The 57671-nt window shown below is 58.1% G+C and carries 49 protein-coding genes and 2 pseudogenes (2 of these 51 cut by a window edge); 30 read left to right on the top strand and 21 right to left on the bottom strand.

The annotated features are described in order from the left end of the window. From atpA to J9870_RS29660, 8 genes are all read left to right on the top strand, one after another. Positions 1-346, top strand: partial view of a F0F1 ATP synthase subunit alpha gene (gene atpA / locus J9870_RS29305; RefSeq protein ID WP_003207093.1) — the 3' end only. It extends 1199 nt beyond the left edge of the window; only the last 346 of its 1545 coding nucleotides appear in the window; the start codon falls outside the window, past its left edge; the stop codon is at positions 344-346. A gap of 50 nt (positions 347-396) precedes the next feature. Further along, the gene (gene atpG, locus J9870_RS29300) at positions 397-1257 is read left to right on the top strand and encodes a F0F1 ATP synthase subunit gamma (RefSeq protein ID WP_135847917.1); all 861 of its coding nucleotides are present in this window, start codon (positions 397-399) and stop codon (positions 1255-1257) included. Between the two features lie 27 nt (positions 1258-1284). Beyond that, the gene (atpD, locus tag J9870_RS29295; RefSeq protein WP_014340987.1) at positions 1285-2661 is read left to right on the top strand and encodes a F0F1 ATP synthase subunit beta; all 1377 of its coding nucleotides are present in this window, start codon (positions 1285-1287) and stop codon (positions 2659-2661) included. Between the two features lie 45 nt (positions 2662-2706). After that, positions 2707-3132: a F0F1 ATP synthase subunit epsilon gene (locus tag J9870_RS29290; RefSeq protein ID WP_003207087.1), complete on the top strand. Its 426-nt coding sequence runs from the start codon at positions 2707-2709 to the stop codon at positions 3130-3132. Positions 3133-3246: 114 nt separating this feature from the next. Next, on the top strand, positions 3247-4614 hold the full coding sequence (gene glmU, locus J9870_RS29285) for a bifunctional UDP-N-acetylglucosamine diphosphorylase/glucosamine-1-phosphate N-acetyltransferase GlmU (protein ID WP_210642142.1): 1368 nt from the start codon (positions 3247-3249) through the stop codon (positions 4612-4614). Positions 4615-4823: 209 nt separating this feature from the next. Next, positions 4824-5600, top strand: coding sequence for a DeoR family transcriptional regulator (locus tag J9870_RS29280; protein ID WP_210642141.1), 777 nt, complete (start codon positions 4824-4826; stop codon positions 5598-5600). A gap of 1 nt (position 5601) precedes the next feature. After that, complete coding sequence (gene glmS / locus J9870_RS29275) at positions 5602-7434, top strand: glutamine--fructose-6-phosphate transaminase (isomerizing) (protein WP_210642140.1); 1833 nt, start codon at positions 5602-5604, stop codon at positions 7432-7434. Between the two features lie 493 nt (positions 7435-7927). After that, positions 7928-8329 (top strand): hypothetical protein, encoded by a 402-nt coding sequence (locus J9870_RS29660; protein WP_246883066.1) that lies wholly within the window; start codon positions 7928-7930, stop codon positions 8327-8329. A gap of 780 nt (positions 8330-9109) precedes the next feature. Here J9870_RS29660 and J9870_RS29655 read toward each other — a convergent pair. After that, a pseudogene (locus tag J9870_RS29655) lies at positions 9110-9302 on the bottom strand (Sir2 family NAD-dependent protein deacetylase); the annotation flags it as partial. A 225-nt stretch (positions 9303-9527) separates the two neighbouring features. Here J9870_RS29655 and J9870_RS29255 point away from each other — a divergent pair. The 3 genes from J9870_RS29255 to J9870_RS29245 all read left to right on the top strand — a co-directional run bounded on the left by J9870_RS29255 (position 9528) and on the right by J9870_RS29245 (position 14531). Further along, positions 9528-11138, top strand: coding sequence for a hypothetical protein (locus J9870_RS29255; protein ID WP_210642139.1), 1611 nt, complete (start codon positions 9528-9530; stop codon positions 11136-11138). Between the two features lie 263 nt (positions 11139-11401). Next, positions 11402-13108: an AAA family ATPase gene (locus J9870_RS29250; protein WP_210642138.1), complete on the top strand. Its 1707-nt coding sequence runs from the start codon at positions 11402-11404 to the stop codon at positions 13106-13108. Beyond that, positions 13101-14531 (top strand): UvrD-helicase domain-containing protein, encoded by a 1431-nt coding sequence (locus J9870_RS29245; RefSeq protein WP_210642137.1) that lies wholly within the window; start codon positions 13101-13103, stop codon positions 14529-14531. Before J9870_RS29250 ends, J9870_RS29245 begins: the two co-directional genes overlap by 8 nt. Positions 14532-14762: 231 nt before the next feature. Here the strand turns inward: J9870_RS29245 and J9870_RS29240 are convergent, their stop codons facing one another. The 5 genes from J9870_RS29240 to J9870_RS29220 form a co-directional block, all read right to left on the bottom strand. Further along, a complete protein-coding gene (locus J9870_RS29240) occupies positions 14763-15962 on the bottom strand; it encodes a hypothetical protein (RefSeq protein WP_246883065.1) in 1200 nt (399 codons plus the stop codon). Between the two features lie 568 nt (positions 15963-16530). Continuing rightward, positions 16531-17481, bottom strand: a complete 951-nt coding sequence (locus J9870_RS29235) for a hypothetical protein (protein ID WP_210642135.1) — start codon at positions 17479-17481, stop codon at positions 16531-16533. Between the two features lie 43 nt (positions 17482-17524). Beyond that, positions 17525-18184 carry a hypothetical protein gene (locus J9870_RS29230; RefSeq protein WP_210642134.1) on the bottom strand — a complete coding sequence of 220 codons (660 nt, stop codon included), beginning with the start codon at positions 18182-18184 and terminating at the stop codon, positions 17525-17527. Between the two features lie 442 nt (positions 18185-18626). Further along, positions 18627-19334, bottom strand: a complete 708-nt coding sequence (locus tag J9870_RS29225) for an NUDIX hydrolase (RefSeq protein WP_210642133.1) — start codon at positions 19332-19334, stop codon at positions 18627-18629. A 1-nt stretch (position 19335) separates the two neighbouring features. Beyond that, positions 19336-19881, bottom strand: a complete 546-nt coding sequence (locus J9870_RS29220; RefSeq protein ID WP_210642132.1) for an adenylyltransferase/cytidyltransferase family protein — start codon at positions 19879-19881, stop codon at positions 19336-19338. Positions 19882-20061: 180 nt separating this feature from the next. Between J9870_RS29220 and J9870_RS29215 the strand changes: the two genes are divergently transcribed. From J9870_RS29215 to nadE, 3 genes are read left to right on the top strand one after another with little or no spacing between them, the layout of a single operon-like run. Continuing rightward, a complete protein-coding gene (locus J9870_RS29215; RefSeq protein ID WP_210642131.1) occupies positions 20062-20709 on the top strand; it encodes an isochorismatase family protein in 648 nt (215 codons plus the stop codon). Positions 20710-20718: 9 nt separating this feature from the next. Beyond that, entirely contained in the window at positions 20719-21948 is a 1230-nt protein-coding gene (gene pncB / locus J9870_RS29210; RefSeq protein WP_210642130.1) for a nicotinate phosphoribosyltransferase, read from the top strand. Between the two features lies 1 nt (position 21949). Further along, positions 21950-22786 (top strand): ammonia-dependent NAD(+) synthetase, encoded by an 837-nt coding sequence (nadE, locus tag J9870_RS29205; RefSeq protein ID WP_210642129.1) that lies wholly within the window; start codon positions 21950-21952, stop codon positions 22784-22786. A gap of 7 nt (positions 22787-22793) precedes the next feature. On the opposite strand, the gene J9870_RS29200 is transcribed toward nadE, so the two are convergent. Continuing rightward, positions 22794-24683, bottom strand: coding sequence for a methyl-accepting chemotaxis protein (locus J9870_RS29200; protein ID WP_210642128.1), 1890 nt, complete (start codon positions 24681-24683; stop codon positions 22794-22796). A 191-nt stretch (positions 24684-24874) separates the two neighbouring features. Between J9870_RS29200 and nudK the strand changes: the two genes are divergently transcribed. After that, positions 24875-25471 carry a GDP-mannose pyrophosphatase NudK gene (gene nudK, locus J9870_RS29195; RefSeq protein ID WP_210642127.1) on the top strand — a complete coding sequence of 199 codons (597 nt, stop codon included), beginning with the start codon at positions 24875-24877 and terminating at the stop codon, positions 25469-25471. A 47-nt stretch (positions 25472-25518) separates the two neighbouring features. Here nudK and J9870_RS29190 read toward each other — a convergent pair whose 3' ends face one another. Beyond that, a complete protein-coding gene (locus J9870_RS29190) occupies positions 25519-27654 on the bottom strand; it encodes an LTA synthase family protein (protein ID WP_246883166.1) in 2136 nt (711 codons plus the stop codon). A 409-nt stretch (positions 27655-28063) separates the two neighbouring features. Between J9870_RS29190 and J9870_RS29185 the strand changes: the two genes are divergently transcribed. The 4 genes from J9870_RS29185 (at position 28064) to J9870_RS29170 (ending at position 33244) form a co-directional block, all read left to right on the top strand. Next, complete coding sequence (locus J9870_RS29185) at positions 28064-28966, top strand: LysR family transcriptional regulator (protein ID WP_210642125.1); 903 nt, start codon at positions 28064-28066, stop codon at positions 28964-28966. Between the two features lie 124 nt (positions 28967-29090). Continuing rightward, positions 29091-29717 carry a glutathione S-transferase gene (locus tag J9870_RS29180; RefSeq protein WP_210642124.1) on the top strand — a complete coding sequence of 209 codons (627 nt, stop codon included), beginning with the start codon at positions 29091-29093 and terminating at the stop codon, positions 29715-29717. Between the two features lie 196 nt (positions 29718-29913). Then, positions 29914-31107, top strand: a complete 1194-nt coding sequence (locus tag J9870_RS29175; RefSeq protein WP_210642123.1) for a DUF3142 domain-containing protein — start codon at positions 29914-29916, stop codon at positions 31105-31107. After that, entirely contained in the window at positions 31094-33244 is a 2151-nt protein-coding gene (locus J9870_RS29170; RefSeq protein ID WP_210642122.1) for a hypothetical protein, read from the top strand. Before J9870_RS29175 ends, J9870_RS29170 begins: the two co-directional genes overlap by 14 nt. 138 nt (positions 33245-33382) lie before the next feature. Here J9870_RS29170 and lpdA read toward each other — a convergent pair whose 3' ends face one another. Further along, positions 33383-34783, bottom strand: a complete 1401-nt coding sequence (gene lpdA, locus J9870_RS29165) for a dihydrolipoyl dehydrogenase (RefSeq protein ID WP_210642121.1) — start codon at positions 34781-34783, stop codon at positions 33383-33385. A gap of 221 nt (positions 34784-35004) precedes the next feature. On the opposite strand from lpdA, the gene J9870_RS29160 reads away from it, so the two are divergent. From J9870_RS29160 to cfaB, 5 genes and pseudogenes are all read left to right on the top strand, one after another. After that, positions 35005-36966 (top strand): protease modulator HflK, encoded by a 1962-nt coding sequence (locus J9870_RS29160; protein WP_210642120.1) that lies wholly within the window; start codon positions 35005-35007, stop codon positions 36964-36966. Continuing rightward, positions 36963-38000 (top strand): protease modulator HflC, encoded by a 1038-nt coding sequence (locus J9870_RS29155; protein WP_210642119.1) that lies wholly within the window; start codon positions 36963-36965, stop codon positions 37998-38000. Before J9870_RS29160 ends, J9870_RS29155 begins: the two co-directional genes overlap by 4 nt. Then, positions 37997-39048: pseudogene (locus J9870_RS29150) on the top strand (protease modulator HflK). The gene J9870_RS29155 and the pseudogene J9870_RS29150 overlap by 4 nt, the downstream one beginning before the upstream one ends. Then, positions 39045-40961 (top strand): heavy metal translocating P-type ATPase, encoded by a 1917-nt coding sequence (locus tag J9870_RS29145; RefSeq protein WP_210642118.1) that lies wholly within the window; start codon positions 39045-39047, stop codon positions 40959-40961. The pseudogene J9870_RS29150 and the gene J9870_RS29145 overlap by 4 nt, the downstream one beginning before the upstream one ends. A gap of 184 nt (positions 40962-41145) precedes the next feature. Next, entirely contained in the window at positions 41146-42333 is a 1188-nt protein-coding gene (gene cfaB / locus J9870_RS29140) for a C17 cyclopropane fatty acid synthase CfaB (protein WP_210642117.1), read from the top strand. On the opposite strand, the gene cls is transcribed toward cfaB, so the two are convergent. Continuing rightward, positions 42330-43769 carry a cardiolipin synthase gene (cls, locus tag J9870_RS29135; RefSeq protein WP_210642116.1) on the bottom strand — a complete coding sequence of 480 codons (1440 nt, stop codon included), beginning with the start codon at positions 43767-43769 and terminating at the stop codon, positions 42330-42332. The genes cfaB and cls overlap by 4 nt on opposite strands. A 142-nt stretch (positions 43770-43911) precedes the next feature. Here cls and J9870_RS29130 point away from each other — a divergent pair, with 142 nt between their 5' ends. Then, entirely contained in the window at positions 43912-44433 is a 522-nt protein-coding gene (locus J9870_RS29130) for a DUF3617 domain-containing protein (protein ID WP_210642115.1), read from the top strand. A 132-nt stretch (positions 44434-44565) separates the two neighbouring features. On the opposite strand, the gene J9870_RS29125 is transcribed toward J9870_RS29130, so the two are convergent. The 5 genes from J9870_RS29125 to J9870_RS29650 all read right to left on the bottom strand — a co-directional run bounded on the left by J9870_RS29125 (position 44566) and on the right by J9870_RS29650 (position 48395). After that, a complete protein-coding gene (locus J9870_RS29125; protein WP_210642114.1) occupies positions 44566-45441 on the bottom strand; it encodes a metal ABC transporter substrate-binding protein in 876 nt (291 codons plus the stop codon). A gap of 11 nt (positions 45442-45452) precedes the next feature. Further along, positions 45453-46319, bottom strand: a complete 867-nt coding sequence (locus J9870_RS29120) for a metal ABC transporter permease (RefSeq protein WP_210642113.1) — start codon at positions 46317-46319, stop codon at positions 45453-45455. After that, the gene (locus J9870_RS29115) at positions 46319-46987 is read right to left on the bottom strand and encodes an ATP-binding cassette domain-containing protein (protein WP_210642112.1); all 669 of its coding nucleotides are present in this window, start codon (positions 46985-46987) and stop codon (positions 46319-46321) included. The genes J9870_RS29120 and J9870_RS29115 overlap by 1 nt, the downstream gene beginning before the upstream one ends. Further along, positions 46984-47880, bottom strand: a complete 897-nt coding sequence (gene folE2, locus J9870_RS29110; RefSeq protein ID WP_210642111.1) for a GTP cyclohydrolase FolE2 — start codon at positions 47878-47880, stop codon at positions 46984-46986. The genes J9870_RS29115 and folE2 overlap by 4 nt, the downstream gene beginning before the upstream one ends. A gap of 113 nt (positions 47881-47993) precedes the next feature. Then, positions 47994-48395 (bottom strand): glutamine synthetase, encoded by a 402-nt coding sequence (locus tag J9870_RS29650; protein WP_246883064.1) that lies wholly within the window; start codon positions 48393-48395, stop codon positions 47994-47996. A 162-nt stretch (positions 48396-48557) separates the two neighbouring features. Between J9870_RS29650 and zigA the strand changes: the two genes are divergently transcribed. Both zigA and J9870_RS29100 read left to right on the top strand, forming a co-directional pair. After that, positions 48558-49766 (top strand): zinc metallochaperone GTPase ZigA, encoded by a 1209-nt coding sequence (gene zigA, locus J9870_RS29105; protein WP_210642110.1) that lies wholly within the window; start codon positions 48558-48560, stop codon positions 49764-49766. Next, entirely contained in the window at positions 49766-50416 is a 651-nt protein-coding gene (locus tag J9870_RS29100; protein WP_210642109.1) for a DUF1826 domain-containing protein, read from the top strand. The genes zigA and J9870_RS29100 overlap by 1 nt, the downstream gene beginning before the upstream one ends. Here the strand turns inward: J9870_RS29100 and J9870_RS29095 are convergent. Continuing rightward, positions 50413-50766 (bottom strand): NADH:ubiquinone oxidoreductase, encoded by a 354-nt coding sequence (locus J9870_RS29095; protein WP_210642108.1) that lies wholly within the window; start codon positions 50764-50766, stop codon positions 50413-50415. The two genes, J9870_RS29100 and J9870_RS29095, sit on opposite strands and share 4 nt — an antisense overlap. 27 nt (positions 50767-50793) lie before the next feature. Here J9870_RS29095 and J9870_RS29090 point away from each other — a divergent pair, with 27 nt between their 5' ends. Further along, positions 50794-51759, top strand: coding sequence for a CobW-like GTP-binding protein (locus J9870_RS29090; protein ID WP_210642107.1), 966 nt, complete (start codon positions 50794-50796; stop codon positions 51757-51759). A gap of 12 nt (positions 51760-51771) precedes the next feature. Here the strand turns inward: J9870_RS29090 and J9870_RS29085 are convergent, their stop codons facing one another. Continuing rightward, the gene (locus J9870_RS29085; RefSeq protein WP_210642106.1) at positions 51772-52194 is read right to left on the bottom strand and encodes a DUF3301 domain-containing protein; all 423 of its coding nucleotides are present in this window, start codon (positions 52192-52194) and stop codon (positions 51772-51774) included. 119 nt (positions 52195-52313) lie between these two features. On the opposite strand from J9870_RS29085, the gene pdxY reads away from it, so the two are divergent. Further along, the gene (pdxY, locus tag J9870_RS29080) at positions 52314-53186 is read left to right on the top strand and encodes a pyridoxal kinase PdxY (protein ID WP_210642105.1); all 873 of its coding nucleotides are present in this window, start codon (positions 52314-52316) and stop codon (positions 53184-53186) included. 77 nt (positions 53187-53263) lie between these two features. Here the strand turns inward: pdxY and J9870_RS29075 are convergent, their stop codons facing one another. After that, positions 53264-53749, bottom strand: coding sequence for an acyl-CoA thioesterase (locus J9870_RS29075; protein WP_210642104.1), 486 nt, complete (start codon positions 53747-53749; stop codon positions 53264-53266). Positions 53750-54028: 279 nt separating this feature from the next. Between J9870_RS29075 and J9870_RS29070 the strand changes: the two genes are divergently transcribed. Next, complete coding sequence (locus J9870_RS29070) at positions 54029-55792, top strand: cation:proton antiporter (RefSeq protein WP_210642103.1); 1764 nt, start codon at positions 54029-54031, stop codon at positions 55790-55792. Between the two features lie 22 nt (positions 55793-55814). On the opposite strand, the gene J9870_RS29065 is transcribed toward J9870_RS29070, so the two are convergent. The 3 genes from J9870_RS29065 to uvrD all read right to left on the bottom strand — a co-directional run. Next, complete coding sequence (locus J9870_RS29065; protein ID WP_003187120.1) at positions 55815-56222, bottom strand: SMI1/KNR4 family protein; 408 nt, start codon at positions 56220-56222, stop codon at positions 55815-55817. 138 nt (positions 56223-56360) lie between these two features. Next, positions 56361-57236, bottom strand: coding sequence for a Tim44 domain-containing protein (locus J9870_RS29060; protein WP_210642102.1), 876 nt, complete (start codon positions 57234-57236; stop codon positions 56361-56363). 304 nt (positions 57237-57540) lie between these two features. After that, positions 57541-57671: the end of a DNA helicase II gene (gene uvrD / locus J9870_RS29055; RefSeq protein WP_210642101.1), read on the bottom strand. 2053 nt of this gene lie beyond the right edge of the window; only the last 131 of its 2184 coding nucleotides appear in the window; the start codon falls outside the window, past its right edge; the stop codon is at positions 57541-57543.

Genomic DNA, 57671 nt, shown 5'->3' with positions numbered 1-57671 from the left:
GTACCGTGAACTGGCGGCATTCGCCCAGTTCGCTTCTGACCTGGACGAAGCGACCCGTAAGCAACTTGAGCATGGTCAGCGCGTTACCGAGCTGATGAAGCAGAAGCAATACGCACCAATGTCGATCGCTGACATGGCGCTGTCGCTGTATGCCGCTGAGCGTGGGTTCCTGACTGACGTTGAAATCGCCAAGGTCGGCAGCTTTGAACAAGCGCTGATTGCTTACTTCAACCGCGATCACGCCGACTTGTTGGCCAAGATCAACGTGAAGGGTGACTTCAATGACGAAATCGACGCTGGCATGAAAGCCGGTATCGAGAAGTTCAAGGCCACCCAAACCTGGTAAGCCGCAGCGGGAGTCGCAAGGCTCCCGCTTGCTAACCTGATAGGTGTTACATGGCAGGCGCAAAAGAGATTCGCAGTAAGATTGCGAGCATCAAAAGCACGCAAAAAATTACCAGCGCCATGGAAAAAGTGGCGGTCAGCAAAATGCGCAAGGCACAAATGCGCATGGCTGCTAGCCGCCCTTATGCGGAGCGCATCCGCCAGGTTATTGGTCATCTGGCCAACGCCAACCCGGAATATCGCCACCCGTTCATGATCGACCGTGCTATCAAGCGCGTCGGTTACGTCGTGGTGAGCAGTGACCGTGGTCTGTGTGGTGGCTTGAACACCAACCTGTTCAAGGCCCTGGTCAAGGACATGGCTGTAAACCGCGAACAAGGCGTCGAGATCGATCTGTGCGTGATTGGTAGCAAGGGTGCGGCTTTCTTCCGCAACTTCGGCGGTAACGTCGTTGCCGCTATCAACCACCTGGGTGAAGAGCCGTCGATCAATGATCTGATCGGCAGCGTCAAGGTGATGCTGGATGCTTACCTGGAAGGCCGGATTGACCGCCTGTCCGTGGTATCCAACAAGTTCATCAACACCATGACGCAACAGCCTACCGTGGAGCAATTGATCCCACTGGTGGCGACCCCGGAACAGGAACTCAAGCACCACTGGGACTATCTCTACGAACCGGATGCCAAGGAGCTGCTTGACGGCTTGATGGTCCGCTACGTGGAGTCGCAGGTGTACCAGGCGGTGGTCGAGAACAACGCAGCTGAACAAGCAGCGCGGATGATCGCGATGAAGAACGCTACCGACAACGCCGGTGATTTGATCAGCGATTTGCAGCTGATCTACAACAAGGCGCGTCAGGCTGCGATCACCCAAGAGATCTCGGAAATCGTCGGCGGCGCTGCCGCGGTTTAACGGTTCAAATATTCAGAGGATCCAGCTATGAGTAGCGGACGTATCGTTCAAATCATCGGCGCCGTTATCGACGTGGAATTTCCACGCGACAGCGTACCGAGCATCTACAACGCGCTGAAAGTACAAGGCGCGGAAACTACCCTGGAAGTTCAGCAGCAGCTGGGCGACGGCATCGTTCGTACCATTGCGATGGGTTCCACCGAGGGCTTGAAGCGCGGTCTGGACGTTGTCGACTCTGGCGCTGCCATCTCCGTACCGGTCGGTAAAGCGACCCTGGGCCGGATCATGGACGTACTGGGCAACCCGATCGACGAAGCTGGTCCGATCGACACCGAAGAGCGCTGGGGCATTCACCGTCCTGCGCCATCCTTCGCTGAACAGGCAGGCGGTAACGACCTGCTGGAAACCGGCATCAAGGTTATCGACCTGGTTTGCCCGTTCGCCAAGGGCGGTAAAGTGGGTCTGTTCGGTGGTGCCGGTGTGGGCAAGACCGTAAACATGATGGAACTGATCCGTAACATCGCCATCGAGCACAGCGGTTATTCCGTGTTCGCCGGTGTGGGTGAGCGTACTCGTGAGGGTAACGACTTCTACCACGAGATGAAGGATTCCAACGTTCTGGACAAAGTGGCACTGGTTTACGGTCAGATGAACGAGCCGCCGGGAAACCGTCTGCGCGTAGCCCTGACTGGCCTGACCATGGCCGAGAAGTTCCGTGACGAAGGTAACGACGTTCTGCTGTTCGTCGACAACATCTACCGTTACACCCTGGCCGGTACCGAAGTATCCGCACTGCTGGGCCGTATGCCTTCGGCAGTAGGTTACCAGCCGACCCTGGCTGAAGAGATGGGCGTTCTGCAAGAACGTATCACTTCGACCAAGGAAGGTTCGATCACTTCGATCCAAGCGGTATACGTACCTGCGGATGACTTGACCGACCCGTCGCCAGCGACCACCTTCGCCCACTTGGACGCTACCGTCGTTCTGTCCCGTGACATCGCTTCCCTGGGTATCTACCCAGCGGTTGACCCACTGGACTCGACTTCGCGCCAGCTGGACCCGAACGTGATCGGCCAGGAGCACTACGACACCGCTCGCGGCGTCCAGTACGTGCTGCAGCGCTACAAAGAGCTGAAGGACATCATTGCGATCCTGGGTATGGACGAGCTGTCGGAAGCCGACAAGCAGTTGGTATCCCGTGCTCGTAAGATCCAGCGCTTCTTGTCGCAGCCGTTCTTCGTGGCTGAAGTCTTCACCGGTGCTTCGGGTAAATACGTTTCCCTGAAAGACACCATTGCTGGCTTCAAAGGCATCCTCAACGGTGACTACGACCACCTGCCAGAACAAGCGTTCTACATGGTCGGCGGCATCGAAGAAGCGATCGAGAAAGCCAAGAAACTGTAATCCCGGCGCCCGGCAACGGGCGCTAATTTAGGTTGAGGCAATCAGATGGCTATGACAGTCCATTGCGATATCGTCAGTGCGGAAGGGGAAATCTTCTCCGGTCTGGTCGAGATGGTGATTGCGCATGGTGAGCTGGGTGATCTTGGTATCGCTCTGGGTCACGCACCGCTGATCACTAATCTGAAACCAGGTCCGATCCGCTTGATCAAGCAGGGCGGGGAAGCCGAGGTGTACTACATCTCCGGTGGTTTCCTCGAGGTTCAGCCGAACATGGTCAAGGTCCTTGCCGACACTGTGCAACGTGCTGCCGACCTGGACGAAGCCTCCGCTCAGGAAGCCGTCAAGGCTGCCGAGAAGGCCCTGCACGAGCGAGGCGCGGAGTTCGATTACGGTTCTGCTGCTGCACGTCTGGCCGAGGCCGCAGCCCAGCTGCGCACCGTCCAGCAGATCCGCAAGAAGTTTGGCGGCTAAGCTGTCTGCTTCCTGTGCGATTGATTAAAAAGGGTAGCCTCGGCTACCCTTTTTCTTTTCCCGACATTCATCTTCTGGTCACAGCCGCTGACCACCCAGGATTGGTAGCCAGTCATGTCTCTCGAAATCGTTATCCTCGCGGCCGGTCAAGGCACCCGCATGCGTTCGGCGCTGCCCAAGGTCCTGCACCCGGTAGCCGGCAACTCCATGCTTGGCCATGTTATCCACAGCGCCCGGCAACTTGATCCACAGCGCATCCACGTGGTGATCGGCCATGGCGCCGATGCGGTGCGCCAGCGCCTGGCGGCTGATGATCTGAATTTCGTATTGCAGGATAAACAACTGGGGACCGGCCATGCCGTGGCCCAGGCCGTGCCATTCATTACCGCCGACACGGTACTGATTCTCTACGGCGACGTGCCACTTATAGAAGTCGATACCTTGCAGCGCCTGCTCAGGCACGCAGCTCCACAACAGTTGGGCTTGTTGACCGTCGAGCTGGACGACCCCACTGGCTATGGCCGCATCGTGCGTAATGTTGACGGCCAAGTGACCGCCATCGTCGAGCAGAAGGATGCCAATGAAACTCAGCGCGCGATCACCGAAGGCAACACCGGGATTCTTGCCGTACCGGCTGAGCGCCTGGCTGACTGGATGAGTCGTCTATCGAACAACAACGCCCAGGGCGAGTACTACCTGACCGACGTGATTGCCATGGCGGTCAACGACGGCCTGGTGGTCGCCACCGAGCAGCCGCTGGACGCCATGGAAGTGCAGGGCGCCAATGATCGCCGGCAACTGGCCGAGTTGGAGCGCCACTATCAATTGCGTGCCGCCCGCCGCCTGATGGCGCAAGGCGTGACCCTGCGCGACCCGGCCCGTTTCGACGTGCGCGGTGAAGTCAGCGTGGGTCGCGACGTGGTCATCGACATCAACGTTATCCTTGAAGGCAAAGTCGTCATCGAAGACGACGTGGTCATCGGCCCGAACTGCGTGATCAAGGACAGCACCCTGCGCAAAGGCGTGGTGATCAAGGCCAACAGTCACCTCGACGGTGCGGTCATGGGGGAGGGTAGCGACGCCGGCCCGTTTGCCCGCCTGCGTCCCGGCACCGTGCTGGACGCCCGCGCCCATGTGGGTAACTTTGTCGAGCTGAAGAACGCTCACATGGGCGAAGGGGCCAAGGCCGGTCACTTGACCTATCTGGGGGACGCGGAAATCGGCGCTCGTACCAATATCGGCGCCGGGACCATCACCTGCAATTACGATGGTGCCAATAAGTACCGCACGACCATTGGGGAAGACGTGTTCATCGGCTCCAACAACTCGTTGGTAGCCCCCGTGACTATCGGTGATGGGTCAAACACGGCTGCGGGTTCGACCATCAATCAGGATGTGGATAAGTCCCAATTGGCTGTGGCACGCGCGCGTCAGCGCAATATCGATGGCTGGAAGCGCCCGGTCAAAATCAAGAAAAGCTAAGTTATCCACAGGTCTTTTCTGGGAGCGAGCTTGCTCGCGAAGGGGTCCTGTCAGGCGGCACTGCTTTAGCCTGACGCGACGCTTTTGCGAGCAAGTTCACTCCCACATTGATCTCATGATTTCTGAATTTTTCTTCTCTCGCCTTGACGATTTCTCTGCGATAGGTTTTGATTAGTTACGTTATCTTTCGAATCGAAACTTATCTCGCCATGTCCAAGCGCAATACGCCACAACGCCGCCACAACATTCTTGCCTTGCTTCAGGAGCAGGGCGAGGTGAGTGTGGATGAACTGGCCAAACGCTTCGAAACCTCGGAAGTTACGATTCGCAAGGACCTCGCCGCCCTGGAATCCAATGGCCTGCTGCTGCGTCGTTACGGTGGCGCGGTCCCCATGCCGCAGGAATTGGTGGCTGACAGCGGGCAGACGGTCTCCAAATACAAACAAGCCATCGCCCGGGCTGCTGTGAAGCGGATCCGTGAACATGCGCGAATCATCATCGACAGCGGCAGCACGACGGCGGCAATGATTCCCGAACTCGGCCTGCAGCCCGGCCTGGTAGTGATGACCAATTCGCTGCATGTCGCCAGTGCCTTGAACGAGCTGGAGCATGAACCTGTGCTGTTGATGACCGGCGGCACCTGGGACCCTCATTCTGAGTCGTTCCAAGGCCAGGTCGCCGAGCAAGTCCTGCGTTCCTACGATTTCGACCAATTGTTTATCGGTGCCGACGGTATCGATCTGGTCCGTGGCACCACCACCTTCAACGAACTGCTGGGCCTGAGCCGTGTAATGGCAGAGGTAGCCCGTGAAGTGATCGTGATGGTGGAGGCCGACAAGATCGGCCGCAAAATCCCCAACCTGGAACTGCCGTGGAGCAGCGTCCATACCCTCATTACCGATGATCGCCTGCCCGTGGCGGCCCGCGATCAGATTCAGGCCCGCGGCATCAATGTGATCTGCGCGCCTGTCAGCCAGGAGAAATAGCATGTGTGGAATTGTCGGCGCCGTTGCTGAACGCAACATCACTGCAATCTTGCTCGAAGGCCTCAAGCGCCTGGAATACCGCGGCTACGACAGCGCCGGTGTGGCGGTGTTTACCAATGATGAGAAGCTCGAGCGCATGCGTCGGCCGGGCAAGGTCAGTGAGTTGGAACAGGCGCTGGACGCCGAACCGCTGATCGGTCGCCTGGGCGTCGCCCACACCCGCTGGGCTACCCACGGCGCGCCCTGTGAGCGCAATGCCCACCCGCATTTCTCCGGCGACCTGGCGGTGGTGCACAACGGCATCATCGAAAACCACGAAGCCCTGCGTGAACAGCTCAAGGCCTTGGGCTACGTGTTTACGTCGGACACCGACACCGAAGTCATCGCACATTTGCTCAGTCACAAGCTCAAGGAACTGGTGGACTTGACCGTGGCGCTCAAGGCGACCGTCAAGGAATTGCATGGTGCTTATGGTCTGGCGGTCATCAGTGCGAAACAACCGGATCGTCTGGTGGCGGCGCGCAGTGGTAGCCCATTGGTTATTGGCCTGGGCCTGGGGGAAAACTTCCTGGCCTCCGATCAGTTGGCGCTGCGTCAGGTCACTGACCGCTTCATGTACCTGGAAGAAGGCGACATCGCCGAGATCCGCCGCGACAGCGTGCAGATCTGGGACATTAGCGGCAAAGCCGTAGAGCGTGAGACCGTGCAATACCGCGACGGTGCCGAAGCCGCCGACAAGGGCGAATTCCGCCACTTCATGCTCAAGGAAATCCACGAACAACCCGCCGTAGTGCAACGTACCCTGGAAGGGCGCATGAGCCAGAGCCAGGTGTTGGTACAGGCCTTCGGGCCACAGGCGCCCGAGTTGTTCGCCAAGGTGCGCAACGTGCAAATCGTGGCCTGTGGCACCAGCTATCACGCTGGCATGGTCGCCCGTTACTGGCTGGAAGAGTTGGCCGGTATCCCGTGCCAGGTCGAAGTGGCCAGTGAATTCCGCTACCGCAAGGTGGTGGTGCAGCCTGATACGCTGTTCGTCACCATTTCCCAATCGGGTGAAACTGCCGACACCCTGGCCGCCCTGCGCAATGCCAAGGAGCTGGGCTACCTCGCCAGCCTGGCGATCTGTAACGTCGGTATCAGCTCGCTGGTGCGTGAATCCGACCTGACCCTGCTGACCCAGGCCGGTCGCGAAATCGGTGTGGCCTCGACCAAGGCGTTCACCACGCAACTGGTGGGCCTGCTGTTGCTGACCCTGTCCCTGGGCCAGGTACGCGGCACTCTGGGCAAGGGGGTCGAGGCAACATTGGTCGAAGAGCTGCGGCGCTTGCCGGCCCGCCTGGGCGAAGCCTTGGCAATGGACAGCACGGTGGAGAAAATCGCCGAGCTGTTCGCCGAGAAGAACCACACGCTGTTCCTGGGCCGTGGTGCGCAATTCCCGGTGGCGATGGAAGGCGCCTTGAAACTCAAGGAGATTTCCTACATCCACGCCGAGGCCTACCCAGCCGGTGAGCTCAAGCACGGCCCGCTGGCCCTGGTGGACAACGACATGCCGGTGGTCACCGTGGCACCGAATAACGAGCTGCTGGAAAAGCTCAAGTCCAACCTGCAGGAAGTTCGCGCCCGCGGCGGCCAACTGATTGTCTTTGCCGACGAGAAGGCAGGTATGACCAACGGCGAAGGCACCCACGTGGTGCACATGCCGCACATCCACGACATCCTGTCGCCGATCCTCTATACCATCCCGCTGCAACTGCTGTCGTACTACGTGGCGGTGCTCAAGGGCACGGATGTGGACCAGCCGCGGAATTTGGCGAAGTCTGTGACGGTGGAGTGAACCTCGCACCATGATCCAGGCCCTGAAACTACGAAATAAAGTCTGTCGGAACTAAATAAAGTCTGTCGCTGGCGCCTACGCCCTCCCGGTTCGGTAGCTAGCGACGCTTTCCTCCGCTCCTCCCTGCTCTGGGCGTAGCTCAAGGTTTGAAAGCCCAAAATGATCCTAGCGATTCAGCCAGAGGAGACTATGCGTTCCTTTGTGGAAAGAACTCTTTTTATTAAAGGAAAACATTCTTCCACGGAAGTGTTTCGGAAGTTTCCAAACAGCCCCTCACGGGCAGATGTTTCGAAAATTTCCGAAGCATTGGGATGGTTTGGCTGTTACGGCTTGAACAAGATGCTGCATAGGCATACTAACTATCCTTTCACGGCAATTTTTAAAAATATCCAAGATATCTCTTACTCTGGGAATGAGTATTTAAGCTATTCAAATTGTTATGATTCAAATAGAAAGACATCAGGTTTTTGCACGGTTTGTGTTGCAGAGGATATTGAACGCGCAGGATTCTTTCTGGCGGCGTGCTCACTGTTTTAAACTGAAAGTCTGTGCGGAGCACAATGTCGAGCTAGTCAAACGTTGCCCGGCTTGTGACAAGCAGTTTTCCCATGGAGGTCATGAACTGGCGGTGATGTGGAAGACCTGTGGTGGACGGCATCTAAAGGATAGCCCTGTTACGTTGAACACAGATCCTTTTGAGTTGAAGAAAGCTCAGATTTTTACGGACCTTCTTTCATTCACCCATTACCTTTCCGAGGAGGCGGTTCTCGCTGTTTCATGTGAAAAAATCCATAAAGACGAAGTCTTCGAGCAAAAGGTCTGGAGTTTTGATTCCGACAGGCATTTGAGAGATAAAATTGAAAGGCGGCTCGGAATTGTCAAGCGAGATCTATAAACAGGCTCCCACCTGATGAACCCACGGATTTTCTTATTCAAGCTATAGTCGAAACCTATGAAAGTTTTGCTCACTTCGTCCGGGATGTGAAAGCTTTCGGGGACGAAATTCGGCCGATCGAATCTCTTTGGTCGACTTATATTGCAGGCCATCAAAAGTCAACACATTTCGTTGAAGAGAACTATAAACTCGGTGTGGGGAGTTGGAGTTGTCCTTTCCCTGCTAAAGAAGTCTGGGGGATGTGGGATTGGCGGCCGGTGTATTATCCCTGCTGTAATTTCGAGCGACCAAAGAGAAAAGGTCCTCAACCCCAACCTCAACGCGTTAAGAATGCACCGCCAGGTATCGACAGACGGCAATAGGTTTACGAGATCAACCACGTTGATTTTGGCAAGATGCACGCCCCAGCAAGCAATCAACAAGAAAGTCGGAGATGGACTGCAGGCTTTGTCATCACCAATCGCGGTTTTTGTGCTTGCTGGAATGGACAACCTCCGCCTTGGCTTCGTTGGAAGTAACACGAGAGCCGGAGGCGCGCTGTCGCTTTTTGCCTTCCATGCGCATGATTTGTAGCGGACTGGGCCGCACCTCCTCCAACAACGAACTCAGGCGCTCCAACTCGCCGAGGGCGCGCAAAACGGCGATCAGATTGATCAAGGTGCCTTTGCCTTGATTGAGCATCAGGTGCAGAGTCTGCCGGCTGATCGCCGCGTTCTCCGCTACCGTCTCAAGGCTGATATTCCTCTTCAACCGCAGCGTTTGAAGGTGTGCCCCCACTGTGGGCCTGACGACTCCTGAAGTCCCCACGGAGATCAGGGCGTCGCAATTCCTGACGGCGGCCATAGCTGCTTTCCAGGCTCCAGCAGGCAGATCCTCTCCAAACCACACAATTCCAGGTCGGAGTTTCCCATTGCACCGTGTGCACCGGGGGCGGCTCTACCCATTCTCCTTCTGCACAAAGGCGACATTGATCATCGGGCCACATGTCCGGCCCTTCACCTGGCTCCGGGCGTCTAAAGCAACGCCTTGCAGGCGCCAAAGATTCGACTATTGTGACATTTTTTTGGTTTTCCGCTGACTCGGTCCCAGGAAGACCTTGTAAATTGGGCTTTTCATAGAATACAAACAGCAAGCAGAACGGCACTTGTTTACAAGTAATATAAATAGCGCTGTGTGACATAGGCATTACGGAGGCGAAATGGCGAAGGATGCGGTAGCGAAAATTCTGGCTAAGAACGGCCCGATGCTGAGCAGTGAGCTCGCGAAGATCCTGGAATCTCAATACAACCTGGCTCCTACGGCCGCTCGCAAGCGGGTCGAGCGGGGCTGTGAAGATATGAGAAAGCTGAGCCACCTAATCTTTCCTCACCGTGCCCGCTTTGTGTATCTACGATCCGATTACGGCTCGCCGAAATTTTTTTCCAATCTGATTGATGCTCTTCAGCAGACGAATAGCGCCTACTACTCAGCCCTCCAAGCCTTGAAAATGCGCTCTAACTTCATGCTGCGGTCTCATTTCCTTATTGCCTGTGGAGCGCCGGTAGCTCAGTTGAAACACGTCTCGGCCGAAAGCCTGCTTGAACGGTTGATCAGCGCGAGTCTGGTCAAGGAGGTAGCACTGCCGGGAGGGGATACATGCGTCGTGAGATGCGATCAAGAAATGCCCCTCCAGGACGGGATCACGCTGGCCAAACTCAAGGCTCGAAACATTGCAGAGCGACTGGCGCTGATCGCGGTAAAGGACTGGGCACGAAAATTGGGGCTGGTGAGCTACGAGGCCGTCAAAACCCGTGAAGACGATGGGCTAGAGAAGATGCCGCAGGTAGGTACGTTTCAGTGGGATATGGCGGGTCCATCATTTCTGTTTCCGATGCGTTCGTATTCTGAGGCTGCCGGCGTTAAGGGCGGATTTTTTGTCTGCGACATTGCTTTGAATGGACGGGTAACTGCGGAGGAACTGAGTGCATTCGTCAAAAAATGCGTGACGCTGCGCAGCCTTTCAAAGGTAAGCCGCTGTCTCCAGGTTTTTGTAGCTGAAGAGTTTTCCACCGAAGCGTTCTCGCTCTTAAAAGCAGAGGGCATCATTCCTGCCACTACCGAAAGCCTTTTCGGCCTGGAGGTAGCCAGAGCTCTGAAGAGCCTGTGCTCATTACTCGAAAACACGGCCAAGCTCTTGGACAGCCCTGAGTCACTGGATCAAGTTTTCAACGTGCTTTCGCGGATAGAGGGCGCCGGGTCTACTTTGCGAGGAAGTTTGTTTGAGTTTGCAGTTGCTCACATTGCCAAGTCCACGTTCCCGGGCGGCGATCCTGAAGTGAACAGGAAGGTTAAGGACAGCCTTGGCCGGCAGGCTGAAATTGACGTCTTGGTAGTCAGGAGGTATCAAGACGTGGTGTTCATCGAGTGCAAGGGAGTACATCCCTTGGGCAATGTAGATGACGCAGAAGTCGCCAAATGGCTCGACAAGCGCATTCCCGTACTCCGCGAAGTGGCTAAGCATCATTCCGAATGGGGATACCTGCCGCAGCGGTTTGAAATCTGGAGCAGCGGAAATTTCACTCCCGAGGCGCTGTTACTGATCTCAAATAGAAACCTTGAAACCGATAAGTACGAAATCGTCGCCAGGAACGCGGATTACGTTTTCGAGCAGGTTATGGCAAGTCACGATGCTGGTCTGATCCGTACCTACGAACAGCACTTCATCAACCATCCCATGAAAGAGGTTGAGTTGAGCAGGGACCGAGCTGCAAGGAAAGCCGAACGAGAAAGAAAGCGAGCCCGCGTGGAACAGAGGTCTTCACCTGCTTAGGAATTGCGAGGACGCTCCAAGCCGAGCTTGATGCAACGAAAGCGGCTCGCAAGAAATTCAGATACATAGAGTTGGTGTCGGTAAAGCATGCGAGCTAACACGATCCCAAACGAATTATTACGATCAGTTCCCCCGACTCGCAGGATGTATCTATGATGAGTAACGGCGAATGGCCACTCCCGCTGCATTCCTGGGAGCCAGGTGAGGCGCTACAACTGCGTTTCGCCGTTACTCATAGATGACGTTCAGAAGGATGCTGGCTGGTGAAAATCAGAAAGATCGTGATCAAGAACTTCCGCGGAGTGAAAACGCTTGATTGGAATGTGCCAACCGCTGACATTTTTTGTCTCATAGGCAAAGGTGACTCCTCCAAGTCCACAATTTTGGAGGCCATCCGTTACACATTTCATCCCCAGTGGAATCTGGCCCTCAGCGACTCAGATTTTTACCAGTGCAAAATCGCTGACCCCATCATCATCGAGATTACGATCGGGCATTTGGCCGCAGACTTTTCCGCCCTTAATAAATATGGGTTGTACCTCCGGGGTTGGGATGCGGCAGCTCAAAAGCTGCTTGATGAGCCAGATGATCATCTGGAAAGCGTATTGACCGCCCGGCTAACCGTTGAGAAGGACTTGGAGCCGAAATGGGCTGTGGTGTGCGATCGCAACCCTGACGGGGTGCCCTTTAAACAGGCAGATAGAAACAAGGTCGGGGTTGGCCTCATTGGCGTTTTCAGCGAACGAGAGCTTTCCTGGGCAAACGGAACTGCACTTGCCAAGCTTACTGCGGCGCAGAGCTTGAGCGAGTTATTGGCCAATGCATCGAGGACTGCCAGGAGTTCGCTCGATGTCGACCGGGCTGTCACCCTGACAAACTTCGACACTGCAGCAACCAAATCGCAAGAGATTGCGAAGCTCTTAGGTGTCCCTGTACTTGATGCCTATAAGGCCCATCTTGACTTGGCGTCCATCAACCTGAAAGTCGGCGGTCTTTCCCTGCATGACGGCGAAATCCCATTGCGCCAGTTAGGTCTGGGATCTCGCCGGATGCTTCAGTGTGGAATCCAGAAAGCGGGCCTGGAGGATGGCCATATCACCTTGTTCGATGAGTTGGAGTTCGGCCTCGAGCCCCATCGCATTACGCGTCTCATCAAGCACATCAGGGAGGACAAACGCGGGCAGTATTTCCTAACTACCCATTCGCCCATGGTGCTTCGCGAGCTCACGGTGCAGGACCTTCATATCGTCCACAGCAAGGGCGGGGTCGTGACGATCGTCTCCGCTGCCGAGAAGGGCCTCGAAGAGCATGAGGTTCAGGGTAAAATTCGCTCTAGCGCTGAAGCTTTCTTGGCCAAAAAGGTTGTCGTATGTGAAGGCGCTACCGAGGTAGGTTTCATAAGGGGCTTAGACGATCACCAACTCGAAAATGGGCAAGATCCATTGTCATATCACGGTGTGGCGTTGCTAGACGCTAAGGGAGCCAGCAAAGTGAAGGGCATGGCTATTGCCTTTAAAAAGCTTGGCTATGACGTGTCGGCACTAGCTGATGGCGATGCCGAGAAGCAGTTCTCAGCCGCTGATGCTGCTGGGCTTGTTGCAATAGGAATTCCCACATACGTCTGGAACGACAAACTTTCGCTTGAGGAGCGGGCTTTTGTGGATCTGCCCTGGGCTTCCGTAGTTGCCAGCTTGACGCTCGCCCAAGTCGAACTCTTCTACCCGGTATACGATCAAGTGCGATCGCAGTATCAGGACGTTTTGGACCCTGACATCAGCGAGTGGCGGGATAGCCCCAAGCTGCGGACTGCAATTGGTGCTGCAGCAAAGAGCGCGGGATGGTTCAAGGATACTACTAGAGGCGACCTGTGGTTCAAGGCGGTGAGTACCGCTTTCAACGATCCCGGATTCGGCAAAACAAATCTCGCCTTAGAGTTGGGAAGGCTTTGGGAGTGGGCGAAGCGTGTCTGAAGACCTCGCAATCAAGCTCAACGACTGTACCTCCAAAGGTTATGTAATCGCGCCTGCGGGGTTTGGAAAAACTCATCTCATCGCAATGGCGGTGCGAGCGTCAGGTGGCCGGCAGCTTATCCTGACGCACACTTTTGCCGGCGTGAATTCGATAAAAACCAAAATGGCGGACTTGGGCGTTCGTGCTTCCCAGTTCCAGGTCGATACGATTGCTAGCTGGGCACTTCGACTCTGTCTGGCGTACCCGAAAGCATCTGGTTGGAAAATTGAAAACCCGACCAGCAAGCAGTGGAATAAGTTGTACGAGTGCTGCTCCCATTTGCTCGGAAAGAGGTTCATTCGTGAGGCCGTATCGTCCAGCTACATAGGTCTCTACGTCGACGAGTACCAGGACTGCTCAGACGTACAACATGATCTCGTCTGCAACCTGGCAGAATTTCTTCCAAGCCGACTGTTGGGAGACCCCCTCCAATCCATATTTGATTTTGACGATGGCAAGCCCGTTGATTGGGAAGTCAGCGTCTACCCCAAATTTGATTGCTTGGGACAGCTGGAGGTCCCTTGGCGGTGGGTCAAGGCGAAGAGTCCAGAACTTGGCGAATGGCTCAAAAATGTGAGGCGAAAGATCGAGCTAGGCCAAAAGATTGATTTGCTGGCCCAGCTACCACCGAGCGTGATTCGTACCTATACCCAGCCCGAGTACCTCGCCGCTAAACAGTACACGGCGCTTTGTGGGATGCTGAACAATAATGAGAGCGTCATCGCTCTGCACGGCGGGGACAACCAGTCCAAGAATAAAACTCACCTCTTGGCGAAAACCATGGCCGGACGTTTTTCCTCAATCGAGGAAATCGAAGGTAAAGATCTGCATTCGTTTATCAAAAAGCTTGTTGCCGTCAAGACTGTTCAGGCGGGGTTTCTCCTTGTAGTGAAATTTGCGATGAAATGCCTCACTGGTGTACCCAGTGCGTTGACGGCCGGAACCAGGCGAGGCGAAGTAACCAAGCTGCGCAGCACCACTAAATACCCTTTGGTCCTTCAAGCTGCAAATGACTATCTGACTGACCCGTCCAGCAGCCATCTTAAGGCCTTCTTCGAAACGTTGAAGAGCAACCCCGAAACATCAGCCTATCGCCGTGACTTACTCTATCGTTTCTTGAACGTGCTCAAGATTCATATTGATGGTCAAGCCACGACGCTCGTTGAGGCAGGCATTCTTTATCAGCGTGAGATGAGGCATTCGGGCCGACCGATCAACCACCGCAAGCTGATTGGTACTACGTTGCTGGTTAAAGGCCTTGAGTATGACCACGCCGTCATTCTTGATGCCGACTCGCTTGATGCGAAGGATTTGTACGTCGCGATGACCCGAGGAGCGAAATCTCTCACCATCATCGGGACAGTTCGACACTTGCCGGCATAAGTCATGACTTAGGGCAATCCGGTAGTTGTTGAGGGAAATCGAAAAGGGGCCAACCAAGCCACGCTTGGTTGGAGGTGCATTCGTGAGTTTCGTGGGCCAGCCATCATCGGTTCGATCAGGGCCAGTTTCGCGTCATATGGCGTGGGCGAAACACGAGACGGCTACCACGACCTACCCCTTACGACAGTGAGCTATACTCTCGCCAGTAATGCGAAATAAACCTCCTGCCTTTTATATGTCCTTTTTCAATACCAAGACACATAGAAAAAGCGTCGCCTTAATAATGTGGTTCACACTATGAACCTCTCTGAATAGTAGCAGTGACTTTCTAATGAAACTCATGAATTGGATTTCATAGCACTTCTCCCGGCTCATGCCTTCCTTGCTCGGATAATACGTGATGCGTTGACTTGATTCCTTGTAGTCATACTTGTAGTGAGCGATCGCATTCCTAAGTTTGTTATCGATGGCACCAAGGTCTATTGCATAAAATGATTTGTCTATAAAATCGATTTTATTGCCCAGGTCGACGTTGGCAAAGGCGTCAAGGCTTTCCAGCCCGGGCCTAGTCCCCTTTTTGGTTTGCTTTAAAGATGGTTCGAACTGGTTGCAGTCACCACGTTTCAGTAGATTGTTGATACCAGCAATAAGTGTTATTTGACGTGAGAATACTTCAGCAAGGTCTTTGTAAAAATTATTGCAAGTTTCAAAGTCTGCAGTCGACATCCTGGCTGGAATATCACCCAACTCTTCTGTATCTGCGTAGTCATAGAAGAGGGCGGGCCGAAACGCGAGGTCCATCGAAACTAATTTTGGATATAAAGACAGGCAGTCGTTGTGTAAATTCTTAAGGAAACCATTGCTCAAAATACTGTCGATGAACTCAATGGTTTTGTCGCGGTGATTGTCAAGTAGCCAGTAATAAATTTTAGGAGCCACATCACTGATCTCAGCGTTATGCTCATGTATTGTAAATGGCGAGGACATTATTGAAGTCGCAGAATACAGTGCTGCCAAAACATCTTGCTTCTTTCTGGATGTTAAAGTTACTCCTGGAATCCTTGCACAAACTTTTTCAAAACTATCAAGATCACCTCTTTTGTACTGGGTAATGAGGCTGAACAGATCTCGTTGAACTGGATGGAGGTAATTCAACATATGCAGTCGCTGATTAAGATGTGAGTACGCTCCCATACCGAGCTCTTGAGTCACACGAAGAAACGTAGTCATCCCCATCTTGTACTTCCCAACATAGACAGGAAAATCTAGGTGGAGGTCTACGAAAGGCTTTTCACCCTTGAATGGAGCCTCAAAACCCTCGACCTTCTCAGCCCCCTGCAGTTCGGCGTCAGCTTGCCCGAATACAAATGAAATCCTTTCCTCACATTTGGGGCAGGCGAACTGGAAGGGTTGGACGTCACGATTTGACATCCCTATCCGGCAGTCGATTTCAGTCCCGCAGGTGATACACCTAAAACACTCACAAAGATTCATCTTGGCTCCCTATTTACTCCTAAGACAAGATATGCGTCATTCCTAACTGGCGCATTTAGCCGGTGCTTATCTGCACCGATCTTGATCTAGCTGCTGAGTTATTGCTGATTGGGCATAGGCAATGCTGGAATTACGTTAGTGCCCTTAATGGATTCCAGCCAGCTTTTGGCTTGCACCAAGTCATCGAGCCGCTTATTTCCTAAAAGGATGGTTGGGATCTGGCGATGTGGTTCACCTTACCGAATGTGAGGCGGAGAGAGGCATCCAAAGACCTGATCGACTCGGATCCCAGGATCGCTATGGCGGTGGCTCTGGAATTTGCAAAAGAGTGGCCTCATGGACTGTACAAGAGGCGGGGCCCATGGGCGTCGGGGCATGGGCTCTCGCTAGAGTTAGAGATCATGCAGACCCAATCCGACCAGGGGCCGAGGCAAAAGAGCCTTTAGTTTTCGATCGCGATCTGGTTATTGCAAATGTGCTCCGTTTGCGCATCCGCAGAGATGGATCACTTGTAACGATCACTCGACCTGTTCGACGCCCCGGAGCTAATTTCGCTGACGTAAGTAGCCCAGGCGCCTATGCGTTTCATCTCTACGATGGATTCTTCACGTGAGTCCATACGTACTCTCGATTGAGTGAGGAACGCGTTGAGGATTGCTTCTGGCCGCTTTCGAGCTTTTCCTCCCAGCTCCTCATTTAATCGAACTGCATGGTGAGCAGCCATTTTAAGTACTCCATCGAGCCCAAGTGTTTCAATCAAGCGATCATTCGCATCAATGGCGATTAGGCGAAGGATGTGAGAGCACATGATTGCCAACGTGGGAGGGAGATGAATAGGATCGTTGACCTTGAAGGCCATGATTCCGCGCTCTGGGCCTTCTTGCAGAGAGGCGAGCGCGGATGATAGAGCAGGGTCCGACGATTGCGTCACCAAAGCTTTCGACGCGCGGCCGTTTCGATGCGCGATACAGTTTCGACAAAGACGAAAATACCTCAGCAGGGGCTGTAGGTTGGCAATTCCGCTGACAGGCCAACCCATAGAGCCATACAGGCGGAAAACACGATCAATCTTTTCCTCGTCATCGTCTGACTCCTTGGCTTCGTCTTTGGGTGACTTAGTAGCAGCTTGATTCCCTTTCCCTCTGCTAACCTCCGCTTCAGTCCCGATAAGGAAATCATCGAATGCGGAGAAAACAGATACGATAGCGAAAGCAGAAACGCCTGCATCTTGAGCTCGCTGCAGCTTAATACTTAGATTCCGAACTGGAGCCGCATTCCAAGATGGGTGAGAAGAAGCAATGAGATCGGCAAGTTCGTCTTGGCTGCTAGGTTCGCCGGCATGTCGGACTAACAGCAGGTTCGCTGAGTGTGCAACCTTGATGTGGACGTTAATCTGTTCGTGAAACGAATGAAAAGCTTGGAATGGAAGAAGTCGTGCGCTACTTATGTTAATCATTATTTTGAGCTGTCTTATGTTTGAAGTGTGGTCAGCGGGTAGCCTATCTAGCGCCGTTGGTAGAACCCTGAAAGTAGACCTCGTGTTTTATGAGTTCAATAAAATGGAATAATTCTTCCCGACGATCCTGCACAACCAATAATAATAATGTTAATGTTTCAAAATATGATTTTGCATGCAGTACAATTTCCAAAATCATATCGGCGCTGTATTTTATCTCTTCATTATCAAAGAATATCCGCAAAAACTCTCCTCGGCCATGCGAGAACAAGGAAAATTTTTCATAGCTAGCCAGCCCGCTTTTGGCAAACTGAGCAAAGGCCCCGTCAAATGTATCACCAGCTTGATTTTCGACGGTTTCGAGAGCTTGGGTCATCTTGAAGAAGTTTGGAAAATCTTTTTTTGAATCTAAAAAATCAACTACTTGGGAGTCGTTCTTTTTTTCAATAAATTCGAAGTAGTAGCTTTTTACATGGAGCTCGAGCATTGTTCTAAGAAGCAAAATTGCAGAGCTGAAGCAGTTTTCTTTAATCAAAATTTCAAACGACTCAAGATGGCTGCAGAACATGCGATAATATATATAATTGATTTTTTTGTATTGATCGCTTAAATCAATTTTATTTCTTTGGATTAGTGCATGAGCAAAGTTGTATGAGGAGCGCATGTCGGATATAACTTTTTTAACTTCTTGTTCTTTACTCACTTAAATCTCCCTATAGATCTGTCTTTCGCAAATTGTAGCTACATATGATTATTCTACACAAGTGGCTGATTTGCTCAAATGAAACCCCTTGAGAACACGCAGTACAAACGAGCGGCCATTACCACCTAAATGGTTGGTCAAGGCGGTAACGTCGATCATGCAGGTCGTCATGCTGTCCCCAGTAAGTACTGTGGCACACCAATTGAAAGCGTCGTTGAATAGCGCGATCGTTGGTGTCCTGGGATGTCTTCGGCGCCGGTTCCGACAGACTTTATTTAGTAGGTCATACGGCGAAGCGTTGAAAATCGGGTCTGCGACAGACTTTATTTATGATTTGTCCACCGGCGAGGCCCTGTATTTGTTGGGCTCGATCCGACAGACTTTATTTCGTAGGATCAGCCCTGGGCTCGCACAGCCAGGGCCTGCGTCTGTTTGCCGAGTATCACTCCAGAAAACAACGATCGAAAAGGTAAACTCGGGCTGGCTTGAGATTTTCCACCGTGCGTTGCGGGCGGCCGCCGTCGCCGCTTTTCTTGCGGCCGGTTTCCTGCAAGTAACCGGCCTCGGTCATCTTCAGCAACCGCTGGCGCATGCTGGTCTTGAGCACCGGGCGGTCGAGCACCACGGAGAAAATGCTCACCGCTTCCGGCGCACTGAACTCCGGGCCCAGGAACATCAGTGGCAGGCTGCTGTAGAGGGCCTTGGACAACAACCGCTCCTGGACAGCCGCCACCAGGCTGTTGTGATCGAAAGGGAGTTTGATCGAGGCGTCAGCGACGTCCTTGAGTGGGAAAAATCCCTGGTGTTCGGCGAGTTGGACCGCATCGCTGACAATCGCCAGATAGAACGTCGAGGACGACCAGCAGCGCGGATCGCGGAACGCGTCGCCGACGGTGCCGACTTGTTCGATCCAGGCCAGCGGCATGCCTACCTTGTTTGAATTACGCAGGCGCTCCACGGCGTCGTTCAGCGTGAGATCTTCGACGCCACCATTGACCACAATCCCGGGCAGCGCCCAATGACCGGCGAATGGCTCGGCTTCCCGTCGATTCAGGAGGATTTCAAGCGCCTGGGTCTCCCGGCAGAAGCGCAGCACACAGAGGTCGATAGTGTGCAAATAATCCTGCGTGGGGGCTGTGCTAGTCGGCATGTCAGTTTCCGTAGGTAGCGTAAAGGTCATAGTTTAACGGGTCCATCCCGGGTGCCATCCAGCCGGTGGGAAGCGGCTTGCCCAAAGCCAGTCGTTCGCGAACCACCGTGCTACGCACATGGATTTTTTCCTCCACGCAAAGGATGGAAAAACGCTCCAGCAATTCTTGGCCGCGATAGAAGGTTGGCAGCAGATCCGCGACATCCTGACCCACCACCAACGCGATTCGCTTGCCATCCAGGGCCAGGCTGTCGGCGAGGTGAGCAAGCAGGATGTAGCTGTAGATTGCGCCTTCAACGCCGCGGGCCACCACCTGCTCCACCCGGCTCGCACGCACTTCGGCGCAGCACAGCGGCTGAACGTTCTCGACGATCGATTCCAGCCAGTTCAAGCGAACTTCATAGTCGACCATTTGCTTGCCGTATGGATGCCGCAAGCTTGGGACCACCAGCAAGCGTCTGGCCTGGCGTGAGGCCTCGATCATCACCTGGGCGTGACCGGCATGAGGGGGATTGAAGGCGCCGCCATAAAGGGCAATCTCGAACATGGCTCATCCTCTGTTAGTACATAACATGTACTTTAACAGTAAAATCTTTTTGATGAAAATCTGGTTTTTCATGTGAGTCAGATTGGGTACAGGTAAGACGTTGAAAATCTTTTCTACGAATGGCTTGTTATGAAAGTACACCTTATGTACTCTCGTAGCCATGAAGAGGAGAACCCCAGCATGAACAGCCTGACCCGGAAAACGGCTTCCTTCGATGTCGATGCACAAAAGAGCTTTACACCGCTATGCCCTGATGAGCTTCCGGTGCCGGGCGGCGACCAGATTGGCGGTGAGCTGAATTTCATCGCATCCCTGGCCAGCGTTCGCATCGGTAGCAAGGACGCCCATACGCCCCTGGCCCCCTGGGTGGTTGCCGATCACTCACAGATGTTCTCGCCGACCGGGCTCGAGCACGCCGATATCACTTGGGTCAGCCACTGTGTCCCCGGCACCGAAGGTTTTGCCCTGCTGGATCAACTGCCGACCCCCTACGATTACGATTATTTCGTCTGGAAGGGTGTCGAGCCGGATTTGCACCCCTACGGCGCCTGCTACCACGACCTGCACGGCAAGCTTTCCACCGGGGTGATCGAGTACCTGAACGGCCTGGGTGTGCAGCAGGTGATTGTTGGCGGGTTGGCGCTGGATTTCTGCGTCAAAACCACCGCTCTGCAACTGGCCGCCGCCGGCTTCAAGGTGATCATTCACCTCCCGGCTTGCCGGGCCATCAGTGAGGAGGGCGCTCTTCAAGCCATTCAAGAGCTGCAACAGGTGGGGGTCTCGGTTGCCGCGACTCGCGAAGAAACTATCCGCTTGGCAAGCGCATAAGGACGAAGCATGGACAGTGCATACGATTCAAGCAACGGCGTCATCCAGAGTCTTCTGGATACCGACTACTACACCTTCACCATGATGCAGGCGGTCTTGCACCAGCACCCGAATGTAGAGGTGGAATACCAGTTCATCGTGCGTTCCAAAGAGCGGCTCGGTCACCTGATCCCGGACATTCGTGTCGAACTGGAAAAGCTTGCCGGGTTGCAGCTGCGCGAAGGGGAGCAGCGGTTTCTGTTCAACAAGCGTTTCCGTGAATACCTGACCCCGGACTTCGAACAGTTTCTCGGTCTGTTTCGCTTCAATCTGCGCTACATACACGTTGCGCAAGTCGACGGCCAACTGCACATCCGCGTCCGTGGTCCGATGTTGCATTGCATCATGTTCGAGCAACCGGTGTTGGCAATGGTCAGCGAACTGCGCAACCGCGAGAAGTATCCCGAAGTCGAGTTGGCCGACGTCACCCGCAAGCTGTACCAAAAGTTCGAATGGCTGGAAAAAAATGCCAGTCGTGAGGAACTCGCCGAGTTTCGTGTTTCCGACTTCTCCACCCGTCGGCGGCTGTCATTCAGAGCCCAGCGTGAAGTGGTAAATGTCATGCGCAGCGATTTTCCTGGCGTCTTTGTCGGCACCAGCAACGCGCACTTGGCTTACGAGTTCAATCTGCCACTGATTGGCACCATGGCCCACCAATGGCTGATGGTGCATCAGCAACTGGGGCGGTTACGCGAGAGCCAGAATGCCGCGCTGGAAAACTGGGTGCACGAGTATCGAGGCCGGCTCGGTATCGCCCTTACGGACTGCATCAGCACCGACTTCTTCCTCAAGGATTTCGACCTGTACTTCGCCAAGCTCTATGACGGCCTGCGCCAGGATTCCGGTGACCCTATCGTCTGGGCAGATAAGGTGCTGGGGCGTTACAAGGAACTGGGCGTCGATCCGCGCACCAAGGACCTGATGTTCTCCGATGGCCTCAATTTCGAAAAATGTCTGCCGATCCTGCGCCACGTTCGTGGCAAGGCCAAATTCGGTTTTGGCATGGGCACCAGCCTGGCCTGTGATGTTGACGGTGTCGAACCGCTGAGCATCGTCATGAAGTTGGTTCGGGTCCACGGTGAGCCGGTGGTTAAGTTCTCCGACGACCCGATCAAGAACGTCTGTGAAGATGCCTCATTTCTGCGCTACGCCGCCCAAGTTTTCAACGTCGCCCTTGTCAATCCACAGCTGGGAGCCTGATATGACTGCGCTTGTGCAAGAGAGCATTGCCCGGGAACTGGGCGTCGACCGCCAACTCACACAGGGCGGCGAAGAGACTGAAATTGCCCGCCGCGTTGAGTTTATAAAGCAGATTTTGCGCGAGTCGGGCTGCCAGTCCCTGGTACTCGGTATCAGTGGTGGCGTCGATTCTCTCACTGCCGGCCTGCTGTGCCAGTTGGCGGTGGAACAACTGCGCAATCAAGATTACGCGGCGCGTTTTATCGCAGTCCGATTGCCGTACAAGACCCAGGCCGATGAGCAAGACGCCCAGGCTGCTCTGGACTTCATCCGGCCGGACTTGATCACCACCAGCAACATCGCCGCTTGTGTCGACGGGTTGATGACCAATATCGCAATCGACGGCTTGCAGCCTTCGGCCGAACTTACCGACTTCGCCAAGGGCAATGCCAAGGCTCGAGCACGGATGCTGGCGCAATACGCCATTGCCAATTTAAGCAATGGGTTGGTGGTCGGCACTGATCATAGCGCAGAGGCGGTGATGGGCTTCTTCACCAAATTCGGCGACGGCGCGTGCGATCTGGCGCCGCTGTCCGGGCTGACGAAGACCCAGGTGCGGTTGTTGGCCGAGGCGATGGGCGCGCCTGCGTACCTGGTGCACAAGTCTCCAACCGCTGATTTGGAAGACTTGGCACCTGGTAAGTTGGATGAAGTGGCGTATGGATGCAGTTACGCGCAGATCGATGCGTATCTGATGGGCGAAAAGGTATCGCCTCAGGCGCGACAGATCATCGAACGCGCCTATGTCAAAACGGCCCACAAACGAGCATTGCCACGGGTCCCGCCAACCCGCTTCTGAATGACGTTCAGGTTTTGAAGGTGTTGACCATTTGTTGCAGGCGGCGTGACTGGTTTTCCAGTTCAGTGCAGGCCTGCAAGGTGGATTGCAGATTGCCGACCATTTCCTGATTCAGGCTGTTGATGTGACTGATGTCGCGATCCAGATTGTCCACCACTGAGGTTTGCTCTTCGGTGGCGGTGGCCACGGACAAGTTGATCTCGTCGATCTCGCCGATACCCAGCAGCACGCGATTGAGTCGCTCGCCCGCGAGCTTGGCGGTATTGACGTTGTCGTCGCTGTGACGCTGGCTTTCGAGCATGGCGCTCACGGCGTTGCCGGCACCTGCCTGCAGCTCCTCGATCATGCTGTGGATTTCCTGAGCTGATTGTTGGGTGCGATGGGCGAGCGTACGTACTTCGTCCGAGACCACCGCAAAACCGCGTCCGGCATCCCCGGCGCGGGCGGCCTCGATGGCAGCGTTGAGGGCCAGCAAGTTGGTCTGGTCGGAGATGCCTTTGATGACGTCGAGAATACGTCCGATCTTCAGCGTTTTTTCGTTCAGGCTTTCGATGTCCTGGCGAGTATTGACCACTTGCGAGGAGAGCTGCGACATGGCGTTGATATTGCGCTGCACCACAGATTGACTTTCCTGGGTCTGATCCCTGGTATCAGAGGCGCGGCTTGATGCATGAGCGGCGCTGCGGGCGATTTCCTGGGCTGCGGCCCCAAGCTCATTGATAGCCGTGGCGACGTTATGGGTCAGGGCTGCTTGCGTGTCGGAGCTCTTCAGGGATGAATGCGACGCCTGGCTGACCTGTGCCGCCAATTGGGTGAGCTGGATACTGGACGCCAGGACTTCTCGGATCGACTGCTGGATACGTTCGACGAAGCGGTTGAATCCTCCGGCCATCATGCCGAACTCGTCCCGGGACAAGCTGTGCAGGCGCTGGGTCAGGTCGCCTTCGCCATCGGCGATGGATTGCATGGCCGAGCCCATGCTGCGTAATGGTCGCATCAGGGCGTTGATCAACAGGCCGAGCAAACCGACCGTGACCAGCATGGCGATCAATGTGGCGACCAGCGCCGAAGTGCGAAACTCGTGGAGTGCGGCGTAGGCTTCGTCTTTATCCACTGAAAGTCCGATGGACCAGTGCAGCGAAGGTAGGCCATTGATCGGCGTAAACGTGACGATCCGCGTTCGGCCGTTTTCCTGCACTTCACTCAAGGCGCTGTTGATGCTCGGCGGGCCTTCGGGGAACGCTTGTGTGAGAGTCTTGGTCACCAGTGTGTTGTCCGGGTGCACCAGGATCTTGCCATCGTCGCTGATCAGGAAGGCATAACCTATGCCGTTGAGGTCCACGGCATTGATGATTTTCGCGAGTTGTTCCAGGCTCAGACTCGCACCCAGTACACCAGCGGCTTTGCCATTGATCTTGATCGGGGCCGCTTGGGTCATGATCAGATAATCGATGCCGGCACCGATGTAGGGTTCGGTCAGCACGGGTTTAAGGGTGCGAGCCGCATCTTTGTACCAGGCACGCTGGCGAACGTCATACCCATCTGGCATCACCCGCTCGGGATGAATAAAGAAACGACTGTCTTCAAGGCCGACATAGCTGGCTATGAAGGTCTTTGTAATGATGTCCTGGGAGAGAATGGCACCGATGGTATCTGGCGTGGGATTGGCGGCGACGGTTTCGGCGGCACCTTCGATCAACAGGATTCGGCCGGCCAGCCAGCTGTCGAGGTTCGCGCCGAGCAACTTGCCCGTGGACTGCAAGTTGCTGTGCAGTGCTTCGCGGGTACTTGCTTGCTGGCGATGGTCGTTGAACAACGAGAAAGACAGGAATACCGCCATCACGATGACGCAGGCACCGAGAAGAATCTTTTGACCGAATTTCAGATTGATGCCCATGAGGAATTCTCGTCTGGTCTCTTTTTTATTTATGGAATCCCCGCAGGCTCAGGGCTGGTCGAAGATTTAATGAGCGCACAGGTTTTGTCGAACTAGAAAAGACGATGGGCCATCGTGATTTTTTTTGTGAGTATCAAAGAAGCGTGAATAGGGTTTTGAAGTGGGCCTCTGGCCCCGAATGGAGCGGGTGAATGACACAGGCAACCAGCATCAAGGATCGCGTACGCATCAAGAACGTCGAAGTCCTCTCAGACAACTGGTACGTGCTGCGCAAGACCACCTATGACTACCTCGGCCGCAACGGCCAATGGCGCGAGCTGACGCGCGAGACCTATGACCGTGGCAACGGCGCCACCATCTTGCTGTACAGCAAGGCCAAGCAGACCGTGGTGTTGACCCGGCAGTTCCGCTTCCCGGCCTTCGTCAACGGGCACGATGACTTGCTGATCGAAACCTGCGCCGGCCTGCTGGACAACGACGACCCGCATACCTGTATCCGCAAGGAAACCCAGGAGGAAACCGGCTATATCATCCAGGACGTGCGCAAGGTGTTCGACGCCTTCATGAGCCCGGGCTCGGTGACTGAGCGGGTGCATTTTTTCGTTGGTGAATACTTTGACGAGGATAAGCAGCACGAAGGTGGCGGGCTGGAAGCCGAGGGCGAGGAGATCGAGGTGCTGGAGATGCCCCTCGACCAGGCCTTGGGCATGATCGAAAGCGGGGAGATTTGCGACGGCAAGACGATCATGCTGTTGCAGTACGCCAAGCTGCATCGGTTGCTGGATTAGCCCCAGGCGTCCTGTTGGTGGTCCTCATCCGGGCCGAATCGTTTTGTTCAGCTGGACTGCGCCTCACGGTCGTCCTGCATGTCGTCCAGGTATTCCGGTTGGTCGGTCTGGTCCGGCAGTTCGGTCACGACGCTGAAATCACTGATCTCGACGGCGCCCACCCCATGACCGAGCAAATGGAAGGAAAACGCCTTGCGCGGTTGCGGGTTATCGAAACGGATGTTCATCACCAGCGGCTGCCCGGGTGTTACCGCCACGTCTGTGGGCAGGTCCATCGGCACATCCCGCTCGAACTCCTTGGCCTTGAGGGAAATATAGGCGGCATGGTCTGCCTCCACGGCGCGGATGGTCAGGCTGACGCGGGTCTGTGAGCCCTTGGGCATTTCCAGGTATTGAGCGCCGATCAGGTTATCGGTCCAGTCATTGGTGACCTGGGCTGGCAGTGGGATTTTATCGGCGCTGCCAAACTGGTAATGCTGGTTCAGGGGCGTGCGTAGCAGGGTCTGGTCCAGGGCCGTGGCCCGGGCGTTGATCAGCCTGGCTCGCTGGCCGCTGTATTGCCCGCCGTAGCTGGCTTGGTCGGCGATGAAGCCTGGGCTGGAGTAATAGCGGCAGTTCTGCAGGAAATTGCACTCGGTGAACGTACCTTTGCCGTCGTGATAGCGCAGCTTGCCATTGGTGAACGACATGATTTCCCGGCCCGTCGAGTAGTCCCGGAACAGCGAGCGGCCGGACAATGACGGGGGCACCGCGAAACCGAAGTAGTCGAGGATCGATGCGGTCAGGTCGACATGGCCGTAGGTCCCTGACTTGATCCTCGGTAATGGCTCCGGCGCCAGCGTCAAATTGAACCCCCAGGACGACGCCAGGCGCACATCGTCGATGCCATGGGACTCGTCCGAGGTGATGACCACCAGAGTGTTTTCCAGAATGCCCTGGCGTTCCAGGCCCGCCAGGAAGCTCTCCAGCGCATCGTCCAGGTAACCCACGGCGGCTTGCTTGGCGGTGTCGTAGCGTTGCAGGTAGTCATCCGGCGCGGAGTACGGTTGGTGGGTGCCCACGGTCAGCAGGGTGAGCATCCAGGGCTTTTGCGCCTGTTGCAGTTGCCCGACGTAGTCCAGCGCGCCCTCGAAGAAGGTCTTGTCGTCCTTGCCCCAGGGAAATTCCAGGTAGGCGGGTCGGGTGAACCAGTCCATGCCCAGGGTCGTGTCGAAGCCGATGTGCGGCATGATCCGGTCCTTGGCCATGAACCGCAGGCCCGCGCCTTGGAGGAAATGGGTGGAAAAGCCGTTCTGACGCAGTTGGGCCGGCAGGCAGGCCTGGTTGCGCTGGGGCTGGTTGAGCATTTCGACGCCCTTGGGCGTGCCATCGTTGAGTTTGTCGTAGTCGCCACACAGCATCGCGTACAGGCCGCGGATGGTTTGGTGACTGTGCAGGACGTAATCGGGGGTGTTCATGCCACGCTCGGCCCATGCGCTGAGGTGCGGCATCAGGTTCTCTTGATAGCGGCTGTTCAAGGCCTGGCGGTTGGCGCCCACGTAGGCCCCGGGAATGCCCTCCAGGGCGATGACCAGGACGTTGCGCGCACGGCCCGGTCCGGCCAGCAGTTTATTTCCATCGAGATCCAGGCGGGTCAGCCCCTCCATCGGCGGGGCAGGCTCCATTGCATCGCCGTCGAACCATTGCCGGGCTTGGTCCTGCCCGGCGGCGATACCCGCCGTGATGAGTTGGTGGGGCAGGTTGAACACATTCCATTGGTCCGCCTCACTGGGACGCCAGGATTGCAGCGTGCCGTGGCTCAGCAAGAGCACCACGGGCAATGCCCAGGCGGGGCGAGGCAAACGTGGCGCTCGTCGCGTACGGCTGGCGGCTTGGGCAAGCAGCCAAAACCCCAGCGCGGCCAATTGAGTCGCAGCCAGCCAGGGGTGGGCGAAGCCGCCGCTGGTGGAGTTTTCAACGAACTGCGGGTCAATCAGGTAATGCACGTCCGAGGGGTTGGGCATCCGCCCGACCGCGCTGACCAGCTCGATGCTGGCCAGGCTCAAAGCACTCCAGGCCAATAATACCGGCAGAGCCAGCCACCAGGGGCGACGGTAAAGCAACGCGATCAGTAACCCACCGATGCCCAGGTCCGACAGATAGCCCAGTGGGTCGGACCAGCCCAACGCCAGGCGTAGGCCCATTGGGACCAGCAATACGCAGCCGACCAGGGTGATAAGGGAAGCGAGGGGATGGGTTAAATAGCGGGAGAAAACTTTCACAGCAGGTCTTCCAGTTGAAGCCAATCCATTAAACAACTCGCAACCTCTGTGGGAGCGAGCTTGCTCGCGATAGCGTCGGATCAGCACAAATCCTATCGGCGGAGCCACCGCTATCGCGAGTAGGCTCGCTCCCACAGAGGGGCGGGTCTTACAGTCATTAAACTGTCACAAAAATGGATGGTACCAAGCGCAGCCGCCAACGGCCGGGTCAATGTCCCGGTGTCCGGCGGCGCGGCGCTGTGGTTCACTGGCCCAGGTCTCTACAATGGCCGTGTAGCGCGGCTTCGAGCCGTGTAGAAAACTTGTATCAGGATTTCTCATCGGGGGACGGATGGACAGGTTTCAGGAAATGCAGGTTTTTGTCGCCGTGGCCCAGGATTCGGGTTTTTCGGCGGCGGCGCGGCGCCTAGGCCTGTCGGCGGCCAGCGTCACGCGAGCCGTGGCGGGGTTGGAGCAACGGATCGGTACGCCGTTGCTGATTCGCACCACGCGCAACGTGTACCTGAGCGAAGCAGGCCAGCGCTTTCTAGAGGACTGTCGGCGGATCCTCGGCGAGTTGCAGGAAGCCGAGGATTCGGCAGCCGGCAGTCACGTCCAGCCTCGTGGTCAGCTGACGATTACCGCGCCAGTGCTGTTTGGCCAGTTGTTCGTCACGCCGGCGCTGGTTGATTACCTGCATCAGTACCCCGAGGTCAGCATCAATGCCTTGTTGTTGGATCGCACTGTCAGCATGATCGAGGAGGGCATCGACGTTGCCGTGCGCATCGGCGAGTTGCCGGACAGCAACCTGCACGCCGTGCGTGTCGGTGAAGTGCGGCGAGTGGTGTGCGGCTCCCCTGACTTCTTCGTGCGCCATGGGCGGCCCCGACATCCGCAGGACCTGGAACGAATGCCGGTAGTGGCGTCATCGGCCATCGGTCAGATCAAAAGCTGGACCTTCGTCGAGGCCGGCCAACCGTTGGCCGTCCGACCTGTGCCTCGGTTAGTGGTGACCGCCAACCAGGCCGCGATCACCGCCGCGTGCCAGGGCTTGGGGATGACACGGATCCTGTCTTATCAAGTCGCGAGCAATATTGCCGCCGGTGAACTGGAAATCGTCCTGGCAGACTTTGAACTGCCACCCTTGCCGATCCATGTGGTGTATCAGGGCGGGCGCAATGCACCCGCACGGGTGCGCAGTTTTGTCGATTTTGCCGTCAGCGCATTGCGCGGACATCCGGCCTTGAGCGGCTGACGCATTGTTTCACTGGTTGAAATAATGGATTGCGTTCCTCGGGGATTCTGTAGTCTCAAGCTTGCGAGGAAGATCACGCCATCGACGCTGTCCTGCAGATGGCGTCATTTCAGTGGAGCCGATCATGAACCCTATCAAGCACTACCACTTCCCGCTTTCTGGCCATTCCCATCGTGTTCAATTGATGCTGTCGTTGCTCGAGCTACCCGTCGAGGAAGTTTTCGTCGATCTGGCCAAAGGTGCCCACAAGCAGGCGGATTTCCTTGCCCTCAATGCATTTGGCCAAGTACCGGTGATTGACGATGACGGCGTGGTGCTGGCCGACTCCAACGCCATCCTGGTGTACCTGGCGCAAAAATATGGCAAGGGTCGCTGGCTGCCCACCGACTCGATCGGTGCCGCCCGAGTGCAGCGCTGGTTGTCGGTGGCGGCCGGGCCGATTCATTCGGGGCCGGCCACGGCGCGACTGATTACTGTGTTCGGCGCACCTTACAACGCCGAAGACGTGATTGCCCGGTCCCATAATCTGTTGAAAGTCATCGATCAGGAATTGAGCAACAGTGCTTATCTGACAGGCGACGTTCCGACTATTGCCGACGTCGCCGGCTACAGCTACATCGCCCATGCACCGGAGGGCAATGTGTCGCTGGAGGACTACGTTCATGTACGGGCCTGGCTGGCACGAATCGAAGCCTTGCCAGGGTTCGTGGGGATGCCGCGTACGGCTGTCGGCCTGCAAAAGTCCGCCTGAGAAGATGACGTTGAGGTCTCGATGACCATCGACGAATAACCTGAAGTTCTCAACCCTGTGGGAGCGGGCTTGCTCGCGATGGCTTTGGATCAGCAGCAGCTGTGTTGCCTGATACACCGCTATCGCGAGCAAGCTCGCTCCCACAGTCATGTGCAAAGCGTTAATCTGCGAAGCTTTTACGGGGTGGTGAGGTTTCATGACTTTTCGTTGCCGGCTATCGCTGGCCCTCATTGCGTTGCTTCTGAGTGGTTGTGAACAACCCCCGACCCCGCCCCTCGATCAACAACTCTATATCTGGCAACGCCAATGGACGCCGGCCCACGAACCGGCGTTGCGTCAGAGCCATGGCGACTTCTCCAGCCTGCGGGTGTTGGCGCTGCAGGCTTTTCCCGGGGCTGGCTGGAGCCGCGCGCGGATCGATCCGGCCATGCTCCAGGGCGATGGTCGACCTTTGATTGCAGTGATTCGCTTGGACGGTCAGCTCAAATCCCTGGACCAGGACGATGTGATCGCGCAGATCCAACAGCTGTTGAGTGACTGGCAAGCCCAGGGTTTGGTCCCGCTAGGGGTGGAGATCGACCATGATGCCGGTAACGCGCGCTTGCCGGCTTACGGGGCCTTTCTGACCCGGCTGCGGCAGGCCTTGCCGGCCACCCTGGGATTGAGCATCACGGCGCTGCCGGCCTGGCTCGACAGCCCCGCGTTGCCGGGCCTGTTGGCGACGGTAGACAGTAGCGTGCTACAGGTTCACGCGGTGAGCGATCCGCGCCAGGGGCTGTTCGATCCGAAACAGGCCCGGCGCTGGGCTGAACGCTGGAGCGGCGTCACCACGCGACCGTTCTACCTGGCCTTGCCAGCCTATGGCGTGGCGTTGCTGACCCAGGAGAGCGGCGTGCCGGTGGTGGAAAGCGAAGTGCCGATCGATCGAGGCGGCGAGCGTCGGGAGCTGTTGGCCGATCCACAACAAGTGGCTGGGCTTGCGGCGGACCTTCGCGCTGAACCGCCGAAACATCTGGCCGGGCTGATCTGGTTCCGTCTGCCGTTGGCGGGTGACCGGCGCGCCTGGAGCCTGACCACTCTCGGCGCTGTCGCCCGGGGCGATCGCCTGGACAGTCGGCTGGCTTTGCAGCTGGGGGAGCAGGACGGTTTGTACGATATCCGGCTGGTGAATCAGGGCAATCTCGACAGCCCCTGGCCCCAGCGCCTGACGCTGGCTGTCGGCGCGTGTGACGGCGTCGATGCCTTGGCTGGTTACACGTTGCAACAAACTCCCGGACTGCTTACCTTCACCCGCATTCAGGAAGGCCGCCTGGCCGCTGGTTCCCAGCGAGCAGTTGGCTGGGCGCGTTGTACGAAAATTGACCAAGGAGGTTTCAATGTTTACCCGTAAGTGGCCTCGTCGTCTGCTCTGTCTAAGTCTCAGCCTGCCGCTGGGGCAGGCGCTGGCCTGCGGGCCGGAATTCCCGATGCGCCTGCTGGATAACCGCGCGCAATCACTGGCCGAGTTGCCCGAAGGCAGCTTTCGCTTCGAGGTCAGCCGTCTCGGCCAGGCGATTGCCGGGCTCAAGCCGGCTACTGAGGCGACGCGCAACCCGGATTACAGCTATGACGATATGGCTTCTTACGTCGAACAACGCAGCAAGGCCGAACAGATCGGCCTGACCCCACCGCAGCAAGCGGTGGTGGAGCGTTTGCGGGCGCTGACCGATATCGAGCAGGTCGCTAGCGAAGCGGCAAACCTGCCTGCCGAACTTCAGCTGTACGCGATTGGCGCGGCGGCTTTCAACGCCGGTGAACATCAGCGAGCCGCCGAAGCGTTCCAACAGTTGCTGGCATTGCCGGCTGATCAACGTCCGCTGCGCAGCACCTGGGCCGCGTATTCCCTGGGCCGGGCCTTGTTTGCCCTGAGCACCGAAGCCGGTAGCGGTGAACCCGCAGCGTTGCTGCAGCAGGCTCGGGAAGCGTTCCGCCAGGCCCGCGAGCTGAGTGTTGCCGGCTTCAGCGATCCGCTGGAACTGGGGGTTGCCAGCCTCGGCGAAGAAGCCCGGGTGGCCTACACCGCTGACGATTGGGACAGTGCCATCAAACTGTATGCGACCCAGTCCCTGCTAGGCTCCCAGGTCGGTTACAGCTCGTTGCTGCAGTTGGCGGGCGACCTGAGCGTCCAGCCGGATGAGCGCTTGAGCCAACTGCTCAAAACCTCGGCGGTGCAACGATTGGCGACCGCCTATTTACTCAGCCGCGTCGGCTGGTGGGACGGTGAGGAACCGTCGGGTGAGAAAAGACTCTTCGAGCTGCTGCAGGCCAACACCCAGGGCAACCTGGACGATGCCGACCGTTTAGCGGCTGTGAGCTACCAGCATGGCGATTACACCAGTGCCAAGGCCTTGGTGGGAAAGGCCCCTGACACGGGGTTGACCTGGTGGGTGCGGGCCAAACTGGCACTGCGCGACGGTGACAAAGTCGCTGCGGCGGCGGCTTACGCCAAAGCGGCCCAGGCGTTTCCCAAAGAGGAGTCCTGGGGCAGTCGACGCACACCGGATTGGGACTTCGAGTCGGTACAGCCCAAATGCCGGGTCGAAGGCGAAAGCGCGATCCTGGCCCTGCAACGGGGTGATTACCTGCAAGCGTTCGATCAGCTTTATCGCGGCCAGGCCAACTATTGGTACGACGCCGCCTTGGTTGCCGAGCGGGTGCTGACGGTGGATGAACTGAAACAATACGTCGACACGCAAGTCCCCGCGCCACCGGCGTTGAGCCAACAGGATCGCGACAACTACGTGCCACTGCCGGTGGCCGCGAGCCTGCGCAACCTGCTCGGTCGCCGCTTGCTCAGGGAAGGGCGCTACGATGAGGCGCCGGCGTATTTCGATAACGCTGATCTGCAGAACAAAGCCCGCGCTTATGGGCAATTGCGCCAGGATGCCGAGTCCAAATGGTGGCCAACCCGGCGGGCCGAGGCGTATTTCAATGCGTCCTGGATGGCGCGTAAATGGGGTATGGAGTTGCTCGGCTACGAGATGGCGCCGGATTACGCCAGCCTGGGAGGCAGCTACAGCTTCGAGCCCGTTGAACTGAAGGTCGGGCCGCTGGTGGCCGAGGGCGAAGTGCAGCGCCAGCAGGCCAGCGCCGCGCAACCGGACGTGCGTTACCACTATCGGTTTGTCGCCACGGCGCTGGCCAGCCAGGCGGCCGATAACCTGCCCCATACCAGCCAGGCGTTTGCGGCCGTGCTGTGCAAAGCGGTCGGTTACAACTCCAGCCTGGAAGAGCAAAGCGCGTTGTATCAGCGGTACGTGAAGGATGGCCCCTACGTGGAGTGGGCCGGGGATTTCGGCCATCAATGCCAGGAACCGGAATTCCACAACGCCAACAAACGTTACGTCACCCAGGCCCTGGAGCCCATTCGCTCGATGCTGCGACCTTATAAGGGCTGGCTGCAAGTGGGCGGTTTGGTGCTGGTGGTCGCGGTGGTGTTGGGGGTGATCAGCCGGCGCCAACGCAAGGCACGGGTGGCTGCCAACTAGGCTGAAGATGTAGCTGTGGGAGCGAGCTTGCTCGCGATGGCGCAGGGTCAGCTTGCATCGATGTCGGATGTGCTGCCGTCTTCGCGAGCAAGCTCGCTCCCACAGGGCCAAGTGTGATTAGCCAATAGAGAGCACTCTCTACATCTGCGTCGCCATCCCCTCCACATTCATCGCTGCCTGGCGCAACGCCTCCGAGCGAGTGGGGTGTGGATGGCAGGTGAGGGCGATGTCCTCGGCCGAGGCGCTGAACTCCATGGCCACGCAGTATTCACCGATCATTTCGCTGACGCTGGGGCCGACCAGGTGCACGCCGAGGATTTCGTCGGTGCGCTCATCGGCCAGGACTTTGGCGAAACCCTCGGTCTCGTGATTGATCTTCGCCCGACTGTTGGCCGTGAACGGAAATTTCCCAACCTTATAGGCGCGGCCTTCAGCCTTGAGCTGTTCTTCGGTCTTGCCGACGCTGGCCAGTTCCGGACGGGTGTAGATGACGCTGGGGATCAGCGCATAGTTGACCTCGGCGGCCTTGCCGGCGATCTGTTCGATGCAGGCCATGGCTTCGTCTTCGGCTTTGTGGGCCAGCATCGGCCCGGACGTCACATCGCCGATCACCCAAACGCCGGGCGCTTCGGTGCGATGACCTTGGTTGGCGAGCAGGCCGCGTTTGTCGGTACTCAGCCCGACGTTCTCCAGACCCAGCCCTTGGGTATAGGGCCGCCGGCCAATGGCGACCAGCACATAATCGGCGTCCAGGGTCTGCGCTTCGCCGCCTGCCGCAGGTTCGACCTGCAATTGCACACCGCTGGCCGACGGCACGGCACCCGTGACTTTGGAGCTCAGCTTGAACTGGATGCCCTGTTTGCCCAGGGCTCGCTGCAGGGTTTTGCCGGCCTCGCCATCCACGCCCGGGCAGATGCGATCAAGGTATTCCACTACCGTCACCTCGGCGCCCAGGCGCCGCCAGACCGAACCCAGCTCCAGGCCGATGACGCCTGCGCCAATTACCACCAGATGCCGGGGCACTTCACTCAGGGATAATGCGCCGGTGGAGTCGAGGATGCGCCGGTTATCAATCTCGACACCCGGCAGCGGGGTGGGCTCGGAGCCGGTGGCAATAACGATGTCCTTGGCGCTCAGTTCGGTCTTGCCGCCGTCCTCGCCGGTGACGGTCACTTTCCCCGGCCCGTCGATGTGGCCCCAACCTTTGATCCAGTCGACCTTGTTCTTGCGAAAGAGAAACTCGATGCCCTTGGTCAGGCCCGCTACGCTTTCGTCTTTCTGTTTCATCATTTGCGCAAGGTTGAGGCTGGGTTTGACGTCGATGCCGAGGTTGGCGAACTCGGCCCCCATGGCCGCTTCGTATAATTCCGAGGCATGGAGCAACGCTTTGGAGGGCATGCAGCCAACGTTCAGGCAAGTGCCGCCCAGGGTTGCACGACCTTCGACACAGGCGGCCTTCAGCCCCAGCTGCCCAGCGCGAATCGCCGCGTTATATCCACCGGGCCCACCACCCAGAATGATCACGTCATAGTTGCTCATTGCTGTTCTCCCGCTTGGGCTGATAAAAAATTATGAACGTAATATGAGCGTTTCTGAAGATTTCGGTCAAGGCTTTAGTCAAGGGGCAGGCGCCGGGCTTGTCATGAAGAATTCAAAACGGAAATTTCACAGTAATCGTTATAAGGTAACGGTATATAACGGAGCGGCGGTGGCGTCTGTCCACGGCCCCGGATTTTGATCGCCACGAGCGCTGGGGTGGTATGCAAGTCGATCTTGATGTCGAGGGGGCACAGGTTGCCGAATGGCCGCGCTTTCAGCAGGCACAGTTTCAAGGGCGACGTTTGAAGCGGATCGCTTTTGGGCTGGGTAGCTTGGCGTGTGTGGGTTGGGTACTGGCTTTTTTTGTCGGACTGTTCTCACCGCAATCGCTATGGCCGGCGCTGTTGATCGGCCAGAGTGCAAGTTTGCTGGTGCTGGTGGCGGGTTTGCAATCGGCCTGGTGGGTTACGCAATGGCGGGGCAGGGCGCTGCTGCCGGCTGTGGATATCTCCATTCCCGAAGACGAGCCTATTGATAACTTGGGTTGGTACGAGCGGCTACTCGAGCGAATCGGCGCGCGCTGGGTCGGCCTGCTAAAGCAGATCGGTGCCCCAACCCTATGGCTGGCCGGTTGGTCAGTGTTGGTATTGTTGAGTCTGGAGCAAGTCTGGAACCTGGAGTTGCCTGGCACCGCCCTCGGCGTCTCAGCCAGCGTGGGTGCAGCGTTTTCATTGTTGTTGGCGTTTGGGTTGCTGGTGTTCGAACGTCAATTGGCCCAGCAGCCCGCCGTGGAGTGGCCGGAAGCGTCGGCGCTGGCGCAATTGGCTCGGGTGGCGATCATCGTGCTGGTGCTCGGCGCCTTGTGCTTGCTGTTCGCGGTAGAGACCTCGGTTTGGCCGGTGCGCCTGGCGGTGCTGATTGGATTGTTACCCGGGCTGGTGGCGGTGGAGCTGTTGCTGCGCGCGCTGCTGTCGTTATTCAACCCGCGCCGGGATGCCTTGGAGCCGACCCTGTTGGGGCGCAGTGTCATCGCTGATCTACTGCGCTGGCCGCCACAGCCGTTATTGGCTTTGCAGCATGAATTGCACAACCGTTTCGGCATCGACCTGCGGCAGATCTGGGCCTTCAGTTACATGCGCCGAGCCTTTTTGCCGGTGCTGGCGCTGGTAGCGCTGGTGGGTTGGTTGCTGACGGGCGTGCATGAAGTGCCACTGCAGGGGCGTGGTATCTATGAGCGCTTCGGTAAACCGGTGGAGGTGTTTGGCCCTGGCTTGCAGGTTGGCTTGCCCTGGCCGCTGGGCCGGGTGCTGAGCGTCGAGAATGGCGTTGTCCATGAGCTGGCCACCAGCGTCGGCGATAATCGCCAGCCCACGGATGCAGATCCGGCCGAGGGGCCGGCCCCGGCGATCGCTAATCGGTTATGGGATGCCAGTCACGTGAACGACAAGTCCCAAGTGATCGCCAGCCGTCGCGCAGACCAGCAGAGCTTCCAGGTCGTGAACATGGACGTGCGCTTCGTTTATCGCATTGGCCTGACTGACGCAGCGGCGCTGGCGGCGTCCTACAACAGCGCCGATGTGCCCTCGCTGATCCGCAGTACTGCCAGCCGCGTCCTGGTGCATGAGTTCGCCTCCCGCACGCTGGACGGTTTGCTGGGCGCGGATCGTGTCAGCCTGGCCGATGAAATCGGTCGCGCCGTACAGGCCGACTTGCAATCGCTCGACAGTGGCGTGGAAATTCTGGCGACCGTGGTCGAGGCGATTCATCCCCCCGCCGGTGCGGCCAATGCCTACCACGGCGTGCAGGCGGCGCAGATCGGTGCCCAGGCACTGATTGCCCGGGAGCGCGGCGCGGCGGCGGAGCAGACCAACCAGGCACAACTGCAAGCCAGCATCGCCCATGATCAGGCCCAGGCCTCCGCCCGGGAAATCAACGCCACCGCCGAGGCCGCCGACTTGCGCTTCAACGCCGAACGCAAAGCCTACGCGACGGCCGGCCACGCGTTTTTGTTGGAGCAATACTTCAGCCAATTGAGCCAGGGCCTTGGCAACGCGAAGTTGCTGATTCTCGATCATCGCTTGGGCGGCAGCAGCAACGCGCCAACCATTGACCTACGAACCTTCACGCTGCCGGTAGACCCCGCGTCGCCGCGTAACCCTGTCCAGCCAGGAGCTGCCCATTGAGCCCGTCTTCTTCACACGATCACCACGACCACGCCGGTCACGATCACGGTCATGCCGGCCACCACCATGGGCATCATCACCATCACGGCGACCCACAGCAAGCCGGTCCGTTTCCCTGGCGGCGAATGGGCTGGGCGACGCTGCTGGTGGCGTTCGCCGTGGCCGCCGCCAGCCTGGTACAAGTGCGCTCGGGGGAGGCCACCGTGATAACCCGCTTCGGCAATCCGGCACGGGTGCTGCTGCAACCGGGCCTGGGCTGGCGCTGGCCGGCGCCGTTCGAGGCGGCGATCCCGGTGGACTTGCGATTGCGCACCACCTCCAGCGGGTTACAGGACGTCGGCACGCGCGACGGCTTGCGAATCATCGTTCAGGCGTACGTGGCGTGGCAGGTCCAGGGCGATCCGGACAACGTGCAGCGTTTCATGCGCGCGGTGCAGAACCAGCCGGACGAAGCCGCACGGCAAATCCGCACCTTCGTCGGTTCGGCGCTGGAAACCACGGCCGCCAGCTTTGACTTGGCGAACCTGGTCAACACCGATGCCAGCCAGGTACGCATCGCTGATTTCGAAGCTCAGTTGCGTCAGCAGATTGATCAACAGTTGCTCACTACCTACGGGGTGCGTGTGTTGCAAGTCGGTATCGAGCGCCTGACCTTGCCCTCGGTGACCCTGACCGCGACGGTGGATCGCATGCGCGCCGAGCGCGAAACCATCGCCACCGAGCGCACGGCAATCGGCAAGCGTGAAGCGGCGCAAATTCGTTCTGCCGCGGAGCGTGATGCGCGAATCGTACAGGCCGATGCTACGGTGAAAGCCGCTGACATTGAGGCGCAGTCCCGAGTGGAGGCGGCTGCCATTTACGGCAGGGCATACGCTGGCTCACCCCAGCTCTACAACCTTCTGCGTTCGCTGGATACGTTGGGAACCATTGTTTCGCCGGGTACAAAGCTGATTCTGCGCACCGACGCCGCGCCATTCCGGGTGTTGGTCGATGGGCCGCCTGCCGTGGAACCCAAAGGTGGAACACAGCCATGAGTTTGGTTCCACGTGGAACAAATGGCTTGTCCAGCCCGTGGATTCAGGCAGGGCGACTGGCATTTCTAGCGCTTTACGCGGTAACCGTGTTGGCGGCGTTGGCCTGGGTTTTTCCAATGTGCGGCAGATTGACCCCCAGAGCCGCGCGGTGGTACTGCACTTTGGGGCCATGGATCGAATCCAGAATGCGGGCCTGCTACTGGCCTGGCCCCGCCCCGTGGAACAGGTGGTCCTGCTGCCGGCGGCGGATCGGGTTCTTGAACGACGGGTGGAAAACCTGCTGCGCGCCGATGCGGCGTTACAGGCAGATCGTGTTGCCAGTTTCGCCACGCCGGTGAGTGATGCACTGGCCGGATCCGGTTATTTATTGACCGGTGATGCGGGTGTGGTGCAACTGGATGTGCGGCTGTTTTACAAAGTGACCGAACCCTACGCCTTCGTTTTACAGGGCGAACATGTGCTGCCGGCGCTGGATCGACTGGCGACTCGCAGTGCCGTGGCCCTGACCGCCGCCCGGGACCTGGACACCATTCTGGTGGCCCGTCCCGAATTGATGGGCAGCGATAACCAGGCCGCTGACCGCCGCGAACGCTTGCGTGGCGATCTGGTGCAAGGGATTAACCGACGGCTGGCCGAGCTTGCCGCGACAGGGCAGGGGTTGGGTATTGAAGTGGTGCGGGTTGACGTTCAATCGAGTCTGCCAGGGCCGGCTGTGAGTGCCTTCAATGCGGTGCTGACGGCCAGCCAGCAGGCTGACAAAGTGGTGGCCAACGCTCGGACCGAAGCCGAGAAGTTGACCCAGACCGCTCGCCAGGACGCTGATCGCGCCGTGCAAGTCGCCCACGCCCAGGCCAGTGAACGGCTCGCCAAGGCGTCGGCCGACACCGCCACGGTGCTCGGCCTGGCGAAGAGCCAAAGCAGCGATCCGCAAATGCTGTTGCGCCTTTATCGCGAACGCATGCCCACTATCCTTCGTCAGGCCGGCTCGGTGACGACGGTCGACCCGAAAGACGATTCCCGCCTGATTATTCAGGGAGCCGAACAATGAGCGCTCAGACCGTCGCGATGCCGATGTTGTCTTCCACTGAACAACGTGCGGCCGCCCGCCAGCTGACCTTGGCGATGCTCGCCCTTGGTTTACTCGCCTTGGGCCTGGTGTGGCGCGGTTGGTCACCCCAGCAGAGCGGGGTCAGCCAACTGCTGTTGGGGAGCGCCTCGCTGCTGGTGGCGGTGCCGGTGATGCGTTCGGCCTGGTACAGCCTGCGCTATCCGAGCCTGCACGGGATCACCGATCAACTGATTGCCCTGGCGATGCTTGGCGCCTGGGCCACGGGTGATCTGCTGACGGCAGCGCTATTGCCGATCATCATGATCTTCGGCCATGTGTTGGAAGAGCGCAGTGTCATCGGTTCCCAGGAGGCGATTCACGCCCTTGGCCAACTGACCCGTAGCCAAGGTCGCAAGGTGCAGGCCGATGGTTCGATCATCGAAGTCGATAACAGCACACTTCAGCCCGGCGATGTGGTCGAGGTGCGCGCCGGGGACCGGGTGCCGGCCGATGGTCGAGTGTTGTCCGGCCAGGCCAGCCTCGACACCGCGCCGATCACGGGCGAATCGGTGCCGCTGGAGGCGGTGGTCGGTATCGAAGTCTTTGGTGGCGCGATCAACCTCGATGGGTTGTTGCGCTTGGAAGTGACGCGCACCGGCAATGAGTCAACCCTGGGCAAAGTCATTGCCTTGATGCAGAACGCCGAACGCTCCAAGCCGCCTATCACCCGGTTGCTGGAACGCTACGCTGGCAGTTATCTCGTGTTGGTATTGCTGCTGGCGGCGGTGACCTGGTTTGTCACTAACGACTCCCAGGCAATGCTGGCGGTGTTGGTGGCGGCGTGCCCTTGCGCGTTAGTGTTGTCGGCGCCAGCGACGGCTATTGCCGGGATCGCGGTAGCGGCGCGCCACGGGATTCTGATTCGCAGTTCGGCCTTTCTGGAGGAATTGGCGGACCTGACGTCGTTGGTCGTCGACAAGACCGGCACTCTGACGTACGGCTCCCTGCGCCTGCAATCCATCGAAAGTGCCTACGATGATCACGCGCCTTTACTGGCGTTGGCCGCCAGCCTCGGCTCGGCCAGCAGCCATCCGGTCAGCCGAGCGCTGGCGGGGTTGGTGGAACAGGAGCATTGCCTGCCACTGAGGGATATCCATGAGCGCCAGGGCCTGGGGGTAGTGGCGATGACCGGGCAGGGCGAGGCGGCCCTGGGACGGCCGGAGTTGTTCGCCCTGCTGGGCATCGAAACTTCAGCGGTGCCCAACCATGATGGCCCGATTGCCGGGCTGGCCCTGGATGGACAATTCCTCGCCTGGCTGCTGCTGGCCGACAGCGTCAAGCCGGAAGCGCGGGCTGCCATGGCTGAACTGCGGGAGTTGGGCCTTGGCCGTCAGCTGCTGTTGACCGGTGACCGTCGCAGCGTGGCCCACACCCTGGCCCAGGATATCGGTATCGGTGATGTGCAAGCCCAGGCCTTGCCGGAAGATAAACTCAAGCGTGTGATGGCCGAAATCGACCACGGCTTCCGGCCTATGGTCGTGGGTGATGGCATCAACGATTCACTGGCACTCAAGGCTGGAGTGGTGGGCGTCGCGATGGGGGCGGGTGGCGCAGACATTGCCCTCGCCTCGGCGGACATCGTGTTGATCGGTAGCGATCTGCGTCGCCTTGGCACCTGCGTCCGGCTCAGCCGCCAATGCAGGCGCACGCTGCAGGTCAATGTGATCATCGGCCTGGGTTGGACATTGGCAATCGTCGCTTTCGCCGCGTTCGGTTGGCTCGGTGCAGCGGGCGCGATGATCGCGGCGCTGCTGCACAATCTGAGCACTCTGCTAGTGTTAGGTAATGCCGGGCGATTGCTGCGGTTCCAAGAGCCACTGTTGAAAATCCAAGAGAGAGAAGTCGTTGGATAGCCTAGGCGAACTGCACGTCGCATGTGCAGTCTGCTGTTGGAGAGGGCGTACCACTGCCGGTGACTATCCGACACAAGGAGTGAATTTTGGATAGCAATAGAAAAAGGCTATAAATTCGATAGCCTGCTATTTTTCTACAATGGTCTACCCTCATTTCAGACGTCTGAAACAAGGGGGATATCTCATGCTCGCGCAACTTCCACCGGCCCTACAGAATCTGCATTTACCGCTGCGGCTGCGGCTCTGGGATGGCCATGAATTCACACTGGGTGCCGATCCCAGTGTCACGATCGTGGTCAAGGACCCACAAATGGTCGCGCAATTCACCCACCCGAGCCTGGACGCATTGGGAACAGCGTTCGTAGAAGGCAAACTCGAACTTGAAGGTTCGATTCACGAAGTGATTCGGGTCTGCGATGAATTGAGCCAGGCGTTGGTTGAGGACGATGCCGATAGCCTGCCGGTGCGTTCGTTTCATGACAAGGAAACCGACGCCAAGGCAATTTCCTATCACTACGACCTTTCCAATGCGTTCTATCAGCTGTGGCTCGATAGCGACATGGCCTATTCCTGCGCCTATTTCGAGACGGGCAGCGAATCGCTCGAACAGGCCCAGCAAGCCAAATTCCGCCATTTGTGTCGCAAGCTGCGTCTGCAGCCCGGCGACTATCTGCTGGATGTTGGCTGCGGTTGGGGTGGCTTGGCGCGTTATGCAGCGCGGGAATTCGGTGCCAAGGTTTTTGGCATTACCCTGAGCAAAGCGCAGCTGACTTTGGCCCGGGAGCGGGTCAAGGCTGAAGGCCTGGAAGACCAAGTGGAGTTGCAGTTGCTGGACTATCGGGACCTGCCCCAGGACGGTCGCTTTGACAAGGTGGTCAGCGTGGGCATGTTCGAGCACGTCGGCCACGCCAATCTGCAGCAGTACTGCAAGACGCTGTTCGGCGCCGTCCGTGAAGGTGGGTTAGTCATGAACCACGGCATCACCGCCAAGCACACCGACGGTCGTCCAGTAGGTCGTGGCGCCGGCGAGTTCATCGAGAAGTATGTATTCCCCAATGGCGAGTTGCCGCACCTGTCGATGATTTCCGCGCAGATCAGCGAAGCGGGGCTGGAAATTGTCGATGTGGAAAGCCTGCGCATGCACTACGCGCGCACGCTCGATCACTGGAGTGAACGCTTGGAAGACAACCTCGAGGCCGCCGCGAAGGAGGTGCCGGAACAGGCGCTGCGGATCTGGCGCTTGTACTTGGCCGGCTGCGCCTACGCGTTCGCAAAGGGCTGGATCAATCTGCACCAGATCCTGGCAGTGAAGGCCCACGCGGACGGCAGCCATGATTTGCCCTGGACCCGTGACGACATCTACACCCCTTAAAGTATCGGGGAAATAAGCCGGGCGATCCGCATGCCGACCTTTTGCAGGCGGTGGGTCTCCCGGCTTTCCTGTTTGTCGATTTCCTGAGCCAGGGCGAAATCCTGCTCGAGCATTTGCTCCACCTCGGTGGCGAATGGGATATCCACGGTCAGCAGCATCACTTCGAAATTCAACCTGAACGACCGATTGTCCAGGTTCGCACTGCCGATGGCACTGATTTCCTGGTCAATCAGCACCACCTTTTGATGCAGAAAGCCCGGTTGATAACGGAACACCCGCACTCCGGCCCGCACCGCTTCAAACGCATACAGGCTGGACGCTGCGTAGACGACCTTGTGATCCGGTCGCGAGGGCAGCAGGATGCGCACATCCACCCCGCGCAGTACCGCCAGGCGCAATGCCGCGAATACCGCTTCGTCAGGAATAAAGTAGGGCGTCGTGATCCAGACTCGTTCGCTGGCCGCATGAATGGCCTCGACGAAAAACAGCGAGCAGGTTTCGTAGGCGTCAGCCGGACCACTGGCCAGCAACTGGCAGAGCACACCGTCGTCCGGGTAGGTGTCTGGCAGGATCAGCGGTGGCAACGAACGGGCCGCCCAGAACCAATCTTCGGCAAACGACTCTTGCATGCTCCCCACCACAGGGCCGCGCACTTCGACATGCGTGTCGCGCCATGGCGCCAACGGCGGCTTCTCTCCCAGGTATTCATCACCCACGTTGTGGCCGCCGACGAAACCCACCACACCGTCCACCACCACGATCTTGCGATGGTTTCGAAAGTTGATCTGAAACCGGTTCAGCCAGCCACTACGGGTGGCGAAGGCTTTCACGTTGACACCGCCGTCGCGCAGTGCCTGAACATAGTGGTGGGGCAGGGAGTGGCTGCCGATGCGGTCATAAAGCAGATACACCGCCACGCCTTCGGCGGCCTTCTTCAAGAGCAGAGCGTGCAGGCGTTGGCCAAGACGGTCGTCGTGGATGATGAAAAACTGAATCAGCACGGCCTCGCGGGCACTATCGATGGCTTGGAAAATCGCCTCGAATGTGGCGTGTCCATTGACCAACAATCGCACTTCATTGTTCGCCAGGCACGGTGTGCGCCCCAGTTTGGGCATGGCCCGTAACGAGGCGTAGGCTTGCGAGGCGCGGGCGGCCAGGGCTTCCTCGACCCACGGGCGCCAGTTCAACTCGGAGATCGCCTTACGCATTTCTTCGTTGGCTTGCCGTCGTGCCTTGATGTAACCATCGAAGGTGCTGCGCCCGAAAACCAGGTAGGGAATCAACGTCAGGTACGGAATGAATACCAGCGACAGGGCCCAGGCAATCGAGCCTTGGGCCGTGCGCACCGTCAGCACCGCATGGACAGCAGCGATGGATCCCAGGGTATGGAGCAGCGCGATCAGGTAACCGAAAACATGTGGGCCAAAAAAATCCATGGGGCAGCCTTGCTCCTGACATTTTCAATGCTTAACAGACCATGTTCCATGGCGAATGTCGCTATTTAATTCACTCGTCCCCGGCCTGAACCGAAGCCTGTAGACGGCGTCTAACGGCCACTTGTCCTTTGGAGTTTATGCAATGAATGTTCGTCTGCTGGGTTTGGCCTTGGCGGTTGGCTTGTCGGTTCCGATGGCGGCTCAGGCGCAGATGCTTCAACCGGGCTTGTGGGAACTGACCACGAGCAACATGAAGGTCGATAACCAGAACCTCCCGGACTTGCAGCTTATCCTGGGCCAAGTGCAAAACCAGATGACCCCGGAGCAACGGGCGATGCTGGAAAAACAGGGCATCACCATGGGCGGTAAAGGCATTCGCGTGTGCCTGACCCCTGCTCAGGTGCAAACCAATGACATTCCCCTGCAAGACCCGCAATCGGGTTGCAAGCAGCAGATCACCGAGCGCACCGGCAATCAGTGGAAGTTTCGTTTCAGTTGCCCGAAAGCCCAGGGCAATGGTGTCGCGACATTCCAGAGTGATCGTGAGTTCACCACCAAGGTCAACGGCACGTTCAACGCCACGGGTATCCAGCAGAACGGTAGCCTCGACACACGCGCTGTGTGGCTGGGGCAAGATTGCGGGACGGTCAAGCCGAGGGCTTGAACCTGTTTTCACAAGCGTAGAACTCTGTGGCGAGGGAGCTTGCTTCCGCTGGGCAGGGGAAGTGGCCCCGTTAATGACTGCCTACGCCGCCAACAGGAGCAAGCGCTCTTGCCACGATCTTGCTCAGCTTGATCAGGGCCGGCTCAATGCCTCGTAGAGTGTGTTGAGGTTGTACTCGAACAGCCCGGTGAAGGTGCTGGCCGGTCCGCTGGCCGCGAGGGCATCGGAGTACAGCGTACCGCCAATGTGCGCGCCGCTTTCGTCAGCAATCTGCTTGAGCAGGCGCGCATCCTTGATGTTTTCCATGAACACCGCTTTGACTTTCGCCTGGCGAATCTGGGTAATCAGCGCCGCGACCTCTGAGGCCGAAGGCTCACGTTCAGTGGATAGACCCTGCGGCGCCATGAACTCGATACCGTAGGCCTGGCCCAGGTAACCGAACGCATCGTGGGACGTCACGATCTTGCGATTGCCTGGCGGCAACCCCCCGAGCTTGGCCTTGGCTTCGGCAAGCAGGGCGTAGATCTTCTTCAGATACGCCTGGCTGTTGCGTTCGTAGTCGGCCTTGTTAGCTGGGTCCGCCGCTTCCAGCGCCTTGGTGATGTTGCTGACATACAGCTCGGCATTCGCCAGATTGTGCCAGGCGTGCGGGTCGGGAATGGTCTCGCCATCTTCATCCAGCGAACGAGGAATCACTCCGCGACTGGCGCTGATCACCGGGGCGCCGGTTTCGGTGCTGGTGACCAGGCGATCCAACCACGGCTCGAAACCCAACCCATTCTTGATGATCAGTTTTGCGCTGAGCAATGCCTTGGCATCGTCCGGTGTGGGTTCATAGGTGTGCGCATCGGCGTCCGGCCCGACCATGTTGGTGATTTGGATATGCTCGCCGCCGACCTGTCGGGTCATGTCGGCGAGGATGCTGAAGCTGGTCACCACCTGGAGTTTTTCGGCAGCGGACAAGGACATGGACAGCATCAGACTGAACAGCACGAACAGGACGCGCATCGGGAAACACCTCATTGGGATGTGAGCAAGGGCGGGCGGCGCAGCAAACCGTGCACCGGACCGAACACCACGGACAACAGATACAACGCCCCGGCTACCAGTACGATGGCCGGTCCGCTGGGCAGTGAGAAATAGAAGGACAACAACAGGCCAAGCCACACCGATAGGCAACCGAGCAGCGCCGCGATCATCATGAGAATCGGCAGGCGCCGGCTCCAGAACCGCGAAGCGGCGGCGGGGAGCATCATCAGGCCAACCACCATCAGCGCGCCGATGGCCTGGAAGCCGATCACCAGATTCAACACTACCAGGGTCAGAAATACGCCATGGGCCCACGGACCCAAGCGGCTGACGGTTTGCAGGAACAGCGGATCCAGGGTGTCGAGCAACAGGGGTCGGTAAATCAGCGCCATGGCCACCAGGCTGGCCGCGGAAACCCAAAGCATACCGGTGAGTGTCGGGCCGTCGACCGCCAGTGCTGAGCCGAATAACAGGTGAAGCAAATCCAAGCGTTTGCCGGCCATGCCGAGGATCAACACGCCAGCGGCAAGGGAGATCGGATAAATCGCCGCGAGGCTGGCGTCTTCCCGCAGACCGGTACGCCGGGTAATCCACGCCGCCAGCCCGGCCATGCCCAGGCCGGCGCCCAAGCCGCCAAGTGTCAGGGCCGGCAGGCTCAATCCGGCGAACCAGAAACCCAGGGCTGCACCGGGCAAAATGCCGTGAGCCACGGCATCGCCGATCAGGCTCATGCGTCGAAGAATCAGAAACACCCCCAGCGGGGCTGTACTGCACGCCAATACTAGGCCGCCAAGCAAGGCACGGCGCATGAACACGAATTCCTGGAACGGTTGCCAAAGATGGGTGGCCGCAAGCATCAGGCCACCCGCATGCGAGGTTGTTCGGCGATCAGGTCGACACTGCGACTCAGTACGCAGCCGGCGTGGCTGACCAGCAACGTGTGAGGAATGTGCTCGCGCACCGCTGCCAAGTCATGACAAGCCACCACCACGGTTCTGCCCGTCGCGTGCCAGCCGTGGATGTGTTTCCACAATAGCGCCTGGCCTTGTTCGTCGAGTGCGACGTGGGGTTCGTCGAGCAACAGCAGCGGCGCTTCGGCCAGGCTCAGGCGAGCGAGCAGGGCGCGCTGTAACTCGCCGCCAGACAACGCCATCAACGGACGATGTTGCAGACCCGCCAACGCCCAGTCGTCCAGAGCTGTCTGGAGCAACTGCCTGCGCATGGCGGGTGTGTGCCCATTACCCCAGGAACCGGCGGCCACCAGCTCTTGCAAGCTGATGGGGAATTGCCGATCCAGATGTTGCTGCTGCGGCAGGAATGAGACACCGCCGCGGCGTGGAACATCCAGCGTAACTTTGCCGGATAGAGGTTTTTGCAGCCCCGCGAGGACTTTCAGAAGGCTGCTTTTGCCCGAACCGTTGGCGCCGATGATGGCCGTCAGGCTGCCCGTTGGCCGCTCCATATTCAGCGGTGGCGTGAGAGGTTGCCCGGGAGCACCCCAGCGCAAGGTTTGGCAACGGATCATGATGCCTCCCGCTGCCAACGGCTTTGGGCCACGGCGTCATGGGCATGCAGGCTCTCGGCGTGGACGACGCGTACATCCAGGGCGGCGATGGCGGACGACTTTCTCAAGGCCGTGCTCAGTCGTCGAGCGGCGTCTTCGCAGAACATCAGATTCTGGCCGTTGGCGAGCGCGAAGGCCTGCTCATCGGCGCGCTTGACTGCGGTTTGCACTGCGGTGCCTAGAGCCGCTTCGGCGTCATTGATCAGGGACAGTAGAGGCAATTCGTCGACGTCGGCGCTCAACCGAAGATTCAGAGTGGCCGTACTACGTTGACTATGAGGCGTCGCGACAATGCCGTTTGCTGAACCCAACCAGGCCAGTATTTCTGCGTGCCCGAGTGTCTTGTTAGCGAAATCGTCCACGAATTGCTGTTGGATCAACTGCCGAGCGAGTGCGGCTGAGCAGGGGCAGGTAGAAGAATAGGGGACCTGGATTTTCAGTTCCACGTGGAACACTGTGCTGCTCAGATGCGCTTCGATACTCACTGGATAGCGCTTCCAGCCTGCCAAGGGGCTGATTAATGCCGCGCGTTTGAACAACAAGTCGGTGTGAATTTTCAGGGAGGCTTTATGAGATAAGCCCTCATGGCTATCGAGAAACTGCTGCAGGATGCGACGCAACAGCGATGCGCAAAGTGGCGTGCCGTCAAGCAACTCCAACGCCAGGTACAAACGTGACATGTGGATGCCTCGAGCTTCACCGTCGTCGAGGCTGACACCTGCGTCGGCGGTCGCGATCAGACGCTGACCGTCGATCAACACCGGTGTTGCGATGCCACACATGCCGACCCAATCGAGGGGTAGGGCTTGGCGTGAAGCCTGCGTAGCAACGTCTGGCAGCGTTAACGCGTTCATGGGAGAGGTCCATCGTGGGTTCGAATTTAATGTTATAGTATAACAGTAGCTTCGAAGATACCTCTTTTATGAACAGAGTTTCATTTCCTCCCTCCCATGTTCCACGTGAAACATCAGCGCGAAGAATCCTGGCAACCGTTCATGCGACCGCATGTAAACGCGCCGGCACTACCACCGCCGCCTGAACTGGAGAAGCGGTTGATAGTCGTCCAGCCAACGCGCCGGCTGTATCCAACCCAACTTTCTCCATCGGACGCCAAGCCTGTGAAAAAGGTGAGTTGACCGTAACGACTGTTCGTTTGTGCCCAATAACGATGGCTGAACGCTTCAAAACCACGCAAATACAGGGTGTTTCCGCTCGTTGCGACGCTGTAGGTATTGCCTTGTCCGTCAACGCAAGCCAACAAGTTGGCACTGCGGGTGCAGTTGGCCAAGAGCGGGCTCTGAGCTGACGCGCTCAATGCCCACAGCAACAATGGGCCTGCGGCAAATACGAGTTTCAGACAGTTGCGCATTGATAGTTCTCAGACCAATGAGGTGACAGGACTGGTTGAATGGAGTTGTTATACTATAACATAAAAATCAGCCAGGCCCTGAACCCAGCCAAAGCCTGAAAAACGAGCCATGACGCGCGTGAACAGCGTCAGCAACGGCCGCCCCCGATGAGGATATACCTGATGCCCAATCGCCTTCCCGTAACGGTACTGTCTGGATTTCTTGGTGCCGGTAAAAGCACGCTGCTTAACTACATTTTGCGTAATCGCGACAATCTACGGGTTGCCGTGATCGTTAACGATATGAGCGAGATCAACATCGATGGCAGCGAAGTCCAGCGAGATGTAACCCTGAACCGCGCCGAAGAAAAGCTGGTGGAAATGAGCAACGGCTGCATCTGCTGCACACTGCGTGAGGACTTGCTGGAGGCAGTCGGCCAGCTCGCCAGAGAAGGGCGCTTCGATTATCTGCTGATCGAATCCACGGGAATTTCTGAACCCTTGCCGGTGGCGGAAACCTTCACATTTCGTGATGAAGAGGGTCGCAGCTTGGCCGATGTCGCCCGGCTCGACACGATGGTGACGGTGGTTGATGGGATGAATTTCCTGGTCGATTTCCAGGCCGCCGAAAGCCTTGCGTCGCGAGGCGAAACCTTGGGTGAGGAAGACGAGCGCTCGATTACTGACCTACTGATCGAGCAGATCGAGTTCGCCGACGTGATTTTAATCAGCAAAATCGACCTGATCAGCCGTGACGAACGGGAAGAATTGATTGCGATTCTGCAGCGCCTCAACGCCCAGGCGCAGATCATTCCCATGGTCATGGGGCAGGTTCCCCTGGGGCGCATCCTCGACACCGGTCTTTTCGACTTTGAACGTGCCGCTCAAGCACCCGGCTGGCTACAGGAGCTGCGTGGCGCGCATGTGCCCGAGACCGAAGAATACGGTATTGCTTCGACGGCTTATCGGGCACGTCGACCGTTTCATCCCCAGCGTTTTTTCAGCTTCATCGACCGTCCGTGGACCAACGGTAAACTCCTGCGCTCCAAGGGCTTCTTCTGGCTTGCCAGTAAACCTGAGGAAGCGGGCAGTTGGTCCCAAGCCGGCGGCTTGATGCGTCACGGATTTGCCGGGCGTTGGTGGCGCTTTGTGCCGAAAAACCAATGGCCGCAGGATGAAGAAAGTAGCGCCGCCATCCTTAAAAACTGGCTGCCCGCCACGGGCGACTGCCGTCAGGAACTGGTATTCATCGGACAAGACATCGACTTCAGCCGGCTCAGCGTTGAACTGGACGCTTGCCTGCTCACCGACGCGGAAATGGCTCAGGGTGTCGAAAGTTGGCGCTTGCTGCCGGATCCGTTCGGTCCGTGGCATGACGAGGTCGCGGCGTGATGTTGGCGCCCAGCCTGAAAAGGGCTGCACCGGTACGCCAGGTCCGGGACGAAACGCCACGAGTCCTGACACAAATTCTGGAGGACGGCACCAACCTGGCGGTCTGGCAACGTCAGCTTCCGGCGCATATCAGCGACTTCGCGGCCATGGTGCTTTCGATGGAGCAACCATTGGCCGAGTCGCTGGTGCTCGACTTGCCGGAGGAAGACACTCAGCCAGTGCTGCACGGTCTCGCCGCAGGATTCAGCGATCTGCAAGGCTACGAGGGCTTTGTCGCCGATGTCTCTTGGCTGGTCAGTGCGTTTACCTGCCTGTTGGGTGCCAAACGTGTCGGCCTGCGTCTGCGCGCCCTGGACAAGGCAATGTGCCCGCGCTTTCACGTTGACCATGTACCGGTACGGCTAATCACCACTTATATCGGCGCCGGCAGTCAGTGGCTCAAGGAAGGCGCCATGGACCGGCAGGGGCTGTCGCAGCCGCAAGCCGAGCCCGGCGATTCGCGCGTGATCCAGCAGCTTTGCAGCGGTGATGTGGCGTTGCTTAAAGGCGAGAAGTGGCACGGTAATGAGGGTTTCGGCCTGATCCATCGCTCGCCGGAGCTGGGCCCGGGAGAACGCCGATTGATCCTCACGCTGGACTGGCTGGCTTAAGGTCTGAGCCAGGTGCCCTGGCTTTGACCTTCACAATACGGTTGGAGGTAAGCTGCGTCAGTGGCCACACCGTAATAGTGAATATCCTGGCGGTAAGGCATATTGGCAACCTGGGCGTTGCTGCAGATGCCAAATGCGCCGCCGGGGCACTGATCGACGTACTGCACCTCGACTTTTTGCCCGGAGAGGCTTGGCTGGCAGAAGCCGTCGGCGAACAGTTTCTGCGGGATGTTGCGGTTCTGCTGGCAGACTTTTACATCGAGTCGTTCCGCCTGACTGTGCACCACACAAGCCTGGGCCAATGCCTGGTTCGAAGTCAGTGCCAGCAACAACCAGCCAATCATCCGCATTTTCACCTCCATCGAAAGCCGTCGATTATGTTGCAGAACATTCCCACCCATGTCATCGCCGGTCCCTTGGGGGCAGGCAAGACCAGCTTGATCAAGCACCTGCTGACACAGCGCCCGGTCAATGAACGCTGGGCGGTGCTGATCAACGAATTCGGTCAGATCGGCCTGGATGCCGCGTTGCTGACCCAGGCCGCCGATGGTATCGCACTGGGCGAAGTGGCCGGGGGCTGTTTGTGTTGCGTCAACGGCGCGCCATTCCAGATCGGCCTTGCTCGTTTGCTGCGCAAGGCTCGACCGCACCGGCTGCTCATCGAGCCTTCCGGGCTCGGCCATCCAGCGCAACTGATACGACAACTGAACGAAGCGCCGTGGCTCGGCGTGCTGGCGGTGCAGCCTTGCGTGCTGGTGCTGGATGCCCAGGCGATAGCGGACGGCAAGCCATTGCCCGATGCACAACGACAAGCCTTGGACAGCGCCGGCCTGCTGGTGTTGAACAAATCCGAGAACCTCACCGAGGATGACCGAGCTCGCATCACTGCGCAGTTGCCCGAGCTTGTGCTGTACTGGACGCAACAGGCGGCGCTACCCATCGGTCGACTACCGGGAGTTGCGGCTCGGGGGTGTGGGGCTGTGGACAACTTCAAGCTGCCCGAGGACAAAGGCCAGATGCAGGTTATCTGGACCGACCCGAAGTTGCCGATCTGTCTGTACCAGCAACAGGAAGGTGGCTGGAGTGTCGGCTGGCGCTGGCACCCGAGCCAGCACTTCGACACGGTGGCGTTGACTCGATGGCTGCAAGACCAAGACTGGAAACGGGCGAAGATGGTTGTCCACAGCACCGATGGCTGGGTGTCGGCCAATGCCTTGGACGGCGCCGCTGCGCAGTGGCTACCCAGTGAATGGCGACAAGACTCACGGATCGAGCTGATTTTCGCTGAGCCGCAGGATGTCGATGTTCTGCAAGCCGGTCTGGTGAGTTGTCGGTCTGAGTGAGTCAGCGCTGTTTCAAGGCTTCCACTTGTTGTGTTCCTGGCGCCACTGACTCAACTCGATCACTTCAGCCCGAGGCCTGGGCTGGACCGCTTCAATAGGCGCCTGGGGTGCCTCTTCGAATGGCATCGGGTAAGGCGCCAGCTCGATTTGCGCACTGTGGGCGCCGAATTGGGTAATGGTGCCCGAATGGCGGGTCTCACCCGTGACGGTAAATTCGAAATTATAGATACGCGCCAGGCGTCGCCGTCCCTTTGCATCTTTCACGAACCCGATCTTTTTCAGCGCCACGTTGCCGTCCAGCAACTCGATCTTGAGGTTGGCGCAATGTTGCATGACCCTCGCCAGGGCCCGTTCGCGCAGGCCATGGTTGTGCCACAGCCAGGCGCCGCCGGTAGCCAGCAGCATCAGCACGAAAATGTTTCCAAGGGTCAGCATGAACGAAGTGCTCCAACAAGTTGCGGTCAGCTTAACTGTCTCGCCGGTCTGTCGTACAGGCTGCGTTTAGTCGCATACTGCGCGGCTTGAATTTCAATCGTTTTACGGAAACTTCCCGCATGAAACGTACACCTCATCTGCTTGCCATCCAGTCTCACGTGGTATTCGGTCACGCTGGCAACAGCGCTGCAGTGTTTCCGATGCAGCGGGTCGGGGTGAACGTATGGCCGCTCAATACCGTACAGTTTTCCAATCACACTCAGTACGGCCAATGGACCGGGGAGGTGCTCGCACCTCATCAGATACCGGCATTGGTGGAGGGTATCGCGGCGATTGGCGAGTTGGGCAATTGCGATGCGGTCCTGTCCGGTTACCTGGGCAGCGCCGCTCAGGGGCGAGCGATCCTGACGGGTGTGGCGCGGATCAAGGTCGCTAATCCCAAGGCGCTGTACCTGTGTGATCCGGTCATGGGGCATCCAGAGAAGGGCTGTATCGTGGCGCCCGAGGTGAGTGAGTTTCTGTTGGAAGAGGCCGCGGCCGTGGCGGACCTCATGTGCCCGAACCAACTGGAGTTGGACAGTTTCTCCGGGCGCAAGGCGCAGTCGCTGCTGGACTGCCTGGCCATGGCCCGCGCGCTATTGGCTCGCGGACCGAAGGCGGTGCTGGTCAAACATCTGGTCTACCCCGGCAAACCCGAAGACAGCTTCGAAATGCTGCTGGTGACCGCCGACGGTAGCTGGCATCTACGCCGTCCGCTGCTGGCTTTCCCTCGCCAGCCAGTGGGCGTGGGGGACCTGACGTCGGGGCTATTCCTGGCGCGGATATTGTTGGGGGACAGTCTGGTGATGGCGTTCGAGTTTGCCGCTGCCGCTGTGCATGAAGTGTTGCTGGAAACCCAGGCATGCGCCAGCTACGAGCTGGAACTGGTCCGCGCCCAGGACCGGATCGCCCATCCGCGAGTGCGGTTTGAGGCAGTGCCGATCAGCCTTTGATCGCACCCGTGAAAAATGCTGCAAATCCCAGTGGGAGCGAGCTTGCTCGCCCCCACATTGTGGTTTTCGTCGATCTGTTAAGGCCCGTCCGCCTTGATCTCCTGGTAACGCTTTTCCAGTTCCTGGCGAATCTGCCGGCGCTGCTGGGCTTGTTCGTAACGGCGTTTTGCTTCGCCGTTCTGCGGTTGCAATGGCGGGACAGTGGCGGGTTTACGCTGATCGTCCACCGCGACCATGGTGAAGAAGCAGCTGTTGGTGTGGCGCACCGAGCGTTCGCGAATGTTTTCGGTCACGACTTTGATACCCACTTCCATCGACGTGTTGCCGGTGTAGTTCACCGACGCCAGGAAGGTCACCAGTTCGCCGACGTGAATCGGCTCACGGAAGATCACTTGGTCAACCGACAAGGTCACCACGTAGCGCCCGGCGTAGCGGCTGGCGCAGGCGTAAGCGACTTCGTCGAGGTATTTGAGCAAGGTGCCGCCATGGACATTGCCAGAGAAGTTGGCCATATCGGGGGTCATCAACACCGTCATCGACAGCTGGGCGTTTCCGGGTTCCATAACGTACTCACGGTTCAAGGCAGCAATTCGGGGATGCACCTCTGCGGGTGCTGGGGGGTGGCTTGTACAGGCCACCAGGTTTTCAAAACCACCGATATCGGGACGCTGCGCCTGTGGTTGCCGTCACGCCCCGATGGATCTGTTTCCATATATTGCACCGACTTTTTGTCGGAAGTCGCGGTGTTACCCTTCAAAAGCCCGTTACGAGGGCTTTTCCTACAAAGGAAACGGACTTATCCAGCTCGGCGATGAGTCATTTTGAACAGGGAGCCCCAAACCATGCATGCCATCAGTTTCATTCAAGACCTGGCGATCATCATGATGGCGGCGGGGCTGGTAACCGTGCTCTTTCATCGTTTCAAGCAACCGGTTGTGCTGGGCTACATTGTGGCCGGCTTCATCATTGGCCCGCACACACCGCCGTTCGGTTTCATCCACGACGAAGATACGATCAAGACACTGGCCGAGCTCGGGGTGATTTTCCTGATGTTTTGCCTGGGCCTGGAGTTCAGCCTGCGCAAGTTGTTCAAGGTGGGGGCCACGGCGTTTATCGCGGCATTCCTCGAGATCGTGCTGATGATCTGGATCGGCTACGAGATCGGTCGCTGGTTCGACTGGAACACCATGGACTCGCTGTTCCTGGGCGCGATCCTGGCCATCTCCTCGACCACCATCATCGTCAAGGCGCTCAACGATCTGAAGATGAAAAACGAGCGCTTCGCACAGCTGATTTTCGGGGTGTTGATCGTCGAGGACATTCTGGGCATAGGCATCATCGCCTTACTGTCGAGTATTGCCGTGAGCGGTACCGTGAGCTCCGGCGAAGTTTTTTCCACGGTTGGCAAGTTGTCGCTATTCATGATCGTCGCGCTGGTCATTGGCATTCTGCTGGTGCCCAGGCTGCTGGCCTACGTGGCGAAATTCGACAGTAACGAAATGCTGCTGATCACGGTGCTGGGCCTGTGTTTCGGCTTCTGCCTGCTGGTGGTGAAGTTGGAATACAGCATGGTTCTCGGGGCGTTCCTGATCGGTGCGATCATGGCCGAGTCCCGGCAGTTGCTGAAAATCGAGCGCCTGGTGGAGCCGGTGCGCGACCTGTTCAGCGCGATTTTTTTCGTGGCGATCGGACTGATGCTCGATCCCGCGATATTGCTGCAGTACGCCTGGCCGATTGCCGTGATCACTGGCGCAGTGGTGCTCGGCAAGATGCTGTCCTGTGGCCTCGGTGCGTTTATTGCCGGCAACGATGGACGTACCTCCCTGCGAGTAGGGATGGGACTTTCGCAGATCGGCGAATTCTCCTTCATCATCGCGTCGCTGGGGATGACCCTGCAGGTCACCAGCGACTTTCTCTATCCGGTCGCGGTCGCTGTCTCGGTATTGACCACGCTGCTCACGCCTTACCTGATCCGGGCCGCCGATCCGTTGTCCGTCAAGTTGGCGACGGTCATGCCGCAACGGTTGACGCGAGTGCTGGGGATGTATGGCGAATGGCTGCGCAGCATCCAGCCCCATGGGGAAGGAGCGGTGGTGGCCTCGATGATCAGGCGGATCTTGCTACAGGTTGGCGTCAACCTCGCACTGGTTATCGCGATTTTTGTCTCGGGTGGTTTTTTTGCCGAACGGATGTCGGCTTACCTGCAAATGTGGATCAGCGACCCGAGCTGGCAGAAAGCATTGATCTGGGGCGGGGCGTTATTGCTATCGCTACCGTTCCTGATCGCCGCGTATCGCAAGCTCAAGGCGCTGTCGATGTTGCTGGCAGAAATGAGCGTCAAGCCAGAGATGGCAGGCCGCCACACTCAGCGTGTGCGTCGAGTGATCGCCGAAGTGATCCCGATCCTCTCGTTGCTGGTGATTTTCCTGCTATTGGCGGCCTTGTCGGCCAGTATCCTGCCGACCAACAAGTTGCTGGTGTTGATTGCATTGGTGGCGATTGCCGTCGCGGCGTTGCTCTGGCGCTGGTTCATCCGCCTGCATACGCGGATGCAGGTGGCCTTGCTCGAAACCCTGGACAACCACAACGAGTCGTCCGGGCATTGACCGGCGTTGGAGCACCTGCGGATCAGCTTTCCAGCCAGACGTCCCGTGCCCAATGCCAAACCGACTCCCAGGTCTCTTCAGCAATCAATTCCTCTTCGGCCTGCCACAGCACCACGGTGCCGTCTTCTTCGACACAGTAATAATCGTCACCGTCCTGGCAGATCGGAATCAGGCTGCGGTCGACACCGGCATCCCAGGCATTGGCGGCCACGTCCGGCAGGTAGGTGTGGGACTGTGGATCGGTGACGGTGACCGGCTCCAGGCTGCCATAGACGACATCGCTGACGGTCAGCAGAAATTCCCTGAAAACGAACGGGATATCGATGAACAGCTGCTCTTCGATCTCTACCAGCAAGTCTTCGTCAGGTAACTCCAGCGGAACCGGTACGGGCTCGTTGGCTTCACGCAATTGTTCGATGATTTCTTCCACGTCCGGGATCCTCTTTCTCGATGGCGCGGTTTATATGGAGCGGTTTATACAGTAGCTCGCTATAGATGCAACCGCGAAATAGAAAACCCCGGCTTGCGCCGGGGTTCTTTTATTTCAACATGCGAAACGTGCAAAGGTTCAACTGTTCTGGCGGATACCGGCCACCAGCCAAGGCTGGTCATCGCCCTGGGCGCGTTCCATGTTCCAGCTTTCGCTGAACGCTTCGCCCTTGTCGAAGCGAGAGTCCTTCGATACACCGCTGAAGGTCAGGGTGGCGATGGTCTTGTCGGCGCGATCGTCGACACCGTCCAGTTGCACCTGCAGATTGTCGATGTAGGTGGACTGGAAGCCATCACCCAGCTCGGCCCGCTCGCGCTTGAGGAATTCCAGCAATTGCGGGGTCACGAACTCGGCGATCTTGTCCATCTCGTTCGCGTCCCAATGTTGCTGCAAGGACATGAAGTGGCTGCGTGCGGCTTCGATGAAGCGTTGCTCGTTGAACCAGGCCGGTGCATTGATCACCGGACGGGCGGCCACAGGCGCTGCCGAACCACCGAAGATCGAAGCGCTGGCGGGTTGCTGGTTGAACACTTCGCGCTGCATAGGCGCGTGGCCTGCCGGAGCCAATTGCTCCTGCTGCTTGCGACGACGGGCGGCAATGAAGCGGAAGACCAGGAAGGCGATGACCGCCATGATCAGGATGTCGAAGATCTGCATGCCCTGGAAGCCGTCGCCCATGAACATGGACGCGAGCAAGCCACCGGCGGCGATGCCGGCCAGAGGGCCGAGCCAGCGCGAAGCACCGCTGGCCTTGGTGGCAGCGCCAGCGGCACCCGCCGCGCCTGCGGTAGCAGCAGTGGATCCGGCGGCAGAGGACGGCGCCATCTGGCTGGTCTGGTGAGTCGGGGCCGCGCCCGAGCTTTTACCACCGCCAAAGCGCTTGGCGGCATTGGCGTCGATGGCCATCGTCAGGCCGATGCACAACGCCATGGCGATGCTAAGAAAACGTTTCATATAAAGGCATTCCCATTTGTGGATAGCACGCGCGCCATGTTGCACAGCTGAACTGTTGCTGGCTAGCGGCAGAGTGTTTCGGGCTTTTGCGTGACAGGTTAGGTTCAGCTTCAGCCGCGCAAGAGGACTTGTTGGCTTTTGGCTGTAGGAAAGGGGGACAAGTTCTATCGGAAAGGTATACGGCGAGTCGATCGACCTGTGGGAGCGAGCTTGCTCGCGATAGCAGCGTGTCAATCAGCATCAATATTGGCTGACCCACCGTTATCGCGAGCAAGCTCGCTCCCACAAGGTTCTGCGAAAATCTCTAGATTGCTTCCAGCTTGGCATACCCCAGCATCAGCCACTTGCTGCCTTCGCTGAAGTTCACCTGGACCCTGGCCTGGGCCCCGGCGCCTTCGAAATTGAGGATCACGCCGTCGCCAAATACCGAGTGCC

Origin of the sequence: Pseudomonas sp. Tri1, from assembly GCF_017968885.1 — a bacterium.
Lineage (GTDB): Bacteria > Pseudomonadota > Gammaproteobacteria > Pseudomonadales > Pseudomonadaceae > Aquipseudomonas.
The sequence above is the reverse complement of the archived record's forward strand: the minus strand, read 5'-3'. Positions and strand labels throughout refer to the sequence as shown.

Excerpts from the sequence above, each read along its gene's own strand:
- J9870_RS29225 (WP_210642133.1), bottom strand. The coding sequence starts at position 19,334 with ATGCCGACTAGCACAGCCCCCACGCAGGATTATTTGCACACTATCGAC.
- J9870_RS29290 (WP_003207087.1), top strand. The coding sequence starts at position 2,707 with ATGGCTATGACAGTCCATTGCGATATCGTCAGTGCGGAAGGGGAAATC.
- J9870_RS29070 (WP_210642103.1), top strand. The coding sequence starts at position 54,029 with ATGCATGCCATCAGTTTCATTCAAGACCTGGCGATCATCATGATGGCG.
- nadE (WP_210642129.1), top strand. The coding sequence starts at position 21,950 with ATGACTGCGCTTGTGCAAGAGAGCATTGCCCGGGAACTGGGCGTCGAC.
- J9870_RS29120 (WP_210642113.1), bottom strand. The coding sequence starts at position 46,319 with ATGCTTGCGGCCACCCATCTTTGGCAACCGTTCCAGGAATTCGTGTTC.
- glmU (WP_210642142.1), top strand. The coding sequence starts at position 3,247 with ATGTCTCTCGAAATCGTTATCCTCGCGGCCGGTCAAGGCACCCGCATG.
- J9870_RS29125 (WP_210642114.1), bottom strand. The coding sequence starts at position 45,441 with ATGCGCGTCCTGTTCGTGCTGTTCAGTCTGATGCTGTCCATGTCCTTG.
- nudK (WP_210642127.1), top strand. The coding sequence starts at position 24,875 with ATGACACAGGCAACCAGCATCAAGGATCGCGTACGCATCAAGAACGTC.
- J9870_RS29240 (WP_246883065.1), bottom strand. The coding sequence starts at position 15,962 with ATGTCAAATCGTGACGTCCAACCCTTCCAGTTCGCCTGCCCCAAATGT.
- atpD (WP_014340987.1), top strand. The coding sequence starts at position 1,285 with ATGAGTAGCGGACGTATCGTTCAAATCATCGGCGCCGTTATCGACGTG.
- lpdA (WP_210642121.1), bottom strand. The coding sequence starts at position 34,783 with ATGAGCAACTATGACGTGATCATTCTGGGTGGTGGGCCCGGTGGATAT.
- J9870_RS29180 (WP_210642124.1), top strand. The coding sequence starts at position 29,091 with ATGAACCCTATCAAGCACTACCACTTCCCGCTTTCTGGCCATTCCCAT.
- glmS (WP_210642140.1), top strand. The coding sequence starts at position 5,602 with ATGTGTGGAATTGTCGGCGCCGTTGCTGAACGCAACATCACTGCAATC.
- J9870_RS29115 (WP_210642112.1), bottom strand. The coding sequence starts at position 46,987 with ATGATCCGTTGCCAAACCTTGCGCTGGGGTGCTCCCGGGCAACCTCTC.
- J9870_RS29090 (WP_210642107.1), top strand. The coding sequence starts at position 50,794 with ATGTTGCAGAACATTCCCACCCATGTCATCGCCGGTCCCTTGGGGGCA.
- J9870_RS29100 (WP_210642109.1), top strand. The coding sequence starts at position 49,766 with ATGTTGGCGCCCAGCCTGAAAAGGGCTGCACCGGTACGCCAGGTCCGG.
- J9870_RS29190 (WP_246883166.1), bottom strand. The coding sequence starts at position 27,654 with ATGGGCCTACGCCTGGCGTTGGGCTGGTCCGACCCACTGGGCTATCTG.
- J9870_RS29130 (WP_210642115.1), top strand. The coding sequence starts at position 43,912 with ATGAATGTTCGTCTGCTGGGTTTGGCCTTGGCGGTTGGCTTGTCGGTT.
- J9870_RS29175 (WP_210642123.1), top strand. The coding sequence starts at position 29,914 with ATGACTTTTCGTTGCCGGCTATCGCTGGCCCTCATTGCGTTGCTTCTG.
- J9870_RS29220 (WP_210642132.1), bottom strand. The coding sequence starts at position 19,881 with ATGTTCGAGATTGCCCTTTATGGCGGCGCCTTCAATCCCCCTCATGCC.
- J9870_RS29185 (WP_210642125.1), top strand. The coding sequence starts at position 28,064 with ATGGACAGGTTTCAGGAAATGCAGGTTTTTGTCGCCGTGGCCCAGGAT.
- pncB (WP_210642130.1), top strand. The coding sequence starts at position 20,719 with ATGGACAGTGCATACGATTCAAGCAACGGCGTCATCCAGAGTCTTCTG.
- zigA (WP_210642110.1), top strand. The coding sequence starts at position 48,558 with ATGCCCAATCGCCTTCCCGTAACGGTACTGTCTGGATTTCTTGGTGCC.
- pdxY (WP_210642105.1), top strand. The coding sequence starts at position 52,314 with ATGAAACGTACACCTCATCTGCTTGCCATCCAGTCTCACGTGGTATTC.
- J9870_RS29215 (WP_210642131.1), top strand. The coding sequence starts at position 20,062 with ATGAACAGCCTGACCCGGAAAACGGCTTCCTTCGATGTCGATGCACAA.
- J9870_RS29235 (WP_210642135.1), bottom strand. The coding sequence starts at position 17,481 with ATGATTAACATAAGTAGCGCACGACTTCTTCCATTCCAAGCTTTTCAT.
- J9870_RS29280 (WP_210642141.1), top strand. The coding sequence starts at position 4,824 with ATGTCCAAGCGCAATACGCCACAACGCCGCCACAACATTCTTGCCTTG.
- J9870_RS29650 (WP_246883064.1), bottom strand. The coding sequence starts at position 48,395 with ATGCGCAACTGTCTGAAACTCGTATTTGCCGCAGGCCCATTGTTGCTG.
- J9870_RS29085 (WP_210642106.1), bottom strand. The coding sequence starts at position 52,194 with ATGCTGACCCTTGGAAACATTTTCGTGCTGATGCTGCTGGCTACCGGC.
- folE2 (WP_210642111.1), bottom strand. The coding sequence starts at position 47,880 with ATGAACGCGTTAACGCTGCCAGACGTTGCTACGCAGGCTTCACGCCAA.
- J9870_RS29095 (WP_210642108.1), bottom strand. The coding sequence starts at position 50,766 with ATGCGGATGATTGGCTGGTTGTTGCTGGCACTGACTTCGAACCAGGCA.
- atpG (WP_135847917.1), top strand. The coding sequence starts at position 397 with ATGGCAGGCGCAAAAGAGATTCGCAGTAAGATTGCGAGCATCAAAAGC.
- J9870_RS29145 (WP_210642118.1), top strand. The coding sequence starts at position 39,045 with ATGAGCGCTCAGACCGTCGCGATGCCGATGTTGTCTTCCACTGAACAA.
- cfaB (WP_210642117.1), top strand. The coding sequence starts at position 41,146 with ATGCTCGCGCAACTTCCACCGGCCCTACAGAATCTGCATTTACCGCTG.
- J9870_RS29200 (WP_210642128.1), bottom strand. The coding sequence starts at position 24,683 with ATGGGCATCAATCTGAAATTCGGTCAAAAGATTCTTCTCGGTGCCTGC.
- J9870_RS29170 (WP_210642122.1), top strand. The coding sequence starts at position 31,094 with ATGTTTACCCGTAAGTGGCCTCGTCGTCTGCTCTGTCTAAGTCTCAGC.
- cls (WP_210642116.1), bottom strand. The coding sequence starts at position 43,769 with ATGGATTTTTTTGGCCCACATGTTTTCGGTTACCTGATCGCGCTGCTC.
- J9870_RS29060 (WP_210642102.1), bottom strand. The coding sequence starts at position 57,236 with ATGAAACGTTTTCTTAGCATCGCCATGGCGTTGTGCATCGGCCTGACG.
- J9870_RS29160 (WP_210642120.1), top strand. The coding sequence starts at position 35,005 with ATGCAAGTCGATCTTGATGTCGAGGGGGCACAGGTTGCCGAATGGCCG.
- J9870_RS29255 (WP_210642139.1), top strand. The coding sequence starts at position 9,528 with ATGGCGAAGGATGCGGTAGCGAAAATTCTGGCTAAGAACGGCCCGATG.
- J9870_RS29075 (WP_210642104.1), bottom strand. The coding sequence starts at position 53,749 with ATGGAACCCGGAAACGCCCAGCTGTCGATGACGGTGTTGATGACCCCC.